We start from the raw sequence: 56,250 nt of genomic DNA, 5'->3' as shown, positions 1-56,250 counted from the left end.
CCACCGGACGGTCTGTTCCAGGCCCTCGCGCAGGGCGGTCGGCTCGACCTCGGGGAACAGGGTGCGCAGCCGGGTGTTGTCCGCCTGGGAGTGCCGGACGTCTCCGGGGCGGGCTGCGGTGTGCTGCGGGTGCAGGGTCGTCCCGGTGGCGAGTTCGAGTTCGGCGATCAGGTCCAGCAGGGAGGTGCGGGTGCCGTAGGCGAGGTTCACCGGTTCGGGGTCGGCGACGGTGCGCAGCGCTGCCCGGGCGAGGATGCGGCAGACGGTGGCGACGTACGTGAAGTCGCGGGTCTGGCCGCCGTCGCCGTGCACCACCAGGGGCCGGCCGGTGGTCGCGGCGCTGATCCAGGCCGGCACCACGGCGGCGTAGGCGTGCCCGGCGGGCTGCCGGGGCCCGTAGACGTTGAAGAAGCGGAACGGGAGGACCGGCAGGCCGTAGGAGTGGTGGTAGGCGCTCAGGTACGCCTCGCCCGCGAGTTTGCTCGCGGCGTACGGGCTCATCGGGGCCGGGAGCAGGCCTTCGTGTTTGGGCAGGCGCGGGTTCGCGCCGTAGACGGAGGACGAGGAGGCGGCGATCACCTGCACGCCGCCCGCCCGTCGGGCGGCTTCCAGGACGGACAGCGTGCCGGTGGCGTTGGCGTGGTGGCTGGCGACGGGGTCGTTCACCGACCGGGGTACCGACGGGAGCGCCGCCAGGTGCACGATCGCGTCGATGCCGTGGAACGCGCGGTCCAGGAGGGCGGCGTCCAGGACGCTGCCTTCGAGGAAGTGGACGGCGAGTGGGGCGAGGTTGTCCTTGGAGCCGGTGGACAGGTCGTCCACGATCCGGACTTCGGACACCTGCGAGCACTCGGCCAGGGTGTGGGCGAGGTTGCTGCCGATGAATCCGGCGCCGCCGGTGATCGCGATCTTCATGCCGGTCCCTCCCTGTCAGAGGATGTCGATGTTGTCGCCGCTGAGGCGTCGGCGGCAGTCCAGGACGTACGTGGAGCAGGCGGCGATGGTGTCGTAGTCGAACGCGTCGTGGTCCGTGAGCAGCACCACCGAGTCGGCGGCGGCGAGTTCACCGGGGGTGGCGGCCACCATCCGTACGCCGTCGAGCGCGTCGGCGGGTGCGGGCAGCGGGTGGACGACGTGCGGGTCCGCCGCGTGCACCTGCGCGCCCATCGCGAGGAGCAGTTCGGCGACGCGGGCGGAGGGGGTCTCGCGCGGGTCGCTGGTGTTGGCCTTGTAGGAGAGGCCGAGCAGCAGGACCCGGGAGCCTTCGACGGTCTTGCCGCGCCGGGCGAGGGCGTCGACGAGTCGGCGCACGACGTAGTCGGGCATGTGGCTGTTGACGTCGTTGGCGAGTTCGACGAACCGGAAGGTGCGGCCGGCCGTGCGCTCGGCCCACCAGGACAGGTACGACGGGTCGATCGGCAGGCAGTGCCCGCCCACGCCCGGGCCGGGGACGAAGCGCAGGTAGCCGTACGGCTTGGTGCTGGCGGCGTCGATCGCCTCCCACACGTCGACACCCAACTCGTGGGCGAACATGGCGAGTTCGTTCACAAGGGCGATGTTGACGTGGCGGAAGGTGTTCTCCAGGAGCTTGGTCAGCTCGGCGGTGCGGCAGGTGGTGACCGGTACGACGGCGTCGACGATCGAACCGTAGAACGCCTGGACGCGCTCCAGGGACGTCCGGTTCACCCCGGAGACCACCTTGGGCGTGTTCTCCAGGCGCCAGCGCGGGTTCCCCGGGTCGATCCGCTCGGGGCTGTAGCCCAGGTGGAAGTCCCGGCCGGCCACCAGCCCGGACACCTCCTCCAGGATCGGCCCGACCAGTTCCTCGGTCGTGCCCGGGTAGGTGGTCGACTCCAGGACGACCATCGCGCCCGGCCGGAGCAGCACGCCCAGCGTGCGGGCCGACTCGGCGACGTGCGAGAGGTCCGGCAGTCCCTCGCGCAGCGGGGTGGGGACGGTGATCACCGCGATGTCGAAGCCGCCGCAGTCCGCCGGGTCGGTGCTGGCGCGGTAGGCCCCGGAGGCGAGCAGCGGAGCCAGGCGCGCGGAGGGGACGTCCAGGACGTACGACTCTCCCGCGCGCAGCTGCCCGACCCGTTGCTTGTCCACGTCGAAGCCGACGACGCGGTGGCCGGCCTGCGCCGCGCGGACCGCCAGGGGCAGCCCCACGTAGCCCTGGCCGACGACGACCACCCGGCTGGGAGGCGTCGACGGGACGGACGGTGCGCGAGCGCTCAGGCGGTGCGCCGCGGCGTCGCCGGTGTCCTGCCGTGCGGGCATACACGTTCCCCTCCGGGCGAAACCGCCCCAGTTGTATCGGCATGCGCAAGACCACTGCCCGGCGGGGCGGCGGGTGCCGTCCGGGCCTCAGGACAGCAGGGTGACGACGTTGCGGGTGATGGCGCGCACCTGCGGGTCGAGGGGCAGGAGGCGGGCCCAGTCGGTGGTGGCGGCGGTGAACACCGTGCCGCCCCTGGTGTACAGGCCGAAGGTCGCGGCCCGGCCCGGGTCCGGGTCCTCGCGGGCGGCGAACTGCCAGCCGGCGGCCGGGTCCGTGGGCAGGTCGGCGACCCCCAGGATGGTGAAGCCGGCGGGCGTGCCGTCCGCTCCGGTCGCCACCGCCCGGTGGGCGGCGTCGCGGCGGTGGGCGGCGCCGTCGCACTCGTAGCCCACCAGGGCGTGTCCGGCGCCGAGGACGTCGCCGTCCCGCAGTCCGGTGCCCGCGAAGACCGGGTGGTCGGTGTGCTGGACGGTGAAGCCCAGCGGCGCCCGGCGGCCCGCCCAGTGGCCGCCGCCGCTGCGGTAGCTGACGCCCGTCAGCGCGTTCTCCGGGTCCGACTCCCACCAGTGGCCGGGGGAACCGCGCAGTCGGTCGACGTCGACGTCCCGGACGCCGGGCGGGTACTTGGCGCAGCGCAGGGCGGCGCCGTCGCCGCTCACCGTCACCCGCCACCAGCAGGTGTTCGCCCCGAACAGCGCGAAGTTGCCGCCCCGGTCGCGGAAGGCGGTGACGTTGCGGCGGACGTCCTCGCTCCAGTACTCGTCGTGGCCGGCGGAGATCAACAGCCGGTAGCCGTCGGTGAGTCGGGGTGACTCGTGCAGGTCGAGGTCGGTGCAGTAGTCGGCCGCGAAGCCGGCGGCCTCGAACCAGGCGATGAACGGGGCGTCCCAGTGCGCGAAGGTCTGCCGGGGGGTGCGCGGGTCGTGGGCGTCCGGGTGGCCCTTGACCGGGCCGCCGATGCCGCCGCCCGGGCGGCGCAGGCTGACGGTCCTGGTGCCGGCGCGCAGCGCGGCCTCGTCGTGGTGGAGGGGGCCGTACAGGCATCCGCCGCCACTTCGGTTGTAGGCGTGGTAGGTGAAGACCGGCACCTTGTAGAGGATGCGCGACGTCCGGGCGGGTTCCCGGGGCCGCACCACGAACAGGATCCGGGAGCGGCGCGCGTCCAGGGCCTCGGCGCCGGGCGGCGCCGGGTCCGCGGGCGCGGTCGTCGCGGGGCTCAGCACGGCGATGTACACCCCGGAGGGCCAGTCCGCGGGAATGGTGACGTCGTGGCCGGGCCAGCGCCAGTCCTGGTCGTGCCGCCCGGGCGGCGCGTACCGCCCCGGCCCCTGGACGGAGCCCAGGTGGCGGATGCGGGCGCCGCAGCGGAAGAAGTCGGCCCGGAACCGGGCCGCGCGGGTCGACACGTGCAGCCGCAGGGTGTCCCCGGCCCGCACGCTCGGCCGGGCCGGGTATCCGTCGACGGCCGGTCCGGCGGCGGACGCGGCCTCGCGCTGCGCTTGGGGCATGCGGTTCTCCAACCGGGGAGGGCGGCATCTTCTTGACTGATCGTCAGAATCCGTTCGCCGCCTGCTTGTTCGGCGATGATTCACCCCGCGGCCCCGGGAGGCCCGCGAGCACCCGGTCGGCCCGGCGCCGCCAGGTGTACCGGTCCAGGAGCTGCCGCCGGGCCTCGTCGCCGAGGGCGCGACGCAGGGCCCCGTCAGCGACCAGTCCGGCCAGGGCGTCGGCCCAGGCGTCCGGCTCGTCCGGCGGGCGCAGCAGGCAGTTGACGCCGTCCTGGAGGACCTCCCGCAGGACGGGGAGGTCGGAGGCGATGATCGGGCGGCCGTGGGACATGTACTCGAACAGTTTCATCGGCGAGGCCCAGCGCCCGGTCTCGCCGAGCCTGCCCCAGGTGTAGACCTTCCGCTGGTACGGGGCGAGGACGACGTCGAAGGAGGGGTAGTAGGAGGGGAGTTCGGCCGGCGGGCGGTGCCCGTGGAAGAACACGTTGGGCAGCCCGCAGGATCCCTCCCAGCGGGCCCGGTCCTCGGCGGCGCCGCCGATCAGGTGGAAGTCCAGGCCGGGGAGCCGGTCGGCGAGTTCGAGGATCAGGTCGATCCCGCGTCCGTCGTAGAGGTGGCCGACGTAGCCGATCCGCGGCACGTCCGGGCGGCCCGGCAGCGTCGGTGCGGCCGCGGTCGGCGGGGCGGGCGGGTCGGCGCAGTCGGGGGCGACGAGGATCGGCAGCGGCCCCAGGGCGGCGTGGGCCTCCTGGAAGTCGCGGGCGAGCGCGTGGGTGATCGCGACGACCCGGGCGAGCCGCTGGTGGCCGAGGAGTCGGTGCTCCGTCCCGGGCGGGGACACGTCCCGGCGGATCTGGTGCACCTCGTAGACGAAGGGCGCGAGGTCCGCCGCGGCGGCGAGGCCGTACGGGTCGCGCCCGTAGACGAGGTCGGGAGCGGTGTCACCGGCCAGCAGGTCCCGGACCCGTTCGGCGCGCCGCCAGTAGCCGGCCGGGGTGTCCTCGGGGATGGGCACGGCGCGGATGGGGAAGCGGTGACGGACGCCGTAGTAGGCGTACGCGTCGTCGGCCGGGTACGAGCCGGGCGCGGTGTAGAGGGTGACGTCGTGCCCGGCGGCGGTGAACGCGTCGCACATCCGCATCACGTGGACGCCGTTGGCGAAGAACGAAGGGATGGTGCCGCCGTGCAGGTAGGCGATGCGCACTCCGGTCTACTCCTCGATCGGTGGGGGCACCGGCAACCGGTGCGGGTCGGCGGCGGGCCGGCGGGGCGGGGCGGGCTCCGGTGGGCCCGGCGGCGTCTCCTCCCGGTCGGCCGCGGGCGGCCCGGCGTCCGGGAAGAGGGTCAGGCCGCTGCTCCGCTCGACGACCGAGATGGCCTCCATCGGGCAGGTGAACGCCGCGTCCAGCACCCGTTCGTCGGGGGCGATCTCGCCGGCGGTCGGCCGTGATCGCCGGGTGTCGTCGATCGTGAAGCGCCCGGGAGCGGTGCTCGTGCACACCCCCGAACCGATGCACCGACGGCCGTCGACCTCGATCCGCCAGTCGCCTCCCATGGGCTCCCCCCTCCGTCCTGCGTTCCCGCTCCGCCTCCGGGAGGCGAAGGGACGTGTCCACCCGAGCACGCGCGACGCCGTGTGCGGGCGCACCCGGCGCTTTCGCCCCGACCGACGTTTCCACCCCCTTCGAACCCACCCGCCACAATTCACCGCACACGAACTGACGCGCATTCAATTGCCCATCGGAGATGCGCGATTTGCTGGTGGTGCCCCGGTGGTACGGGGGGTCGCCGACCTCAAATTACCTACCCTTCCGGCCGAGCGGAAGGCCGCGTCATCCGGCCGTCTTCGCCCGCGTCCGGCCCGACCGACCTGGCCGGAACAGGGTGGAAGGCGCCACCGCCCGTGGTCGCCGCCGAGGCGAAACCACCACCGTCCGGATGATGCGCCCCGGGCCGATCACCGCGGGGCGAAATCCGCGAAAACCGCAGACGACCGAGTGCGGGCCCCTTCTCCGGAAATTCCGCGCCCGCCCGGTATTTCACTCCGATCCCCGTGCGGAATCCCGTTCCCGCGGTTCGGGCGGCAAGCCCGGATTCCGGACTCCTCCACGTAGGCCGGTACACCCACCGTGTCCCGCCGCTCACCCTTGGCGGCGCCGAGCCCCCTCCCGGACGATGACACCGCCGGTGACTCCTGCCGAGAACGGTGGGGCCGGTGAGGTGAAGGGAGTCCTCGATGAACGAGGAGATCGAGCAGGTCGTGGAAGAAGACCTCCCCGAACTCGCGCTGATGGTCGACGTCCCCTCGCGCGACTAGGGACCTGCGCGCCGTGCGGCGGGCCTTCGCGGCCCGCCGCACGTCCTTTGTCCGGGAGCAGGGACCAGTCCAGGAGCAGGGACCAGGAACGGGGAAGGGAGAGCATGGACGTCGAACCGGACGCCCACGAGGCCGTCCAGGACCGGGCGCGGCTGCTGGAACGACTGCGCGCGGTGCTCGACCGGGCGGAGCTGCCGTCACCACCGGGCGACGGGCTGCGCCATCCGGCGGCCGTCGACGCCGTCCACACCGTGCAACAGGCACTGCGGTCCGGTCCGCTGTCCCCGGAGCTGCGGCGGGCGCTGGCGGCCCGGCTCGACCACGTGCCGCCGCCCGTCTTCGGCCCGGCCGAACCGCAGGACCACCTGAGCCGCAGTGTGGCCCGCGCGCTGCGGTCCATCCCGGCCCGCGCCGGCGCGGACGGCGCGCCGGTCACCGCCGACGCCGTCCGGTGGCGCGGGTCCGAGCGGGAGGCGCTGGCCCAGTCCCTCGGCCTGCTGGCACGGGTCTGGCCCGAGGCCGCGGCCGAGGTGCGGGAGTCGGTCACCGAGGTCGCGCTGCTGACGGGCGACGCCATCGACGGGTACACCGACTTCACCGTGCACGGTGCCGTCCTCGTCCACCGCGCGCGGCTGACGGCGAGCGCCGCCGGGCTGCCCGGTCCGGTGCGGTTCGCCGAGGCGCTGGTGCACGAGGGCGCGCACACCAGGTGCAACGCCGCCGCCCTCGCAGAACCGTTCCTGCTGCCCGACCGGCCCGCCGACCCGGACGCGCCGGGCCGGCACACCGGCCTGCTGGTCGCCACTCCACTGCGGGCCGACCCCCGGCCGCTGACCGGACTCTTCCAGCAGACCGTGGTCCTGGCGCGCAGCGTGCTGCTCTACCGGCGCCTCACCGGTCTGGGCCCGGCCGTCGACGCCCGGCACCAGGACCTGCTGGCCTCCGCGCACCAGGCCGTGACCACCCTGACCGCCCACACCGAGACCCTCACCGCGCACGGCCGGCGGGTGCTCGCCCAGTGCGCCACCGTCCTCGGGGGGCCCGCGTGACGGCGTGGACGCCCCAGGTGTTCACCCCCTACCCCGACCAGCCGGAGCTGCTGTTCGCCCGGGTCGCCGCCCGGTCGCCCGCGTTCGAGGGCACGAGCGCCGCGGACGGCGCGCCGGTGCTGGTGGGCAGCGCCGCCGGGCACGACCGGGACCAGGTCGCCACCGGAGCCCGCGGAGAACTCCTGGAACGCCTCGGAAACGTGCTGGCCGGGCGCGAGGCCGAGACGGCCGCCGAGGTCGTCACCACCCACCGGGAGCTGCGCCGGCAGGGCGTACCCGCGCTGGCCCCGCCGGTGCGGCCCGACGCCCGCCGGCTGTGGGTGCGCGGTCGCACCGTCCGGGGCGCGGAGGTGCTCGTCCCGGCGGGCTCGGCCTTCCTGCAGCACCGCCCCCCGGCCGGCTGCGACGCCGCGCCCGCCGCCGGCTCCACCGGCATCGCCGCGCACCCCGACCCCGCCGCGGCGGCGCGGCACGCGGCCTGGGAGGTGCTCGAACGCGACCTGGTGCGCCGCAGCTGGTACGGGCTCTCCGACCGGCCGCCGAGCCTGCTCCCTGCCGTCCCGCCACCGCCGCTGGCCGCGTTCCTGCGGGCCGGTGAGCTGGTGGCGACCGCGTTCACCGTTCCCGCCCCCGCCGGAACCGCCTGCGCCGTCGTGTGCGTGCACCGGGCCGACGGCACCGGCCAGGCGTTCGGGGCCCGCTGCGGGCCGGCGGACACGATCGGGGCCCTGGTCGAGAAGGCGGCCTACGAGGCTGTGATGGTGCGCTGGAGCATGCGGACGCAGGTCGCGCGCCGCACCTGGGAGCGGTGGCACGGCGCCACTCCCCCCGCCACCGCCGTCCAGCACGCGCTCTGGACGTTCCACCGCCAGGACAGCCTGCGCCTGTGGGGTGTGCGTCCGCCCCCGGCCGGTCGGCCCAGCAGCGCCGGGCGCACCGGCCCGCTGCACGTCCTCGCCCGGCACACCGACCCGCTGCTCGTCCTCGCCGGGCACACCGGCCAGGACGTGGTCCTCGTCGAGACCACCGCGAAACCCGCCCGCGACGCCGGGGTCCGGGTGGTTCGCGTGATCGCCCCCGGCACCCTCCCGCTGCCCTCCGGCCCCGGCCCCGGCCGCCCGCACCCCTTCGGTTAGGAGCCCCGTGAACCCCGCCCCTTCGGACCCCGCCCCCGTGAACCCCGCGCCCTTGAACCCCGCCCGTTCGGGCCCGCCCCCTTCGGACCCCGGGCCCGGCTACGCCACCGAGTTCGCGGAGACGTACGACCGCTGGTTCGCGAAGCCCGGCGTGAGCGGGGCGACGGTCGACGCGCTCACCGCCCTCGCCGGCGCCGGGCCCGTCCTCGAACTCGGCATCGGAACCGGCCGGTTGGCCCTGCCGCTGAAGGCGCGCGGGATCGACGTGCACGGAGTCGACGGCTCCGAGGGCATGGTCCGGCGGCTGCGGGCCAAACCCGGGGGCGCCGACATCCCCGTGACGATCGGCGACTTCGCCGAGGTGCCGGTCGCCGGGAGCTACACCCTGGTCTTCCTCGGCGGCGGCACGTTCTTCGAACTGCCCGACCAGGCCACCCAGGCACGCTGCTTCGCCAACGCGGCGGCGCACCTCGCCCCCGGCGGCCTCCTCGTCCTCGACGCCCACGTGCCCGAAGCCCTCGCGGCGGCCACCGGCCCCGAGGTCGTCGCGGAGGGCGACGACCACCTGGTGCTCTGCCACCGCCGGCTCGACCCGTCGACCCAGCGCTACCGCTCGCACTACGTCATCCAGGAGGACGGCCGCACCCGGCACCTGCACGTCGAGTTCCGCTACGCGGGCCACGGCGAGCTCGACCTGATGGCGGGCCGGGCCGGGCTTCGACTCAAGGAACGCTGGGGCGACTGGGCGGGAGCGCCCTTCACCCGCGACAGCGCCTACCACGTCTCCGTCTACGAACGCCCCTGACCGCCACCGATGGAGAGCCGCGTGAGCCGGACCGAACACATCGAGCCCTTCCCCTTCCCGCACCGGGACGGGCTCGAACCGCTCCCCGAATTCGCCCGGCTGCGCCGCGAGGAACCCGTCGTCCGGGTCCGGTTGCCCAGCGGCGACACCGCGTGGCTGGTGACCCGGCACGCCGACGTCCGCCGCGTCCTGGCCGACCCCCGCTTCAGCCGCGCCCGCGCGACCCGGGGAACGGGCCCCCGGATCAACCGCACGACCACGCTGCCCGACTCGATCCTGGCCGCCGACCCGCCCGACCACTCCCGGCTGCGCCGGCTGGTCTCGCCCGCGCTCAACGCCCGCCGGGCGGAGGCGATGCGACGCGACATCGCCGTCCTGACCGGCGACCTGCTGACGGCCCTGGCACCGCGCCCGCGCCCCGCCGACCTCGTCGCGCACTTCACCCGGCCGCTGCCCCTGACCGTCATCTGCGACCTGCTGGGGACACCCCGCGTGGACGGCGACCGGCTCGACGCCTGGGACGACGCGGTGCGCAGCGTCACCGCCCTGACGGACGCCGAGGTGATGGCGGCCGTGGAGGAGATGACCGGCTACCTCACCGGGCTCGTCGCCGCCAAACGGGCCCACCCCGCCGACGACATGCTGAGCGCCCTCATCGCGGCCCGCGACGACGGCGACCGGCTGAGCGAGGGCGAACTGATCTCGTTCTGCATCGTCCTGCTCACCGGCGGCTACGGCACCACCTCGGACCGCCTCGCCGGTCTGGTCCACCTGCTGCTGGAACAGCCCGAACGCTACGAACTGCTGTGCCGCGAGCCCGCGTTGATCCCCGGTGCGGTCGAGGAGCTGCTGCGGTACGCGCAGGCCACCGTGGGCGCCAACCTGCGGGTGAGCACCGAGGACGTGGTGCTGGGCGGGGTGACGGTCAAGGAGGGCGAGGCGGTGATCGCGCTCACCTCGTCGGCCAACCACGACGAACGCGTCCACCACCGGCCCGACCTGCTCGACCTCACCCGGGACACCCCGTCACACCTGGCCTTCGGGCACGGCGCCCACTTCTGCGTCGGCGCGCAACTCGCCCGGGTCCAGCTCCAGGAGGCCCTGTCCGGTCTCGTCGCCCGTTTCCCGACCCTCCACGCGGCCGGAGCCCCCGACTGGAAACGCGGCCAGATCACCCGGGCCCCGCGCACCCTGCCCGTGGGGTGGTGACACCCGCACCCCGGGCCGGCCCGCCCCCCGGGGGATCACGGCCGCAGGAACGCCCGGCCGTCACCCCCGGTCACGGCTCCGCCCGCTCCGGTGCGCGTTGCAGGCGGAACGCGTCCGCGAGGACCGCCTGGGCCAGCACCCGGGCCGGGCCGCGCGCCGTGGTGCGCCCCGTGGTGAGGGCGAACTCGATGGTACCGAGGCTGGGCAGGCCCGGCTGGTCGGGCAGCACCCGCAGGCCCGACGGGATCAGGCTGCGGGCGTGCGGCACCACCCCGAGGCCGGCCAGCGCGGCGGCCCGGACCCCGGAGAGGCTGGTGCTGGTGCAGGCGATCCGCCAGGGCCGCCCGTCGCGTTCGCAGACCTCCAGGGCGCGGACCCGGGTGAAGCTGGGCGGCGGGTAGACGATCAGCGGCAGCGGCTCCGCCGGGTCCGTCCGGAAGTCCTCCGCCGCGATCCACACCAGCTTGTCCTGCCGCACCAGTTGCCCCTGTGAGCCGCCGCCGGGCGGGCGCTTGCCGAGTACCAGGTCGAGCCGTCCGTCGGCCAGCTGCTCGTAGAGCACGGCGCTGAGGCCGACGGTGAGTTCGAGGTCGACCTGGGGGTTGCTCCGCCGGAAGCTCCGCAGGATCTGCGGCAGCTCGGTGTGGGCGAAGTCCTCCGAGGCGCCGAACCGCACCCGCCCGCGCACCTGCGTCCGCGCGAAGTAGCCGAGCGCCTGCTCGTGCGCCTCCAGGATCGTCCGGGCGAAGCCGAGCATGGCCTCGCCCTCGCCGGTGAGCTGCACGGAGTGGGTGTCGCGCAGGAAGAGCTGCCGGTCGGCGGCCGTCTCCAGCCGCCGCACGTGCTGGCTGACCGTCGACTGCCGCAGCCCCAGCCGCTGGGCGGCCCGGGTGAAACCGCCGGTCTGGGCCACCGCGAGGAAGGACCTCAACTGCACCGGATCGAACATCTGGCCATTCTATCCGCTGATATCACGGATCATGATGACAGTGAGTGCCGCCAGCGGGATTCACAATCACCCCGGCGGGCGGCAGGCTGGGGCCATCCCACCCGAACCGCCACCGCGGAGAACCATGCCTCGCCCGAACCACCCGCTCCGCTCCCACCTGCCCCGCCGCCCCGCCCGCCTCCGGGTCGACCCGTTCATCGCCGCCCTGCTGGGCACCGTGGCAGTGGCCGCCCTGCTCCCCGCCCGCGGCGGCGCCGCACCGGCCTTCTCGGACGCCGCCACCGGCGCGGTCGCCGTCCTGTTCTTCCTCTACGGCGCCCGGCTCTCCGCCCGCGAGGCCTGGGAGGGGCTCAGGCAGTGGCGGCTGCACGGCACCGTGCTCGCGGTCACCTTCGGCCTCTTCCCCCTGCTCGGGGTGGCCGCCCACCTGCTGGTGCCGGCGGTGCTGTCGCCACAGCTCTACCAGGGCCTGCTGTTCCTGACCCTGCTGCCCTCCACCGTGCAGTCCTCGATCGCCTTCACCTCCATCGCCCGCGGCAACACGGCCGCGGCGGTCTGCAGCGCGACCTTCTCCAGCCTCTTCGGCATCGTCCTGACCCCGCTGCTCGCCGCCGTGCTCCTGCACACCAAGGGCGGCGTCTCGCCGGGCACCGTGCTGGAGATCGCCGAACAACTCCTGCTCCCCTTCGCCGCCGGCCAGGTGCTGCGCCGCTGGATCGCCGCCTGGATGGCCCGCCACCGCGCCGTCCTCGGCCTGGTCGACCGCGGCTCGATCCTGCTGGTCGTCTACAGCGCCTTCAGCGCCGCCGTGGTGGGCGGGGTGTGGGGTGCCCTCTCCCTGCCCCGACTGGCGGCACTGCTGGGGGTGGAGGCGGCGCTGCTGGGGCTGGTCCTGACCGCGACGCTGCTGGTCGGCCGCCGGCTCGGGTTCGGCCGGGGCGACCTGGTCGCGATCGTCTTCTGCGGCTCCAAGAAGAGCCTGGCCAGCGGCGTCCCGATGGCCACCGTCCTCTTCCCGGGCCCGGCGGCCGGGCTGATGGTGCTGCCGCTGATGCTCTTCCACCAGCTGCAACTGATGGTCTGCGCCGTCCTGGCCCGCCGCTGGGGCGCGCAGGCCGAGGGCGCCGGGGCCACGGCACAGCCGACGGCCGCGCCGGCCCTCGACCACGTGGCCTGACGGACGCCGCGCGCCCTCAGCGGCCGACGACGTGAACGGCCGTTGAACCACTTCACGGTGCCGAGGTCGACCAGGGCCCGGCGCCCCTCCGTCGACCGGCCGGCCGCCACCTTCCCGGTGTCCACCTTCCCGGTGTCCGCCCGCCCGGTGTCCGCCCACGCCGGAGGGCCGGACCGCGGCGCTGGACCATTCGAGGCGTATCGGCGGGATCCCCGGGATGGCGACGGCCGGAATTCCTCGCGCCGTGCCACCGTCCCCCTTCGGCCCACCCCGCTCCGAGTGCGAGGGCCTCACCCCCGGTCCGACGAAAGAAAGGGAATCCACGTGTCCGTACGCCGAAGCGCCGTCACCGTGTCCGCCGTTCTCGCCGCCGCCCTGTGCACCGCCGTGCCACCGGTCGCCGACGCCGCCCCGACGGCCGCCGCGGAAATCCTGAACTGCACCGTGAACGCCGCCGTCAACTTCAGCCCGCCGCTCTCGGCCGGCCCGGAGGCCACCACCGTGGCGATCGGCGGGACGGTGAGCGGCTGCCTCGACTCCCAGGGCGGCCCGACGGCCGTGACGGGCGGCACCGTCACCGCGACGCTCAAGTTCGGCACGCTCAGCTGCAACCCGCTGACGCCGCCGGCCATGGCGCCGGGTTCCACCGCGACCTTCACCTGGAACCTGAAGGACGGCACGCAGGCGAGCAGCACCATCACCGACATCGCCGTCGTCGACGTCGACGGGGCCGGGACCCTCACCGGCACCGTCACCGGCTCCTCCACCCGCCTGGCCGGGGAGAACCTGACCACCGTCCTCAACATCGACAGCGACCAGCCGATCCTGGACAACTGCGTCGACGTCCTGCTCGGAGTCGGCCAGCCCATCGCCCAGTCGACGCTGACCGCCGACGCCGCCTTCAGCTGACACCAGGCCGACCTGCCGTCCCTCCGCCCCTCCGTCCCGCTGACCTGTCGTCCCTCCGACGCGCGCAGGGCCACCCCGCAGGTGGCGGGCCCTGCGCGCGTCGGCGCAACCACCGCACGTTGGCGTCGAGTTGTCACCACGCCTCCCGTCGTCCGACCACCGCCCCGGGTCAGCCCGCAGGGTCGGTGAGCCGGTAGACCGTGATGCCGGCGGCGCTCGCGACGGGGCGGTAGCCGGCGGCGGGGAGGGCGCGGAGGGCTTCGGCCTCGTCGCGGGCGGAGAGGAGCCCGTCCCGCGGGTGGTCGGCTGCCACCACCCAGTCGGGCCGCGCGCCGGGGGCGCCCGGGTAGCGGGGGAAGAGGTAGACCCGGGTGCGGCCGGTGAGTTGGGCCGCGAAGCCGTTGGCGGCGGCCACCTCGGCGCCGTCCGGGATCCGGCGCAGCAGCGCGCTCACCGCGTCGACGGTCGCGTCGCGCTGCCAGGTGGCGGGGCGGGCCAGCTCCGCGAGGGGCTGCGAGGGCAGGGCGGCGGCCGTCACGGCGAGCCCGACGGCCACGGAACCGCGGACCGTCCACCGCCGCAGGCCGTGCCGGGCCCGGAACCGGAGCCGAAGCCGGGTCAGGGCGTCGACGAAGGCGAGGAAGACGATCGGCATCAGGACGGCGCCGTAGTGGAAGTCCGTCCCCCAGTAGGACGGGTTGGTGGACCAGAAGCGCCAGCCCAGCGTCGGCAGGGCGAGCAGGATCAGCGGGGAGCGCAGCGCCAGGAACGCGGTGGGGGCCAGAATCGTGACGACGGTGTGCCACTTCTCGCCGGGCAGGAGCAGCCTGGTCACGGGGTTGCCGGCCGGGCCGTCGACGCTGGAGAGGTAGGTGTAGGCGCCGTCCGGGTTGAGGGCCGGGATGACGACCAGCAGCACCAGGAGCAGGGTGGCGGCGGAGAGCGCGACGACGCCCGCGCCCAGTCGGCGGCGGCCGTGCCAGAACAGGTAGCAGCCGATGACGGCGACCGTCGCCGCGAGGTCCTCCTTGACCAGCAGCAGCGGCAGGGCGAAGCCGACCGCCGACCGCCACTGCCGGAGCATCAGCCGCTCCAGAGAGAACGTCAACAGTGGTACGGCGAAGGCGATTTCGTGGAAGTCGAAGCCGACGGCCTGTTGCAGGCCGACCGACAGCCCGTACGCCACCCCGATGCCCGCGCCCGCCCACCGGCCGACCGCCCGCACCGCGGCCCTGGTCACGGGGACGGCGGACACGGCGACCAGCGCCGCCTGGGCGACCAGCAGGGTGAGCGCGGAGGGGAAGACCCGGTAGAACGGTGCGAGGGTGGCCAGGATCGGGTGGAAGTGGTCCCCGAGCAGGTGGAAGCCCGGCCCCTTCAGCTCGGAGACCGGCGCGCGGCCCTCGGCGTAGGCGCGGACGGCCTGCTCGAAGATGCCCAGGTCGAAGCCGTTCGTCCGCAGGTGCAGGTGACGGGAGACGGACAGCGCGGTGTAGGCGGCGAACAGCACGGCGGCGAGCGCCCAGGGCAGCAGGGCCGCCCCCGCCCCCTCGGCGGCGGGCCGCCGCCGTTCGGGCACGGGCCGGGTCTCGGCCGTGGCGCGGGCTGCACGGATCGGGCTCAGGGACAACGGGGGCTCACTTGCGACGAGGCGGACGGGGGAGTGACCCCAGAAGCCTCCGACCAACCCGCTGAAGATCCGCTGAAGAAGTCTGAGCACACCTTCAGGAACCGTGACGCCCCCGTGCCCGCGTACGCGGGTGCGCTCGCGTGCGCGCGGTCAGGACACCGGTGCGCGGGGGGCGAAGTCCGGCAGGCGTTCCAGGCTGTCGGCGACCGCCGCGAAGCCGTAGTCGATCATCCGCCGCTCGTACCCGGCGACGGCGGTCAGCCCGGCCAGCAGCAGCTGGCGCAGCACGTGCCGGTCGACGGCGGTTCCCCCGTCCACCGCGCCGAGCCGGCGCAGCTCGCGCAACTGCTGGTCGACCACGCGCCGCTCGCCCGCCATCGGGCCCGTGACGGCCTCCAGCAGGGGGTGCAGCCGCTGCGGCAGGCACTGGCGCAGCGCGGCGCGCCCGTGCTCGTTCAAGCCGATCCGGAAGCCCTGGTACCGGCTGTGCGCCCCCTCCTCCCGCTCAAGGACCCGCAACCTCCACGCCGGCCCGGAGCAGCCCGTGCGCCAGGCAGAGCCCCCCGAGCCCGGCCTCGGCCACCAACACCTTCGTGCCCACTCCCCCGTCTGTCGCGTGCCCTGCGGTCACCGCCCGCGATCCGCCGCGATCCGCCGTACCGCCAGCCTCCCCCACCGGCCTGGCACTTCGTCAGTGATCTTTTTTCCCGAACCACATGACAACTGTCACTGCGCACGGCCCACCGGCCGGAGGCCCCGCAGGCCCCACGCGCAGACCGTCCGGTGACTGGAGGCGAACCGCCGGGCCCTGCGGCTCTCCAACCGCCACGACCGGCCCGAGGAAGGAGGCCGCCGACCAGGTCGGCGAGTTGACCCCCTGGTAGCGCCCGCGGGTGCTCGTCGCAACGTCCCGCCCCGGGGACTACTCCGCGCCGGGCGCCGCGTGATGGATCTCGGTGATCCTCGCAGCCGCGTCGAACCCGAGGACCGGGTCGGGGCGGTCGGAGAGCAGGCTCTCGTACAGCGGCCGGTAATGGGCCACCTTCCGGGCCGTCCGACCGTCCGTCCCGAAGGCGGCGAGCAGGTCACCGTCCCGGGCTGCGAAGCCGGTCATGGAGGTGTGGTCGATCCACACCTCCACGCCCGCCCGGCCGAAGACCAGACTGCTCTCCTTGCTGCTGGAGCCCGTGAGCCAGCTGCTGCGCAGACGTGCGGTGCCCGACTCGCCCCGGGACCGGTACTCGGCGATGCACCACGCGCTGGCGCCGCCGTCCAGTTGCCGGGCGGAGGTGAGCGCCGTGAGGTCGACCAGGCGGGTGAGCATGCTGAGCTGGTTCACCCCGGAGTCCATCCAGCTGGAGCCGTAGGACTCGTAGGCATCGGTGCCCTTGAGGACGTAGGGGTCGTAGAACGCGGAGGTGACGGCCGTGACGGGCCCCCACTCGGGGTGCTCGGCAAGCAGTTCCGCCGCCCAGCCGACCTCCGGAGAGAAGGCGAAGTGGTGCGCGGTGAACAACCGGCCCCGCACGTCGACCGCTTCGTCCAGCGCGCGGATCCGCCCGAGCGAGGCGAGGTCGTGGACGAGGGGTTTCTCGACCAGCACCTTGGCCGTGGAGAGCCGGAGAGCCTGGGCCGCCAGCTCCGCGTGCGTGTGCGTGGGAGTGGCGAGCACGAGCAGATCGGGTCGGTGCTCCGCGAGCGCGTCGTCCAGGCCGGCGTAGTGACGCGGGGTGGTTCCACGGAACGAGGGCGGTTCCGGCCGGTTCGGATCGACCGTGAACTCGACCAGTACATCGGCCCGTTCGGCCAGGACTGTGAGATGGGTCTGTGCGATGGTGCCGACGCCGACGAGGCCGACGCTCACGAGGTCAGTCATCAAACTCTGCTTTCTCCGGACGACTCGGCCGAGGTGCGGGGGCCGGGGAGAGTCATCGACGTGTCACCACCGCTGCCCAGCGACCCAACGACGCGACGGGGCCGTCCACCCAGCCGACGGCAGGCAGGTGCTCCGCGGCTGCGAGGGAGCCGTCGATCCAGGAGGTCGCGATGGGAACCCAGTAGGTGTTGCCTCCGGACGTACGGGTGCGCGCATCGAGCTCGGATCGCGTGCGACGAGCACCCTCGTGGTCACCGGCGAGGACGCCGAGGAGGATCTCGGCCACGTCCGCCAGGTTGTGGCCGCCCCGGTAAGCGATCCCGTCCGCAAGATGCCGGGTGTCTCCTACTGCGGACCGGGCAGCGCCGACGTCGCCGGCCATGGCGTGGGCCACCGCCTCGGCGGACCGGAGCTTGACCAGTTCGACGGGGTTGGGCACCAGGTCGAGCAGTTCCCGGGCCCGGCCCGCCGCGTCGGCGACGGCTGCCGTGTCCCCGGACCAGCAGGCGGTCTGCGCCAGGTTGGCGAGTGCCTTCGCCTCTGCGGCGGCCAGTCCCTCGCGCCGCGCCAGGCCGATCGCCTCGTGGTAGACGGAAGTCGCTTCCTCGAAGCGGGCGTTGACCCGCCAGATGTGCCCGGTCAGCCGGAGCCGTTCGCCTTCGTCCTCCGGGCCACGGACCGGTTGTTCATGCAGGGAGGCGAGAGCGGCCGCGAACCGCCCGTTGAGGTAGTCGAAGTCGCTGAGCCAGTAGCGGGCGGCCGCGTCGAACTCGCCCCCCACCAAGCCCCGGTAGATCTCCGCGGCCTGCGTGTAGTCGCCGTGGTTGCGCAGGGCGTGGGCGAGGTGGATGCGGACCAGCTGTGCCGTTCGGCCACCGTGCCGCACGCCTCCGGCCGCGCCGCCGAGCAACTCGATCGCCTCCTCGACGCGGCCGGTCCGGCGGAGCTGGACTCCCCGGATGGCGGCCCGGATCGCCCGGTACTCGGGGAGGCCCACCGGGGCGCCGGTAAGACCGGCTCCGAGCTCCGACCACTGGCCGGCCTCGACGAGTCGCTGCGTGGCCAGCGCCATCCAGTCGTCGAAGACACCGTGCTCGGCAGAGAGCTTGAGCCCGGTTTCGAGGGCTTGCGCCGTCGCCACCCGCCCGCCGGAGGCGCCCAGGCGTTCGCCCAGCCAGCTCAGCAGCCGGGCAGCGACCTCACTGCGGTCACGATCCGACCAACCGTCAGGAAGCGTCCGGTCCGCCTCGCCGATGGCCTGCCGCAACGCCACGTGCAACGCGTACGGGAACGCATAGGCGTCGTCGTGTGTCAGGAACGGTCGGCGAAGGAACCGTGCCACGCTCCCGTCGGAGACTCCGGGTTGACCGGCGCGCAGCAGCTCCGCGCCCACCCGGTCGGTGAGCGCGGCTGTTCGGACCAGGTCGCGTTCCTCCCGGGGGAGGTCCCTGATCGACCGGGTCGCGACGGCTGTGAACGAGCCGCCGAAGTCCGCCACGGAAGGTTGCCCACCGCGTGCCAGCAGGGCGGCGCAGTGGGAGACCGACAGGTCCAGGTACAGGGGAAGCCCCTGGCCGCCGGAGATGACGCGTTCCCGGATCTCCGCCGACATCGCGGGCTCACCGTCCCGGACGAGGGCCTCACGGAGATAGCTGTCCGCGTCGGAGTCCGACAGGTACCCCACGAGGTGCTGCCGTGGTTCGGCCGTGTCGTTGCTGAAGTGCAGATGGGGCCAGCACTCCGGGCCGGTGAAGTCCAGCTCGCCGCCCGCACCCGAGTCGGCCCAGTCGATCCGGTTCCGGCCGGTGATGACGAACAGCACGTTCGGCATCAGATAGGCGCAGCGCTGGACGAACCGTTCCACTGCGCGATCGGCCTGACCGTTGACCACCTCGAAGGTGTCGAGGAAGACGCACACCCGGGGCCGCCGGCCCGGCCGACCGCCCCGGGGCTGCCGTTCCAAGTCCCAGGCCAGCAGGTACGGGAAGTACGAGAGCGTCTCGTAGTCGGCGTCCGCCTCGACCAGTTCGGCGAACAGATCGCAGTCGGCCAGCAGCCGGCCCTCCCGCACCCGGTCCCGGACAGCGCGGTACGTGACCAGCGCGGCCCGGTGGGCCAGTCCGGTCAGACCTCCCAGACCACCCGGGTCGACCTGCTTCACGGCCTCCGCGATCTGGTCACCCAGCGCGATGCTCCGCGAGGCGCGCCGCAGCGCCGGCGAGGCGTCCAGGAACTCCTGCAAGGCCTCGCCGGGGTGGGCGCGAGCCCAGTAGGAGGCCAGTGCCAGGTCGAAGGCCGGCCAACGGCTCCCCAACTGGCCCAGGGCGGCCCTCAGACGCAGCAACAGGCTCTCGATGTCGCCGGCGCCCTCCTCCGAGAGATCGATCCGCACGGTCACCACGTCGTCGCGCTCCTTCTCCCGCGCTTCGGCGAGGAGGCGGCGCTCCAGCTCGTGGGAGAGCGTCGTCTTGCCTATGCCACCCACGCCGTAGAAGGTCAGCACATTGCGGCGGCCCTGCCCGCGGTCCACGACCGGCGAGACCTCGGCCTCGTCCAGCATCCGGTGAAGCTCGTCGACCGACCGGGCGAATGCGGCCACTTCGTCGACCCGGTTGGTGAAGACCTGCTGAGCCGTGACGGTGGACGAAAGGCCGCTCATGAATGCAGCCCTCAGGTTCACCCGTGCCATGCGGCCTCCAGACGTGCGTCGAGCCACGGTCGGTTCGGCGGCATCTCCCGCGACAGGATGCCGTGCTGAAATCTTGTCAGTGATTGCTGCGACGCCACAATCTCGTCCATGGGGATTTCAGACGGCCGACCCCGTGCGTTCCTCGGCCACGACGACGGGGCGCGGCGGGGCCTCGGGTAGGCTCCCCGAGCATGTCTCAACCTGCGTGGCGTGCCGCATCCGCCGACTGGTCGATCCGTTGGGGTGCGGCGTCGAGGAGTTACGGTTCGTCAAGGAGCCTGATACCGGCGCCGGATGTCGTACGCGTCGGACTGGATCGTGGCGCCCGCACTCCCGGAGTGGGACCGTCCGATTCCGGCAGGAGTGCCTTTCCCGGGTGTGCAGCCCGATGACCACGCCGACCGTGGAGGAGATCGGCACGCCGCCGTTGCGGCTCGCGGGCGAGCCGCGCCGGCACGCCTCGGGGCAGGTCCCGGCGCGCGTGACGTACCTGGGCGCGCGGTGATCCGCCGCATCCGACGGCTGGTCCGCCTCGTGGTGCCGGACCGCAAGGGCCTGTCGCTGGCCTGGAGCACGATCAGGGGGCGCAAGGGCGGCTTCGTCGGCTCCTTCGTCGCGATCGCCGCGGGCTCGGCGGTGATCACCGCCTGCGGGATCCTGCTGATGTCCGGGCTCAGCAGCGGGGTGGCCCCCGAACGCTACTCGGGCGCGGCGGTGGTCCTCGGCGGAGAGCAGTCGTACTGGCTGGACGAGAGCTCCGAGGTCCGCTACAGCGAGCGCGTCACGCTGCCCGCCGACAAGGTCGCCGCCGTCGCCGCCGTGCCCGGTGTCCGCTCCGCCGTCGGCGATGTCGACGTCGAGGTCGGCGTGCTGGCCCCGGACGGCCGCGCGGTGGGCGGCCCGGACGGCTTCCCCGTGGTCGGGCACGGCTGGTCCGCCGCGGTGCTCGGGCCGTTCGCGGTGCGCGCGGGCAGCGCGCCCGCCGGGCCCGACGAGGTCGTACTCGACGCCGGGCTCGCCGCGCGCGCCCACGTGTCGCCCGGCGCGACGGTGCGGCTCGTGGTCGGCTCGGTCGCGTCGCCGTACCGCGTGGTGGGCGTCGCCGCCCCGCCGGGGGGCGGGTTGGGCCGCCAGTCCGCGGTGTTCTTCACCGACGGCCGGGCGGCCGAGCTGTCCGGCCGTCCGGACCGGGTGGACGCGATCGGTGTGCGGGCCGGGCCCGACGTCACCCCGGAGCAACTGGCCGGCAGGATCACGGCCGCCGTGCCGGGGGTGGTGGCCCACACCGGCGCGGAACGCGGCGACGTGGAGTTCTTGGACGTGGGCGACGCCCGCAGCCTGGTGGTCGAGACGTCGGCGTCGTTCGGCGGCACCATGGTGCTGATCGTGGTGTTCGTGGTGGCGAGCACGCTCGCGCTGTCGGTGCGGCAGCGCGGGCGCGAACTGGCCCTGCTGCGTGCCATCGGCGCGACGCCCCGGCAGATCCACCGGATGATCGGCGCCGAGATGACCCTGGTGTCGTTGGCGGGCGCCCTGGTCGGCGCGATCCCCGGCGTCGTCATCGCGTTCGTGATGCGCGGCGTGTTCGTCCTCGCGGGCGCGATGCCCGCGGACTTCCGGATGGACGTGGGGTGGCTGCCCTTCCTCGCCTCGCTGGTGCTGTGCATGACCAGCGCCCGGCTCGGCGGCTGGCTGGTCGCGCGCCGGGTGTCCGGGACCAGCCCGGTCGAGGCGCTCGGGGACGCCGCCGTCGAGCCCGGGAGGATCGGCCGGGTCCGGTTGGCCATCGGCTTCCTGCTCGTCCCGCTCGGGCTGCTGCTGACCTCGGGCGAGGTGGCGGTGTCGGGTGACTCCGCCGCCGACACCGCGGCGAGCGCGGTCCTGTTGTTCGTCGTGGCGCTGGGGTGTGTCGGCCCGCTGCTGATCAGAGGCGCCGTCGTGCTGTTCGGCCCGCGTCTGAACCGGCAGTCCAAGGCCCCCGGCTTCCTCGCCCAGGCCAACGCGCGAGCCGATGCGCGGCGACTCGCTTCGGCCGTCACCCCGCTGGCCATGGGCGTGACCCTGGCCGCCGTGCAGGTGTTCGGCGCCTCCACGACGATCGCGGCGTCGCAGGAGCAACTCGACGCCGGCCTGCGGGCCGACCACGTGCTGACCTCGTCGTCCGGCGCCGGGGTGTCCCCGGAGGTCGTGGACGGCGTGCGCGGCGTGCCCGGCGCCGCCGTGGCGACGCCGGTGGCACGGATGCGGGTGCTGCTGACGTTCCCGTCCGAGGACAGCACCGCGACCAAGGTCTTCGCCGCCCAGGGCGTCGCGCCCGAACGGCTCTCCGAGACCATGGACCTCAAGGTGGTCGAGGGCGACACCGCGGAACTGCGCGGCGAGACGGTGGCGTTGAGCCGGGCCGTCGCGGACACCGTCCATGCGCAGCGCGGTGGGACGGTCGACCTGCGGCTCGGCGACGGCACGGCGGTCAGGCCGAGGGTGGTGGCGGTCTACGAGCGGGGCTCGGGCTTCGGGGACGTCACCCTGCCCAACGACCTCGTCGTCGCGCACACCACCGCGCGGGTCGACACCGCCGTGCTGGTCAGGTCCGCGGACGGGACCGACCCGAAGGCGCTCGCCGACGCGCTGCGCGGCGCGGTCGGACGCTACCCGACGGTCCAGGTGGGCGGCCAGGAGGCGTTCAAGGCCGCGCCCGGGGGCGGCGGTTCGGGTGACTGGGCGCTCAACCTCCTGTTCCAGACCGTGCTGTTGGGCTACATCGCCATCGCCGTGGTGAACACCCTGGTGATGGCGACGGCGGCGCGGGTGCGCGAGTTCGCGATGCTGCAACTCATCGGCGCCGACCGGGCCCAGGTCCGCGCGATGATGAACGGCGAAGCCAGGATCGTGGTCTTCTCGGCGCTGCTGTTCGGTCTGCTGGCGACGATCCCGCCCCTGGTCGGCATCAGCCTCGGGCTGACGGAGTCACCCGTTCCGTCCGTCTCCCCCTTCGGCCTCGTCGGCCTCGTCGCGATCGTGGCGGTCACCGTCGCGCTCTCCTGGGGTTCGATCGCGGTGGCCACCCGGTCCGCCCTGCGGCCGGCGCCGGTCGACGCGATCGGCGGGCGCGGGTGAGCCGCCCGGCGAGCGGCTGATGCGGCCCGCCGACCGCTCACCGCCGACCGCTCACCGCTCACCGCTCACCGCCGACCGCTGACCGCCGACCGCTGACCGCTGACCGCTGACCGCTGACCGCTGACCGCTGACCGCGACTGACAACGACTCCTGCCGCCACCGGCGGTGGGCGCACCCGGGTCCCGGAATGCCGATGTACGGGCTTGAACATCCGGGCTTCGAAGCTGCCAGACTGGAAGCTGCCGGACTGGGAGAACGGCTCAGGGGCGGATGGCGACGGCCCCGTAGCAGGAGGCCGCTGCGTCGGTGATGTGCTCGGTGTCGTCCGCAGGCGCCGCCGGGTGCCAGCGCGGAGTGGCCGCGACGCCCGGCTCCAGGAGGTTCCAGCCGGTGAAGAACTGCGCGAACTCGTCACGGGTGCAGGCGGCGACGGGGGTTCCCGCGGCGGTGTAGACCTGGATGAGCCGAGCGGTCTCCTCGGCGGCGAAGTCCTGCGTGAAGTGGCTGACCACCAGCGCGGAGCCGCTGGGCAGCTGTGCCTTGAGTCCTTCGGTGATCCGCTGGGCATCGAACGGCACGAAGTGCAGCAGGGCGTTCATGCTGAGCGCGATCGGCTGGGTGAAGTCCAGGATCGCCCGGGCCGAGTCCAACAGGTCACCGGGCTCGCGCACATCGGCCTGCACGTAGGCGGTGACGCCCTGCTCGGTGCCGCGCAGGAGCGCCTGAGCGTGGAGGAGCACGATCGGGTCGTTGTCGGCGTAGACGACCTTGGCGTCCGGTGCGACCGACTGCGCGACCTCGTGCAGGTTCGGCGAGGTGGGGATCCCGGTGCCGATGTCGAGGAACTGTCGGATCCCGGCCTCGGCGAGCAGTTGCGTCGACCGGCGCATGAAGGCACGGTTGGCGCGCGCGGCGGAGCGGGCGTAGGGGAAGACCGCCAGGGCCCGGCCGGCGGCCTCACGGTCGGCGGGGAAGTTCGTCGTGCCGCCGAGGTAGTAGTCGTACATCCGTGCCGAGTGGGCCAGGTGTATGTCGAGGTTGACCTCTACGTCGTCGGTCCTGGCGGTGCCGTCCGTCATGCGTTCCCCCTGATACGTCATCGACTCGCCCTGCGCAGGACAGGACCGATCCGCGCCCGTGCCACCGTGGCGAACGGTGGCGGACCCTGGCGCGGCCCCTTCCACTATGCCCACACGCCCGAACGGCCAAGCAAGGGCCGCCGCCGGTGACGACGCGACCGTGAAGCAGGACGACCGAATCAGAGCATGTAGTGACTCACTCTGACCATGTTCCGCACGGTATCTCCATCATCCGCCGCACCTTATGTCTGATCTCGAAACACCTTGTCGCGGTTTAACATCTCGGCATCCAATCCGCCTTAATGTTCCTACCAGGGAAGCGAGTTCCCGCTGTGACCGCCGTACGACCGTGGGGTTCAGCCACGGTCGGCGGCCCGCGCCGGACGGCAGCCGACAGGCGTGCCGCAGGGGAGGAATGGGACGTGACCGAGAGCGACTGGGTGGTCGGAGACCGGGACCGCCTGACGTTCGACGCGTTCTGCGACACGCACGAGGGGGCGTGGACCGGGTTCGCCCGCGCGCGCCTTCGCGACGACGACGCCGCACACAGAGCGGTGGAGATCGCGAAGGTCCGCGTGTGGAAGGAGTGGCCGCGCATCCTGCGCGAGAAGATCCCACCGTTCCACGCCTGGACGATCCTCAAGGAGGAGATCGGCGCCACCCTGGCGGAACTGATGATGAACGGCGAGCCGCTGCCCACCCAGGCGAGCGTCCCCGGGTGGGTCTACGCCGTGCGGATCGCCGCCGAGCGGGCGCAGCACCTGATGGAGACCGGGGGCACTCACGAGCAACTGTACGTCGCGCTGCGGCGGTTGTCCGAGCGTCGGCACGACGTGATCGTGCTGCGCTACCTGCTCGACCTGCCGGACGAGCAGATCGCCGACTGCCTGGGGACGACCGAGGCCAACGTCCGTTCGACCGCGAGCCAGGCTCTCGACCGTCTGGCCGCGGCGCTCGGCGGTCGACGCGGGGAGAGCCGGTGAGCACCGAGCACGACCGGGCCCTGCACCCGAACATGGCCGGCATCCACCTGCCCACCCGGGCCCCGCGACCGCAGCCAGGGGGCACGGGCGTCTCCTGGGAGCGGCTGCTGACCGCCCCGAGTCCGCTGTCCTCCGAGCACAAGCAGGCGGCCCACGAACTCGACCTCGCCGCGTCCCTGGTCCTCTCGATGCCGTCCGCCGCGGCCTCCCTGGGCCTCCTCGTCAACGCCGAGCAGATCCACCCCGAGGGCGCCCTCGTCCTCGGCGCGCTGCTGTACGTCGCGGGCCATCGCGACGGCGCCCAGTTCTGGTGGCAGTTCGCGGCCGGCGGCGGTTCCTACACCTCCGCGTCGTTCCTGAGCCTGTTGCACCGCAGCATCGGGGAGTTCCTGGACGCGGAAGTCTGGCGCCAACAGGCCGAAGCACTGGCCACCAACCCCCGCCCGCCACAGCGCGTCCTGAGCACTCCTCACGCACTGCTGCCGGCCCAGGTGCTCACCGACATCCTCGCCCGGTGCCACTACGGCCTCGACGTGAAGCTGCCCCCCCGCCTCGCGGCCGTGATCCACCAACTCCCCGTCGCCGGCGACGACCCCGAGTACGGCGAACTCCCCCAGATGAGCAGCACCCTCGTCCGCGACCTCACCGACGAACGCTAGCGACCGCGAACCCCGTCTCCCTGCCTCAGCGCACGCGCCCCCGCGCCTTCAGCGGAAGGGCGGGGAGCTCCGGCGCCCGCAGCCGGTCGCCGGCGTAGCCGTGGACGTCGCCGAAGCGGGCGGTGGACATCCAGTCCTCGCGGGCCCGGGTGATCTCCTCGCCGGACCGGCCGATGAAGTTCCACCACATGAGGATCTGCTCGTCGAAGGGTTCGCCGCCGAGGAGGAGGACGGCGGCGTCGGTGCGGGCGTGGAGGGGGAGTTCGGGGCGGCCGCAGCCGAGGTAGAGCATGGAGCCGGGTTCGACGCGGACGCCGTCGACGTCGACGCTGCCGGACATGGAGAGGACGGCGTACTCGAAGTCGGGGACGAGCGGGAGCTTGAGGTCGGCGCCCTCGGTGAGGGCGAGGTCGGCGCCGACGAGGGGGGTGTAGGCGGTGCCGGGCGAGGTGGCGGTGTCGAGGGTGCCGAGGATGACGGTGCCGTGCAGGCCGGGGGCGGTGACGACGGGCAGGTCGCCGTGGTGCTCGAAGGTGGGGGCGGTGTGCCGGTGGGCGTCCGGGAGGGCGACCCAGAGCTGGGCGCCGTGCAGGTAGCGGGCGTGCGGGCGCGGGGATTCCTCGGAGTGGGAGATCGCCCGGCCGGAGGTCATCAGGCCCAGTTCGTACGGGCGGACGGTCTGGAGGCTGCCGAGGCTGTCGCGGTGCAGCACCTCGCCCTGGTGGAGCCAGCTGACCGTCTGGAGGCCCATGTGGGGGTGGGGCGGGACCTGCATGCCGGGTTCGTCGGCGATGTCGTCGGGTCCGTAGTGGTCGACGAAGCACCAGGCGCCGACCATCCGGCGGCCCAGGTTGGGGAGCAGTCGGCGGACCATCGTGCTCTCGCCGAGCTGGACCTGACGTCCGGTCAACAGATCCTTGACCGGTCCGGTGTCGGCCTCGCGGCCGCAGGTGGTCGGGGAGGGCTTGCGGTCGAGGTTGCTCATGTGCGGTTCCACCACCGTGCGGAGAGGGGCCGGGCGAGGGGCGTTCGCCAACGATCATCCCTGACGACCGCTGGATCCTCCACCCCTCGCCGGGCGGGCCAGGCCGGCCGGGCCCCTGGATGACGGCCGGCCCGGCCCCTGAACAGCCCCGTCTCTGAACGGCCCGGCCCCTGAACGGCTCCGTCTCTGAACGGCTCCGCCCGGGCTCAGTGCCCGCAGGCCCACCAGGCGTCCGCCGAGGCCTTGGTCGCGAGCTCCCGCAGCTTGCGCACGGCCTCGGCCGGGTCCTCGGCCCCGTACACCGCCGAGCCGGCCACGAACACGTCGGCGCCGGCCTCGGCGCAGCGCTCGATGGTGCCGGCGGAGACGCCGCCGTCGACCTGGAGCCACAGTTCCAGGTCGTGCTTGGCGATCAGCTCCCGGGTGCGGCGGATCTTCGGCAGCATGATGTCGAGGAACGCCTGGCCGCCGAAGCCGGGCTCGACGGTCATGATCAGCAGCATGTCGAGCTCGGGCAGCAGGTCCTCGTACGGCTCGATGGGCGTGCCCGGCTTGAGGGCCATGGAGGCGCGGGCGCCCTTGGCGCGGATCTCGCGGGCGAGGCGGACGGGCGCGGCGGCGGCCTCGACGTGGAAGGTGACGGAGCCGGCGCCGGCCTCGACGTACTGGGGGGCCCAGCGGTCCGGGTCCTCGATCATCAGGTGGCAGTCGAGCGGGATGTCGGTGGCGCGGGCGAGCGACTCGACGATCGGGATGCCGAGGGTGAGGTTGGGGACGAAGTGGTTGTCCATCACGTCGACGTGCAGCCAGTCCGAGCCCCTGACGGCCTCGGCCTCGTCGGCGAGCCGGGCGAAGTCCGCGGACAGGATGCTGGGGTTGATCTGCGCCATTACCGACTACCTTCACACGAGGGTTCACTGGAGGGCTGCGGCGTCCCGGGAGCGGGCACCTCGTCCCATCATCTCGCGCCGCCGCCCCGCCGGGCGCACACCGGGACCTCCCCGTGACCGTCATCACACCCGGTCCGGGATTACCGTGGCCGCCGCCGTGGTCATCAGCACTGAAGCGGCCCGCGCGCGCCCGATCCGTCGGCGCCCGCCGAGCCGCCCCGTCCGGCCGGGTTCGCCCCGCCCCTCTCCGAGGAAGGTCCTTCGATGGCCGATCTCGTCCACCCCGCCCGTGCCCTGTGGTGGCTCTTCGAACCGGTGCACTCCGTCACCTACTTCCTGCCCGAGAGCCGCGAGGCCTACGAGGCGGCCGGACTGCACGGCGGCTGGCGCGGCTACTTCGCCAGCCGGTCGGCGCCGCTGGGTGCGGTGGACGCGCCGCCGGTGATCGCCGCGTTCTTCAGCTTCTCCCCGGCGATGGTCGAGCGCGCGCTGCCGGAGGTGTGGACGCACGCGAGCCCGGAGGAGGCGCTGGCCGCCCGGCTGAAGGGCTCGGCGGGGGCGCTGGCCCGGCTGCTGGAGCACGTGGACCCGGCGCAGGTCGAACTGGTGGTGGAGGCCCTGGAGCGGGCCGCTGGCCGGCTCGACTGCGTCGGCCGGGTGCTGGCCGCCGCCAACGCCGCGCTGCCCCGCCCCTCCGGCCTGTACGAACGGCTGTGGCAGGCCGCCACGGTGATGCGCGAGCACCGCGGGGACGGCCACGTGGCGGCCCTGGTGGCGGCCGGCCTGGACGGGTGCGAGGCGCTGGTGGTCCGGTGCGCGATGGACGTCCGGCGCGAGATGCTCCAGCCGATGCGCGGCTGGACGGACGAGGAGTGGGACGCGGCCGCGGCGCGCCTGGTCGAGCGGGGCTGGCTGACCACGGCGGGCTCGGTGACCGAACTCGGCCGGATCCGGCACCAGTCCCTGGAGGCCGCCACCGACCTGGCCGCCGCGCGGGTCTGGGAGGACTACCCGCGCGCCGAACTCGACCGCCTGGCCGCCGCGTTGAAGCCGATATCGGCGCTCTGTCGCAGCCAGCTCCCGGTCAACCCGGCCGGCCTGCCGGACAACCCCTGATCAGCCCCTGATCAGCCCCCGATCAGCTCCTGATCAGGGGCTGATCAGGTCCCGACCAGCCGCCGGTCAGCTCCCGACCGGTTGCTGGTCGGGAACCGATCGGGCGCCACCCGCGCCACCCGCGCCCGGCGGGCCGAGGACGATCCCCCGCCCGGCGTAGAAGCGCTCGAACGACCGCCACGGCACGTGCGCGAAGGACTGCGACTCCCCCGGGAATCCGGACGGGTTGTGGATCACCACCGCCGTGTCCGTGGCGCCCACCACCAGCACCAGGTGTCCGCCCCGCCGCACCGGTGCCGGACCGGCCGGCTCCCGGATCGCGGGATGCACCGACACCATCACCAGCCGCCCGCCGGCCACCTCGGCCGCCAGCTCCGCGGGCGCCAACTCCCGTGCCTGCGCGGCCAGTCCCCACCGCCGCCGGACGTAGTCGGCGAACGGCGTGTGGATCAGTCCGCGCAGGCTCTCGCCGTCCCGGACGTAGGCCCCCGCCGCCACGCACTCCCCGGCCAGCGTGAGCGCCGGCGGTGCCAGGCCCCACCAGTGGTCGAGCGCCATCCGCAGGCAGGCCACCCCGCACAGCCGCCACGACCACCACGCGTACTCCTCCGGGGTGGCCGCACCGGACTGCCCCCACCGAGGGTCCTCGGCCGCGTCGACCTGCCCGTCGATGATCACCCGCACCAGTTCGGCCGACTCCCACTGCGCGTGGTACGGCACCTCGTGCACCACCGGCCCGCCCGTGGGTGCGCCGCCCGCCTGTGCGCCCGCCTGTGCGCCCGCCGGTGCCCCGGTCGATGCGCCGGTCGGCGCGCCCGCCCGTACACCTCTCGGCGCGCCCGCCGGCATCCCGCCCTGCTCCTCCGCCATCCCCCGACGCTCTCACGCCGCAGCGCCCGGGCCGACCCGCGACACTCCCTGAGCGCCCGGTGAGCACCCCTACTCGGGCACCCGCTCCCCCGAGACCTCCTTCAAGCCCTCCTTCGAGCCCTCCTGCCGGCCCTCCTTCGAGCCGTCCTGCGGACCCTCCCCCGACCGGTAGGCCAGCCGCTGCGACGCGCGGCGCCCGCGCGCCTCGAGCGGCAGGGAGCCGGTGGCGCCCGCGAGACCGAACGGCGGCATGTCGAAGTAGATCGACTCGTACCCGCCCTCCGGCACCACGTACGTCTCGTGCCACAGCCCGACGTGCCGACGGGCCTTCCCCTCCCGCAGTTTGCGGTTGACGATGCCCCAGACGCTGTGGTGGAAGCCGTCCGGCGCGCTCGCGTAGCCGTACAGCTTCTCCTTCGACTCCCAGTACTGGACGACGTAGTACGTGCGCGGCGAGGCGGTGAGCAGGATCCGCCCGCGCAGGCCGCGTTCGGGGCTGCGCCCCAGTTCGTACAGCATCCGGAACATCGCGAACATCACCGGGCCCCAGTGGTGGACGGCCCAGAAGCGGTTGATCCGCATGCCGATCAGCAGCACCACGGTGTCGCCGGTGGCGCCCGCGGTGGTGTAGCCCGGCGTCGGCTTGGCGAACATCGATCGGACGAACGTCGTTCCCATGGACATCTCAGCCTCCCGCACCCCATGTAATCGGTGATTACATCAGGGCCGGGAAACCCGGTCAAGGCTCACTGCACGCACAAATCGGTTACTGCGAAGGAAGGTTGGCGATTCCCTGACCGAAGGTGTCGAGCACCTTCCCGGCCAACTCCTCCGCCTCCTCCTCCGGCAGGTAGCCGTCCACGATCATCTGCGCCAGCCCGAACACCAGCGCCTGCCCGGCCAGCCCCATCAGCCCCGGATCCCCCGGGCGCAACCGGCCCGCCTCCTGGTCCGCCACGATCAGACCGGTGAACGCCCTGTCCATGCCGTCCAGTTGATCCCGCAGCTCCGGCTCCCGCGAGGCCACGAACACCCGCGAACGCACCAGATCGAACCGGTGCGGATGGTGCAGCGCGTACCGGACGAACCCGAGCCCGACCGCCCGCATCACCGACCCCCCGGCCGACCCCCCGGCCGGATCCACCGCCGCCACCTCGGCCTCCTGGCACCGCGCGAAGTCCGCCAGCACCCGGTCCGCCAGCGCCGTCAACAACGCCTGCCGGTCCGCGAAGTGGCGAAACGGCGCCCCCGCCGACACCCCGGCCCGCCGCGCCACCTCCCGCATGCTCACCTTCTCCTGCCCGTACTCGTCCAGCAGCTCGAACGCCGCGGCGACCAGCGCCTCCGGCAGCGATCCGTGGTGGTACGAGCTGCGCCCGCCAGGCCGTTCCGTCATGCCTGCCTTGCTACCACAGCAGGCCGCCCCACCAGGAAACCGTCACCCCACCGATCGGAGCCCCATGCCCACGCCCGCACCTACGCCCATGCCCATGCCCACGCCGGCCTCCACCCCCCAACCCGCCTCCCGCGCCGCCGCCTTCGCCGCCGCCTACGCCCTCCTCCGCGCCTCCGCCACCCTCGCCGACCACTGGATCCAGACCGACCACCAGGCCGGCACCAAGGGCCGGCCCACCCCGGCCGGCCGCCGCGCCTGCACCGCACACGTCGCCGCCTACACCGCCACCCAGGCCGCCGCCCTCCTCCTCGGCACCCGCGCCCTCGGCCTCCGCCCCAAACCCCGCCGCCTCCTCGCCGCCCTCGCGCTGTCCGCCGCCACCCACTACCTCGCCGACCGCCGCGAACCCCTCCGCCGGGCGGCCGACTTCACCCGGCGGGGAGACTTCGTGCGGCTCGCCGACCACGGCATGAACGGCGCCTACCTCCTGGACCAGGCCTGGCACCACGTGTTCGAGACCGGCGCCGCCCTGATCGCCGCGACGTGACGACGGCCGTCAACCGCTCACGACAGTCCGCCGAGCCGCGCGGCGGCCGCGCGCAGACCCTCGGGGTCCTCGACCACGAGCCGCCCCCGCCGACCGGCCAGCGTCCCGCCGAACGGCGTCACCGACACGACCTGCCGTACCTGCTTGGCGCCGATGCCCAGGCAACTTGCGAGATCCCTTTGGACAACCGGAAGTTGGACGTCATTCGCCACACTCCGCGTAATCCCCTCCTCGTGGTCGAGCAGCGGTACAAGGACCCATGCGACCCGGGCCCGGTTGTCGCCGGGCTGCGCCAGCATCTGGGCCTCCCAGTGCCGGCCGGCGATGTACGACGAGATCGCCAAGCCGTAGTCGCGCTGGAAACCGGGGCTCCGAAACGTCTCCCCGGGCACGATCGCCACCTCACAGTCGGTGTACGCCGTCACCGTGGCCGTCCGCACGCCGAAACCGAGCACCGCGAGGTCCCCGATGAGGTCGCCGCCACGCCGGAAGGCAAGCAGCCGCTTACCCGCACCGGCACGACCCCCGATCTGGTCGACCCTCACCACACCTCTGATCACGACGATCACGAAGGCGCCCACGTCGCCCTGCCCCACCAGCTTCCGGCCCGCCGGAAGCTTCCTCCGCTCGGTGCCCTTGAGGACGCCGTTCCACGCGGCCGGCCCCACGAGCGCCTGAAAGGTCCGGTTCGGGCCCATGAGCAGCCCCGACGAGGAGTTGTTGCACAAGTTCATGGCGGGAGATTAGGGGAGCGATCGCCAACCAAGGCCCGGGTAGGACGAGTTGGCGCATGAGGCGCGATCCGCCCGGCACCGGCTGCTACCCTGCCGCGCCCCTTCGCCGGCCACGAACCAGGTGTGGCGCAGGACACATGGCTAAGGGGTCGCGGGCCCCCTAATCCTCGCCGGCCGACCGCAGACTCTTCGTCGTCAGCCCGGCGACCGCCGAACCTTGCGTTCCTGGAGACCGCCATGCCCGAACCCCCGTCACTTCCCGGCATCGTCAGTCGGCCCCTGCCGCCGCTCTCCGGCCTGCTCTGCGTCGACCTGAAGGGCTTCACCAGTTTGCCCGGCGCCGTCCACGCGCCGGTCAGTGCCTACCTTGAGGAGATCCTGGACGCCGCCCTCACCGCAGCCGGCCTCGACGACCTCCGGACCACAAAGCGGTTCCCCGTCAACTCCGGCGACGGGGTCACGTTCGGCTTCGATCCCACACTGCTGGGATTCGTCGTCCACCCCTTCCTCGACCGCCTCGACGAGAAACTCGCCAAGCACAACGCCGATTCGGGCCACGTCCGACTGCGGATGCGGGTCAGCGTCCACTCCGGCCACGTGGCGCCCGAAGGCGTACCCGGCGAGGGGAACGGGCCCGCGAGGAACGAACTGCACCGACTGCTCGACTCCCAGGAGGTCAAGGCCGTCCTGGCCAAGGCCAGCGAGGAGACGACGCACCTGGTGGCGATCGTCTCCGACCGGGTGTACGAGGACGCGGTCGTGTCCCGGCACACCGGCCTGCACCCCGACCGGTTCCGCCGCATCCTGGCGACCGTCCCCGACAAGGAGTTCGCCCGTCGGGCGTGGCTGTACATCCCCACCCCCTCAGGCAACCTCCTCATCGCCCCCGACAGCGCCCCACACCAGCCGCCCAGGGAAGTCGGAAGGCTTTCCCGAGCGATCAACCGCTTTCACTCGGCGCTCAAGCCCTACATCGACCCGCACCGTTCGACTGGAGGAACCGCCCCATGGCTCTGATCACGTACAACAGTGTGCTCGACGTCATCCACCAGCGGGTGACCAGCGCCGCCCATTTGCGGCCGAACGCTCTCCAGGTCGAGGTCGGCGGAGCAACCCGCCTCCTCGAGCTGCCGCAGGCGCGCGCAGCCCTGTACGAGCAGCCGGTTGACGAGTCGCTGCGCCGCGAGATCTGGCGTCGTGCCGTCGCACTCGCTCAGCACGACTCGCTGGCCATGGCCATCGGTTCGACGGAGGTAGCCGGGTGGGTCGAGGCCGTGGTCTGGCTCGCCCTGCCTCGGCTTCAGCGGGTCGCCCGCCAGGCCTCCGCCCGGCTGGGCGCGGACCGGCGCGATGTCGAATCCGAGGTCATGCTCGCCCTGATCGAACGGCTGGCCGAGGTCTCCCCGGACGACCCCGACGTCGGCCCGCAGCTGCTCAAGGCTGCGGGCCGCCGGGGATGGGACTTCGCCCGCCGCTCGGCCTCGGGCGGACGGCCGGTCGAGGACATCGTCGCGGTGGCCGACGCCCGCACCTCGGAGTCGACCGAGGACCTGTGGGATCTCGCGATCACCTCGCCGGACCGCCCGGACGGCCTGACCGCACCGCTGCGCCTCTCCTCCCGCTCGGCGATCGAGGGCGCGCGGCTCGGCGAACTCGCCGACCACCTCGGCCTGCGCGAGGTCGTCCAGCACGCCCATCGGCGCCGCCGGGGCCCGCGGCTCGGGACGCTCCCCCTCCGCCCGGCGGGGGCCGACCGATGACCACCCACGCCCAGGGGGCACTCACCTTCCCCGAGCTGTTCGGGCTCCCGCTGGCCGTCGACCTGCGGACCGCCGCGCGCGCGTTCGGCATCTGTCTGGGCACCGCTTACAACCTCGTTCACCGCGGAGTCTTCCCCTGTCCGGTGGTCCGCGCCGGGCACCGCTACCGGGTGCCCACCGTCGGACTGCTCAGCGCCCTCGGCATCGATGAACTCCCCATCTATGAGGATGACTTGTCCCACCTGACAATTGCGCCACCGCTCCCGGGGCTCAGCTGGAAGGACCTCGCATGATCGCTGCGGCCACGGTACCCAAGCCCAGTGTCCCGGAGCCTTCCCAGGGCCACCTGACCTGTGTCGTGATCGGTCCCGCCGGGGACCGCAACGCGTACGACGCCGGCCTGGAGGTCTACCAGCGGATCGTCCGCCCCGCCTGTGCCACCCTCGGTCTCCGGCCACTCCGCTCGGACCCTGCCCAACCGGACGAGCTGCGCTACCGGCAGGTACTCGGGGCCGACATCGTCATCGCCGACGTGACCGACGGCAGGCCGTCCGTCATGTACGAGCTCGGCCTGCGCCACACCACCGGGCGGCCCACCCTCCAGATCGGTGAACGCAATCGGCAACCGCCCGGCCTTCCACGCACTGGCAGGGTCGTGTTCGAGCGATCCGAGACCGGTCTCGCACACGCCCGCCGGGATCTCCAGGGCGCACTGGTCCGAGCCCTCCGGGACGGCTTCACGCCGTTCCTCCCCGTTCGGATCCTGCTCGGCCTCCGTTCCCGGCAGGAGCCGACGCCGACCGCCGTCACCACCCCGACCGACCTCTTCGCCACGTTCCAGACGACCATGCCCCCACTGACCGAGGGCCTCAAGGCGGTCACCGGGCTGGTGAACGACATCGCCGCGCTCGCCGAGGAGCTCGTGCCGGACCTGGCTACCGCACCGGACGGCACGGCAGCCGAACGCCTCAGCACCGCGATCGCCCGCCCCGCCGTGGAACTCAGGTCCTGCGCTGCGGAGTTCGCCGCGCTGATTCCCGACATCGATGCCGCCGTACACACCGCGCTCAGCAGACTCGACCACCACCCACAGACCCGCGACAACATCCAGAACCGTGACGTCGCACGCCAGCTCACCGACATGTCCCGGTTCGCCCGCGAGGCTCTCGAAACCCTCCGGCTCCTCCGCATCACCCTGGACTGGCTCACCACCACCGCTCCCACTCTCCACGGGCCGGGCCGAGACATCGCCGCCGCGCTCGACCTCGTCACCGATGCCATGGCCCAGGTCGAGACCTGGGACCGCATCGCCCGTTCTCTGGCGTGACCTGAGGCGCGGGGGCCGTCGGTTCCCCGCGCCGTCCCCCTCCACAGGCCAAGCTCCGCGGAAAGGACTGCGAATTGCCTCTCGGAGTAGATCTCACCCGGCTCCGTAGCGACCTCGGGGCCGCACCGGCCCAGGTGTTCGAGAAGCTCTGCGTCCATCTCTTCCCCGCGATCCTCGAACGCGACTTCGCCCCCGCCATCGCCGGGACGCTGCTGGCTCTCCGGCCCCCGGACGGCGGACTGGAGGCCTGCGCGCGGCTCGCGGACGGTCGGATGGTCGGGATCCAGGCGAAGTACCACGGAAAACTGAGCTCCGCGCTCGGTGCCGTGGACGAGTCCATCAAATCGGCCCTCACCCACCACCCTGACCTCACCGACCTCCTGGTCTTCCTCCCGCAGGACCTCACCGCCGGGGGAGGCGCCGCACCTGGCACGAAGCAGTGGCGGGCGGCGGCCGAGCGGTGGGCGGCGCAGGTCGACCGTGCGCGCCCCGGTTCGCCCATGCGGTTCCTCGCCTACACCAGAAGCGATATCGAGCGCGCCCTCGTATCGCTCGCCGAGGAGGCCATTCCGGCGTACTTCGACCCCGCCTACCTGCGGCTGTCCGACCTTCACCGGCACGCCGCGGCCGCCGCCCGCACCGTTCGCCGCCATCGGGGACGGGTCGACATCCAGCCTCCGCCGCTCGCCACCTTCCTGTCCGACGCCCTCGCCGAGCTCGACGACCCTTCGGTACTCGCGAACCGGCTTGCCGAGACCGCATCCGTCCTTCGGGTATGGGATGGCTGGCGCCCGGCGCTCGACGACCTGCCCGCACCGTCCGCCGGTCCGGCAGCGCAGGCCGGCCGGAGATGGACCCGTTCCGACAGCGACCGCGCCCTCTGCGCCGAACAGCTGGACGCGACCGCGAACCTGCTCAACACGGAGAGCCGAACCGACCCGCAGTCCGTTCGCAGACAGATCGACCAGGTGCTCCAACTCTGCGGCCGGGTGACCGAGAGCATCACCGCCATGTACGACGAGCTGCTGGCCGCCGTGTGCGCCGCCAAACCGTTCGACTCGCTCCCGTACGTGCAACGCGCTTCCGTGGGCCGTCTGCTCGCCGCGCTCGACGACCTCCAGACCTGCGGGCACCGGCTCCGGACCGTATGCGACGACCCCGCCCTCGCGGCCCGACAGACCGGCGCCCTCCTCGTCGGCGGCGGTTGGGGAACCGGCAAGTCCTACGGGCTGGGCGGCTGGGTCCAGGAACGCATCACGGACGGCGCGCCCACGGCCTTCGTCTGTGGACACGAGTTCGGTCCGGACGAGGCTTTCGAGGCCCAACTCCCCCGTCGGGTCTCACCCGGCACCCGGGCCCACGGCCTGCGCGACCTGCTCGCGGCCCTCCAACAACAGGCCCTGCTGACCGGCCGTCGCGCCGTGCTCGCAATCGACGCGTTGAACGAGGTCCGCTGCCTGCACGGGGACGTCCGGACGGCGTTCGCCTCCCTGGCCGAACTGGTGCGGCGCTACCCACTGGTGACTCTGGTCGGCACCGTCCGGATGGACACCCGGCCGGCCGGCCCCGTGGGCACCTCGGAGGCGGCCGTCACCCGGGTTCATGGCTTCCTCTGGAATCCCGGGATCTCCCGCCCAGGCCAGGCCTGGCGGGTGTACCAGGACATGTACGGGCTCCCGGAACTGCTGCTCCCGCCGGACGTCTCCGAACTGCGCCGACCGCTGATGCTCGCCGTGCTGGCCTGGTGCCTGCACCGCTCCCCTCAGCCGGCCCCTGGGCCGATCGTCACACCGACCGTCGGCGACCTCTTCCAGTCCTGGCTGCTCATCCTCGACGGCGACTACGCCGCACACCTGGACGCGGCGCACGCGCTCCGCGCCGGTCCGTCGCCGACCCCGGCGCCCCTGGTCACCCTCGCCTGCGAGGTCCTGTCCGAGCAGGTCGGAGAGGAGGGCACCCTCGAATACCGCGCAGCCTGCCAGGTGCTGGCAGACACTCCCGGATTGAGCGATCCGGCCGTGCTCCTGCGCTGGCTGGAGAACGCGGGCGTACTGGCCCTGGATCCGAACACCCGGCACGTCCGCTTCGCGATCCAGCGGTTCGCCGAACACGTCCGAGCCGTGAACCTGCTTCGTGGCCGACGTCCCTCCAGGGCCGTCGCCCGGATCGTTCACACGGCGCACCGGGCGCGCGACGGCGATCCGGAGTCCGGCCAACGTGCCGACCACCAAAGGATGCTGGAGGCGCTGGCAGGTGCGACACCGCATGTCGTCGAGGGCGCCGAGCTGTCGGACCTGGTGCCCCGTCGACATCGGTCCCTCGTCGCCGGCGCGGTTCTGGAGTCACTGGAGGGCCGGGACCCGAAGCGGGCCGGCCGCTCATCCCGGGCCTTCCTGATCCGGCAGCTTCGCGACCCCGGGTCCGCCCCGAATGCGCTGTACTCCATCCTGGTGAACGCGACCTGCCACAAGCACCCGCTGGGCGTGGAGTTCCTGCAGGATCAGCTGACCGCCTGGCGCCGTAGCCGGTTTGAGCGCCGATTCGCGGGGCCCATCGTCGACCTCCTCGCCGATCCGAACGGAATCGCCCTTCTCCGAAGGCTCGTCCACTGGGCCGAATCCATCGGCCCTCGGGGCGACGCAGTGGTCGAAGAGGTCACCTCGCTGCTGCTCTGGCTCTCCGGCGTCGGCCACCACAGCTTCCGCGACGCCTGCATTCGCACGGCGGCGGACCTCTGGGTGAACCGGCCGGAACTGATCGGCCGACAGCTCACCCGATCGGGCCACCACCGGGACGAACTCGTGGCGGAGGCGACTTGGCTCGCCGCATACGGGGCCCTCGCCCGCAGCTCGCCCACGGGCTCGGACCACCGGATCACGGATCCGATCACAGCTGCGATCACGCGTGCGATCGCTCGGCCGCACCTGCGCATCCACGACGCGGTCCTCGCCGTCCGGGGGGTGCTCCGCCCGGACGCCATCGCAGACAGCACCTTCCCCGCGGTCCCTCTGCGCCGCCCGCGTGTAGCGGTCCTCCCCTTCGGCAGCCGAATCATCGCGCGGGCGGCCTCGACGCTCTCCTGGTGTCCGTTCGAGGAAGAAAGCCCGAGGCCCCGTCAGTCCTGGCTGGCCTCTCGGGCGTGGTTCCTCACCCTCGGACTGCCCAGCCGACTTCTCCACAGAACCGACGCCGGGGAGTTCGACACCTCCAGCCCCGCCGTGGCCAAGGCCCTCCAGCGTGCTCAACAGGAGTGGTTCGCCGAACAGGCCACCCGTGTCCTGCAGACGGCGTCCCCGCCGGATCCGGAAGAACAGGAGGAGGCCCGATACTGTCGGCGCGCCGTCGATCCGACTCTTGGCGCAAGGTGGAGAACCCGTCTCAACACCCTTGCACGATCAGAGAACTGGTGGACACCGCCATTCTCGGCCGCCGAGGCGCGGGCCTCGACGGTCGGACCTCCGGCAGCTCTGACAGAGGTGCTCATCCGTTCCGATCCCACCGGCGCACCATGGCTGCTGCTCAACGGCCTCCACCACCTGCGCAGCGAGGAGGACCAGCCGAAGGAGGATCTGCCACGTCTGCATCTACCGCCACACATCATCCGCCTCACCGACTCCTGGCGGCATGCCTCGCCCGCGCACCGGATCCCCCGGATCCCTCCCGTGCTGCGGGTCGAGTCACACCTGGTGCCACGGAGCGCACTCAGCGGGGCGTTGACGCAGGGCGACGGCGTGCCGAGGCGGCTGCGGCCCCTGGAGAGCTGGCCGGGCCACAGCTTCCTGGCGGAGTACTACACCCGACCCGAGTTCGGCGTGCCGCGCGTCGACTGGTCTGCCCCGCTGCCGACCGTCGTCAATCACCCGGGGAGCCAAGCCGGGCCGCCGGCGTACGGGCGCTTCGCCGACCCGGTCTCCCAGCCCGTCCCAAGCCGCCGGCTCACGGAGGCGCTCAGGGGTCACTGGACCGGCCACCATCTGGACTTCACCGACCCGTCCACAGGTGGCCTCCTACTGACCGATCCCGGGTTCGCCGGCGGAGGGCCCAATGCCATCCTCCTCGCAGGATCCGCCGTCGACCGCCTGCCCGGGGACGACAGCGTGCTGCTCTGGGCCGTGACGCTGGTCGACCCAGGTGAGGCGCGGGCAGCGAGCTGGTCGTCGTACTGCGTCCTCGACTCGGGTTCGGTCCACACACTGCCGTGCCCCGGGCCATCGACTAACCGGAGGGTACCGGCGACGAGATGGCCGCAGCTGGGCCTGACCGACTGGCCCGACGCCTCCTCGAACGGCGCCGGTTGACCTCGCCGATGTCCTGCCCCGCTGTCCTGCCCCGGTCGTACCGCCGGGGCAGGACAGCGCCCGTGCGCGGCTACCAGGCGTAGTCCTCCGGGGCCGGCTGGTGGCCGGGGAAGAGTTCGTCGAGGCGGTCGAGGGTCTTCTGGTCGAGCTTCAGGTCGAGGGCGGCGACGGCGGCGTCGAGGTGGGCGGGGGTGCGGGGGCCGATGATGGGGGCGGTGACGGCGGGGCGGGTGAGGAGCCAGGCGAGGGCGAGGTCGGCGGGCTCGGTGCCGAGGTCGGCGGCGAGGTCCTCGTAGGCCTGGAGGCGGTCGCGGTGGGTGGCGAGGAGTGCGTCGGCCTGGGGCAGGGCGCCGCGGACGCGGGTGCCTTCGCGTTCCTTGCGGAGGATGCCGCCGAGGAGGCCGCTGCGCAGCGGGGACCAGGGCAGCAGGCCGAGGCCGTAGTGCTGGAGGGCGGGGATGACCTCCAGTTCGATGGTGCGGTCGAGGAGGTTGTAGAGCGACTGTTCGCTCACCAGGCCGAGGAAGTGCCGGGAGCGGGCGGCCTCCTGGGCCTGGGCGAGGTGCCAGCCGGCGAAGTTGCTGGAGCCGACGTAGATGATCTTGCCCTGGGCGACCAGGACCTCCATCGCCTGCCAGATCTCCTCCCAGGGCGTGTCCCGGTCGATGTGGTGCATCTGGTAGAGGTCGATGTGGTCGGTGTTCAGGCGCCGCAGGCTGGCCTCGACGGCGCGGCGGATGGCGAGGGCGGAGAGCTTGCCCTCGTTGGGCCAGTCACCCATCGGCCCGTACACCTTGGTGGCGAGGACGGTGCGTTCGCGGCGGCCGCCGCCCTGGGCGAACCAGCGGCCGATGATCTCCTCGGTCCGGCCCCTGAGGTTGCCCTCGCTGTCGCGGCCGTAGGCGTTGGCGGTGTCGAAGAAGTTGATGCCCCGCTCGTGGGCGGTGTCCATGATGCGGTGGGCCTCGGACTCCTCGGTGTGGGGGCCGAAGTTCATGGTGCCCAGGCAGAGTCGGGAGACGGTCAGGCCGGTGCGGCCGAGGTGGGTGTACTCCATGGCGCCCACCTTCGACCGTACCGGCAGCGGTGTCCAGCACATTCCGTCAGACGAAACGGGTGAGCGGACGGACTTACGGACGGACGGACGGATGAACGACCGACCGCCCCGATCAGCGCCCGTGCGTCGCGAACTTCCGTACGGCGAGCGGCATGCAGAGCGCGAGCAGCAGACCGCTCCAGAGCACCGAGGCGAGGACGGCGTGCTGCATGGGCCAGGCGTCGCCGGCCGCCGAGGGGTTGCCGAAAAGTTCGCGGCAGGCCTGGACGACGGCGCTGACCGGGTTCCAGTCGGCGACGACCCGCAGCCACCCGGGCATGCCGCCGGTGGGGACGTAGGCGTTGGTGACCATCGCGATCGGGAAGACCGCGACGGAGAGTTGGCCGGCGGCGTCCTCCTTGCCGATGGCCAGGCCGAGGCAGGTGCCGACCCAGGTCATCACGAAGCGGAAGAGCAGCAGCAGGGCGAACGCGCCCGCCGCGTCCCCGGCGCCCTCGCGCACGCGCCAGCCGGCGGCGAGGCCGACGAGCGCGAGGAGGGTCAGGACGACGACGCTGACCAGCAGGTCGGCGAGGGTCTGCCCGAGCAGCAGTCCGGTGCGGGAGACGGGCATGGAGCGTAGCCGGTCGGTGATGCCGCGGCCGACGTCGCGGGCGGCGCCGACCATGGTCACCATGACGCCGTTGGTGGCGACCATGGCGAACAGGCCGGGCATCAGGAACTCGCGGTAGTCGCCGCCGCCCGGGATCCGCATGGCGCTGCCGAAGACGTACCCGAAGACCACCACCATGATCACCGGGACGCCCAGCGAGGCGGCCAACAGGCCTGGCGAGTGGCGGTAGTTGAGGAGGATGCGGAGCATCGACGTCCAGGTGTCGACGGCCAGCCGGGCGGTGCGGGACGGCATCGGCGCGGGGGCGTACACGGCGGCCATCAGGCGGCCCTCCTCAGGGTTTCGGCGGATTCGCGGGTGAGCGCGAGGAACACGTCGTCCAGCGAGGGGGCCCGTACGGCGGCGTCCTCGGCGGTGATCCCGACGGTGTCCAACTCCCTTACCAGCGAGGGAAGCAGGACGGACACGCCGGGCTGGGTCAGCACCGTCACGGTCCGTTCGGCCGCGTCCACGTGCGCGTCGCCGCCCGAGAGGGTGGACAGCACCACGGCGGCGGCGGCGAGTTGGGCCGGGTCGGCGAGGGTGACGGACAGCTGACTGCCGATCGCGGCCTTGAGCCGGGCCGGTGGGCCGGTGGCGATGGCGGCGCCGTGATCGACGACGACGATGTCGTCGGCGAGCCGGTCGGCCTCTTCCAGGTACTGGGTGGTGAGCAGCACGGTGGTGCCCCCGTCGGCCAACTCCTTGACGGTGTCCCAGATTTCCTGACGGCTGCGCGGGTCGAGCCCGGTGGTCGGCTCGTCGAGGAAGAGCACCGGGGGGCTGGTGACCAGGCTGGCGATGAGGTCGAGGCGTCGGCGCATGCCGCCGGAGTAGGTGCGGACGAGCCGGTCGCCGGCCTCGGTGAGGTCGAAGCGTTCGAGCAGTTCGTCGGCGCGGGCACGGGCGCGGCGGGCGCCGAGGCGGTGCAGCCGACCGAACAGGTGGAGGTTGTCGCGCCCGGTGATGCCCTCGTCGACGGCGGCGTACTGCCCGGCGAGGCCGATGGCCCGGCGGACGTCCTCGGCGGCGCTGACGACGTCGTGGCCGGCGACGCGGACGGTGCCCCGGTCTGGGGCGACGAGGGTGGCGAGGACGCGGACGGCGGTGGTCTTGCCGGCGCCGTTGGGGCCGAGCAACCCGCAGACGGTGCCGGCGGGAACGGCGAGGTCGAGGCCGCGGAGGGCCTCGGTGGTCCCGAATCGTTTCTCCACGCCTGCCATCTCGATGGCGGGTCGGGCGGTGTCGGACATGGCTCTGCCCCTTCTCTAGGTACAGCGTACGTAGAAGCGTGGGTCAGATGCTACTACGTACGTCGTACGTATCTAAGATGGGGGGCGAGGTGATCACCCAGTGCCGTCCAACGAACCCCCCAGCACCAGCGAGCGCCCGGCCGCCCCCGAGGCGCCCGAACTGATCTGGCTGCGCCCCGAACGCACCGGCCGCGGGCCGAAACCGGCCCACAGCCGGACGTCCATCGCCGCCGCGGCCGTCGAGATCGCCGACGCGGAGGGCCTGGACGCCGCCTCCATGCGCCGGGTCGCGGCCGCCCTCGGGGCGGGCACCATGTCGCTCTACAACTACGTGCCGAAGAAGGAGCACCTGCTCGACCTCATGCTCGACGCCGTCACCGCCGAGTACGAGCTGCCGGCCGCGCCGAGCGGCGACGTCCGCGCCGACCTGGCGGCGCTCGCCCGCCAGCAACTCGCCATCTTCCGCCGCCACCCCTGGCTGCCGGCCCTGGTGCTCGCCCGCCCGGGCATCGGCCCCAACGCCCTGCGCTACACCGACCACTTCCTCGCCGTCACCGCCTCCACCGGCCTGGACGGCGGCGCCCGGATGGAGGCCATGGCCCTGTTCAACGGCTTCGTCTGCCAGTACGCCCAGTACGAGCAGACGGCGGCCTCAGGCGCCAAGTGGCAGGCGGAGCTGGTCGGTTACCTCACCCGAGCCGCCATGAGCGGCGAATACCCGCACCTGGCCCAGGCGTTCGCGGCGTCCGGACCACCCTCCGATCCGGACGCCGCCTTCGACCGCTCGCTGGACCGGGTGATCACGGCCATCCTGGCCCCGCCGACGCCCCGCTGAGCCCGCTGAGCCCGCCGAACGACCCCGCCCTCAAGCCCCGCCCCCAAGCCGCGCCCGCGACAGCACCGCCACCGCCCGCCCGTCGACCAGCACCAACACGGCCTCGTGCGCGCCCCCCAGCGCCGCCCGCGCCTCGGCCGGCGACTGCCCGACGCCCACCGCCGGCAGCGCCGGCCCGAGCAGTGCGCCCAACGGACCACCCGGCGATTCACCCGGCGGACCACCCAACGGATCGCCCGGCTTGGCGCCGCCGTCCGCGAGCGCAGCCGCCAGCACCGCCCGCGACACCGAGCCGACCACCTCCGTCGCGCTCACCCCGTACGGCCTCGCCGCCCGCGCCAGCACCACCGGTGCCACCCCGCCGGGCACGGCACGCAGCGCCTCCAGTGCCTCGCCGACCGTCGCGCCGGCGTCGACCGCGACCAGCGGGCCGGCCCCGGCGAGCAGCGACCGAAGGCTGTTCGCCGCCTCCGACCCCGATTCCGCCTCCAGGAAGCCCCACTGCCGCATCCAGTCGTCGCTGTGCACCTTGGACAGGTACGAGCGCCCGGAGTCCGGCAGCAGCACCACCACCAGGTCGTCCGGCCCGAGCCGCCGCGCGACCCGCAGCGCCGCCGCCACCGCCGTGCCCGAGGAAGGACCGGCCAGGATGCCCTCCTCGCGGGCGAGCCGACGGGCCGTCAGCAGCGACTCGCGGTCCGGGATGCGCTCGAAGGCGTCCACCACCTCCGAGCGGTAGGCCTGCGGCCAGCGGTCCTCGACGGTGCCGGGGTGGAGGAAGTGCCCGATGCTCTCGACGAACCACGGGCTGCCGTCCCCGCCCCCGTACATCGAGGACTCCGGGTCCGCGCCGACCACGGTCACGGAGCCGCCGGACACCTGCTGGAGGTACCCGCCGGTGCCGGTGACGGTCCCGCCGGTGCCGACGCCCGCGACGAAGTGGGTCACCCGGCCGCCGGTCTGCTCCCAGATCTCGGGACCGGTGGTGCGCACATGGGCGTCAGGATTGGCCAGGTTGTCGTACTGGTTGGCGAGCCAGGCGCCGGGGATCTCCTCCACCAGCCGCTGCACGACGTTGAACAGGTGCGCCGGGTCCTCGGCGGGCACGGCCGTCGGGGCGAGCACCACCTCGGCGCCGTACGCCCGCAGGATGTCGGACTTCTCGGGCGCCGACTTGTCGGACACCCCGGCGATCACCCGGTAGCCGCGCTGCCGCCCGACGATGGTCAGCCCGATGCCGGTGTTGCCGGAGGTCGCCTCGACGATCGTCCCGCCCGGCCGCAGCAGGCCGTCCCGCTCGGCGGCCAGCACCATGGACAGCGCGGCGCGGTCCTTGACGCTGCCGCCGATGTTGAGGAACTCGGCCTTGGCGTAGATCGGCGCGGGCAGCCCGGCGCCGAGCCGGGCGAGGCGGAACAGCGGTGTCCCGCCGATCGCGTCGAGTACGGATTCGTGCACTGCGGCCATCACGGCCTCCTTCGATCGGTGTCCGCCCGAGCCTGCCCGAACGCGCGGTCAGATAGTCGCTGGCAGCCCCGGATCGTCGGGGCCGGGCGTGCGAGGGTTCTCGACCTCAAAGGGGCGCGAACAGAGGCGCGTGGTGCCTCTTGCGCGCCCCTCAGATTTGCCGCGCTCCAAAGTGCGCAACGGTGCGGCCTGCGCCCGCCCCGCCGATCGGGGTGTGTGCGGAGAGTGATCGGCGCGCGATCAGATCAGCGGGTCGAAGAGGTCGCGCCCCCAGTGGCCGAGCCAGGACGCGGTGGTGGACCACCGGCCCTGACCTTCCACACCTTCCGTGGACTCGTCGTACGGCAGCACGGCGGTCGGGGCGAGCCAGCCCTCCCCCGGGTCGATGCGGACCCGCAGCAGCTTGAGCGGTTTGCGCAGGGCGACGAACATCCGCAGGTCGTCGGTGTGGGGGCAGTGAGTCTCGTAACGGTCGTGGACGGTACGGCAGATGGACTTGATGTCGGTGTCCGCGAGCAGGAGGTAGCGGCTGCCGGGGCCGAGGTTGACGCAGAGGCGGCGGCGGGCGGTGTCGCGGTCCGGGTACGGCAGGTTCTGGTGGTTGTCGACATGCAGGCCGAGACACAGGCCGTTCTCGGGCAACCGGTGGGTGACCAACTCGCCGGGCGGGTCGTCGGCCTCGTCCAGGGCAACGTGCAGCGGATCGCCGAGGAGGCCGACGAGCGCGGCGACGGTGTGGACGTCGGTGACGGTCCCAGGGAGGCGGAAGAACTCGACCAGGCCGCTGTCCTTGGTGAAGGAGCCCGGCGCGTAGCGCTCGGGGTGGTCCTCGGGGAGCGGGGACCAGTCGCCGGCGGGGACGACGGCTCCGTTCTCGTAGTCGGGCTCGCCGTGGACTCTGCGGACGTTGCCGATGTCGCAGCGGGCGCGGAGGGCCGCCGGGTCGCGGAAGGCGATGGCGGCGGGGTGCATGGTCGTCATGGGGTGAGCGGCCTCGGTTCAGTCGTTGTCGTCGTCGGAGTTGTCGCTGTGGCGGTTGATGCCGGTCATCAGGGCGGCGGCCAGGGTGGTCCACCAGACGACGTCGGCGGTGGCCGGCTCGCGCGGCGGAACGAGGTCCGAGGCGAAGCAGGCGAGGGCGAGGCTGGCGGCGGTGATCGCAGCCGTGGTGGCGAGCTTGATGACGCTCAACTTTCGGGCGAGGGAACGTTGCTGTTCGCGGTACGGAGGACGCGCGCCCAGACGCGCTTGCCCGTGCCGCACCGCGCGACCACCCCGAAGTCGACGGCGAGCCGGCGGGCGAGTTCGATCCCGCGGCCGCACTCGTTGAAACGGCCCGGACGCCGCTCCAGGAGCGGGAGGTCGCTGCGGGGGTCCCAGACTTCGAGGCGGCAGTCGCCGTCGAACTCCTGGAGGTAGAGCCGGACTTCGCCGTCGCCGTGACAGGCGTGGACGACAGCGTTGGTCACGAACTCGGAGGCGATGAGGACGAGGTCGTCGACCGGGTCACCGGCCCAGCCCCAGGAGGTGAGCTGGTCACGGACCAGGCGGCGGGCGGTACGGACCGAGGTCTCGTGCTCGGTGAGGGTGGTCTCCCAGGTTCGGAGGACCGGGTTACGCAAGGTGGACATGAGTCACCCCACACCTTCAGTGGCGTGTTCGTGCGGTCACAGTGAGTGTGGGGCATCGAAAATCGAATTTGCAACCCGAACAATGCCAAGAGAAAAATAAATTATTTGATCTTGAACTTGGCTTGAGCCCTGTAGCACGGCCAGCAAGACTGGGGCCGCAGACCAAGGGAGGGGCGCGTTGAGCAAGGACCCGTCAGCGATCAGGCAGATCCGGCTCGGAGACGAGCTACGAGCATGGCGCACAGAGAACAACAAGACGCTCGCCGACGTGACCGCCGGCCTGAAGGGCTGGAACCCGGCTCGACTCAGCAAGGTCGAGAGGGCGCTGCTGCCGGTGACCGCAGCTGACTTGGCCGCGTTCATGGACCACTGCGGGATCACCGGCCCGGAAAGGGCAGAGATCGAGGCGTTGGCCACTGACGGCCCTTCACGGCACTGGTGGCAGGATCACGAGTTTGCCGACACGATCAGCTCCGCTTTCGCCGAGTACCTCAGTCTTGAGGCCGATGCCACTCAGATGCTCGACTACTACCTGTCGGCCTTCCCTGGACTGCTGCAGACCGAGGATTACGCACGCGAGGTGATCGCCGCCGGTCTCGACGGTCTCAGCGAGGACCAGAACGAGGCTGCTGCCGAGATCCGCATTCTTCGCCAACGCAGGCTCACCAAAGCGCCACTACTCAATCTCGACGCCTACTTTGGCGAGGTGGCCCTACTCGTCGGCGGCGACGAAGAGGTTCTTGCCGGTCAGATCCGGCACGTTCTCAAGGTGGCTCAGTACCCCAACGTCATCCTTCGCATGGTTCCGCTCAGCGCTGGGCGACCTGGGATTCTGGCGTCGGGGCTTACGCTTCTTCGCTTCCCTGGGGAGCCAGGTGAGAGCTTCGCATTCGTCGAAGCCGTCGGCGGTATGCTCCCGCGTAAATCGGGACGTGAAGTCCGTCGGGCCGAGCGGGCCTTCGCTCGGCTGAAGCGGTGCGCGCTTTCGCCGACCGCCACCATTGCCGCCCTTGAACGCAAGTTGGAAGAGATCACGTGAGCGAGAAGCGCGACCCGTACAACCACAACCCCGCCGACGCCGACTGGGCCAAGTCCCCCTTCTCCGGCGACTCCAATGGCAACTGCGTGATCATCGCCCGCTTCCCCAACGGCGACGTCTGGCTCGGCGACGACAAGAACCCCGGCCGCCCCCACCTCGCCTTCGACCAGGCCGAATGGACCGCCTTCGTCCAGGCCATCGAAGCCCGCGACCCCCGCTTCACCGCCTGACCACCCACCGCCCCGCACCACCCTGCGCCGCTCACCGCATGCCCTGCGGTGAGCGGCGTCGGCATTACCGCTCATCTGATCGACCGTCAACCAGTTCGTCCGAACCGCCCCACACGCACAGCTCCCGCCATTACGCTCCCAAGCGTGATCACGCCCGGCGTCGATCCGGGCGCATTCCGTCATCCCCACCACAGGGAGCGCATGCCATGAGCGAGCTGGTGTACCCGTCCGACCCCGGCCTCAACGGCCAGGCGGTGGACGCGGCCGAGCGCACGTACGAGATGAACGGCTTCGACCCGGCGCGGGAGGACTCGAAGCTCTCCTTCACCCCCTGCCGGGTCGCCAAGCCCGCCTTCAACACCTACCGGCGCAGCGGCGAGCAGACCGTGTCCGGCTTCCTGGACACCACCTGGGCCTACGACAGCCGCCTGACCGACGACAGCGGAGGCCCCACCGGCGGGCCGGGCGCGGACGTCACCCGGCTGGAGGTCGCGAACGGCGCCTTCGACGAGATCGTGCTCGGCCTGGTCGGCCTCGTCGGCGGCCGGGGCAGCCTGGGGCCCGCCACCGCCCAGGCCGCCCAGGACTTCGGCATCGCCTCCTCCGAGCGCGGCGCCGTGACCTTCATCGACGCCTGGAGCGCGGCGGCCGCCTACCTCGGCTACGGGTTCGACGGCTGGGTCTCCAACGACTACCAGGACCTGTTCACCCAGCAGCAGGCCCAGGGCCTGCTGGGCGCCGCCCGTCGTCTCAAGGAGCGCAACCCGGACCTCGCGGTCGGACTGCACATCGGCGGCTGGGACCTGAGCGAGGCCTTCCACGCCATCGCGCAGGAGCCCGCCTCCCGGCGGAGGTTCGCCCAGTCCGTGGTACGGATCTTCCGCGCCTTCCCGATGTTCTCCACCCTCCACCTGGACTGGCGCTGGCCCGGCTCGGCCGGCGCCCCGGAGGCCGGGTACGGCCCGGAGGACGCCGGGAACTTCGCCGAGCTCATCCGCGAGACCAGGGCCGCGCTGTCCGCCGCCGACCGGAACGCGACGATCGCCGTCGCGGTGCCGGCCTCCGCCGCCCAACTGGACGCGATGAACGTCCCGCTCCTGGTCGAGGCCGGCGCCGACCGGCTGGACCTGATGTCCTTCGACTTCTTCGGCAGCCCCTGGTCCGCCGGGCTCGGGCACCACACCTCGCTGCGCCGCGACCCGAGCAGCAGCCAGACGGACTGCGTCGACAACGCCGTCACCCACCTGATCGAGCGCGCCGGCGTGGCCCCCCACCGCATCCACCTCGGCTACGCCACCACCACCCGCAACGCCAGGCAGGCCCGGCTCACCCGCAGCTCGCCCCTGCGCGGCACGTACGACACCGCGTCGGGCCAGACGGTCGGCTCCTTCGCCCCCGGCACGAGCACCTACGCCGACGTGCTGCGCAACTACCTCGACCTGGAGCAGGGCGAGGGCCGCAACGGCTTCGAGCTGTACACGGACATCTCCGCCGACGCCGACTACCTCCACAACCCGAGCACCGGCGTCTTCCTCTCCCTCGACACCCCGCGCTCCGTCCGCGCCAAGGCCGAGTACGCCCGCGCCCGGGGCCTCGGCGGCCTGTTCGCCGAGCACGCCGAGGCCGACCCCGGCGTGCTCACCAACGCCGCCCGCGAGGGCCTGGGGCACACCGTCACCGCGACGGTCGTCGACATGAAGCCCCTCTACGTCACCGGCCGCAGCTGACGGCGGGCGACGGACCACCGCCCGGGCGCCGGCTCCCCACCGCCGCCCGGGTGGGAAACCGGTCGTGCCGACCGCCCCGACGCCGTACCGTGGTCCGGTCGACGATCTTGGGGCCAGCGGCTCCACGTGAACGAAGGAACGGGGCGGAACACCATGCAGCAGTACCAGGGCTGGACCGACGAACGGTTCGGCGCCGTGGCGGACGTCTTCGCCCGCAACTTCGACGAGTTCCCCGAACTCGGCGCCGCCGTCACGGTGTTCTCCGGCGGCCGCAAGGTGGTCGAGCTGTGGGGCGGGACGGCCGACGAACGCACCGGCCGGGCCTGGACGCAGGACACCCTCGTCCCGGTCTTCTCCTGCGCCAAGGGCGCGGTGAGCATCAGCGCCCACCTGCTCGCCCAGCAGGGCCGCCTCGACCTCGACGCGCCGATCGCCCGCTACTGGCCCGAGTTCGCCCGCCACGGCAAGCAGGACATCACCACCCGCATGATCCTCGGCCACCGCGCGGGCATCCCGGCCCTGGACGCGGTGCTGTCCTTCGAGGAGATCGCCGGCTGGGCTCCCGTCGTCCGCGCGATCGAGGCGCAGGAGCCGCTCTGGGAGCCCGGCACGGCCTACGAGTACCACGGCCACGTCCTGGGCTTCGCGGTCGGCGAGGTGATCCGCCGGATCACCGGGCTCACGCCGGGCGAGTTCCTCCGCAAGGAGATCGCCGAGCCGCTCGGCCTGCCGGTCCGGATCGGCCTGCCGGAGAGTGAACTCCCCCGCCTGGCCCGGCTGGTGGAGGCGGAGGGCCGCCGTCCGATGCCCGGCCCGGAGCACCTGCTGACCCGGATCGTGACGATGAACGGCGCCCTGGTCTTCCCCGGCCTGGACGTGCCGCACGGCTGGAACGACCCGGCCCTGCACGCGATCGAGCTGCCCGGCGCGGGCGCGGTCGCCTCCGCCACCGGGCTGGCGGGGCTGTACGCGGCCGCCGCCACCGGCCTGGACGGCGGCCCGCGCCTGCTCTCGCACGAGACCGTCACCGACGCGGTGCGCGAAGTCTCCTCCGGCGCGGGCTTCCTGGGCTTCGACATGGGCGCCCGCTGGGGTTCCGGCCTGCTGCTCGACTCCCCCGCCTTCCGCCCGCTGCTGGGCGCGCGCAGCTTCGGCAACGACGGCGCGGGCGGCCAGTTCGCCTTCGGGGACGACGAGTTCGGCGTCGGCTTCGGCTACGTCGCCAACCGGATGATCGGCCACGGCGACGCCCGCGCCAACCGGCTGATCGAGGCGGTGCGCGGGTGCCTGGGGTGACGGACTTCCTCGCGCGGCTCACCGCGCTGGCGACCACCGGCGGCCTGGACGGTCCGGACGGGCTGCGCTACAACGCCTCGCTGCCCGAACTCGCCGCCCACTACGGCGATCCCTGGGACGGCGGGCGGATCCACCGCGAGTCCCGCTGGCCGCACGGCTTCAGCTGGGGCGACGTGCAGACGGTGTTCTGCCACTGCCGCCGGCTCCAGTCGCTGTCCCTGCCCGTGTGGCACGGCGAACTCGAACTCCCGCTGGCCGGTGGCGGGTTGCTGACGCTCGACACGCACGTCACCGAGTCGGCCCTGATCGCCGCGCTGACCGCCGCCGGCTGCCGCTGGGAGACCGTGACGTACGAGAACGTCCCCGATCAGCGCACCCTGGAGGTGGCGGTGGCCGAGGAGGTCCGGGTGGCGTTCGTCCTCACCGACCGCGACGGTCACCAGGCCCGCGACGGCCACGCGGCCCCCGAGGGCCATGATGACGCGCCGCCGCCAGACGACTGGGTGCTGAACAAGGCCCTGCTGTGGGGCTACGACCACACCGACTGCCCCGAGCCGGACCGCACCCTCCCGGACGACGGCTGGGGCGCCTCGCCCAACTGACGCGTGCGGTCGGCCCGTTACGCCCCAGCGCGCAACGGGCCGGGCGCGCTCCCGGAGTGGGGGCTCACGCCAGGGCGCGCGGCAGCACCACCCGCACCCATTCCTCCGGCTGCGACAGGTGCGGTGCGTGACCGGCACCCCGGTACAGGTGTCGTTCCACCTTCGACAGGGTGAGGTCGATGATGTCCAGCACCTCGCCGTACATCGGCGGACTGTTGTCACTCTGCGTGAGTAGAGCCGGTTCCGTGAAGCGGGCCAACGCGTTCAGGTCGAGGTCCAGGGCGTCCGGGTCCCGCAGCTCGTCCAGGTAGGTCGGCGCGTTGCGCACGTACGTGTGCCGCACCGGCGCGGGCAGCTGTGCCCAGGCCCCCGGCCCGAAGGTGACCGTCTCCACGAACAGCTCCGCCGCCGCGGCCGACTCGGCCTGCTCCAGCAGCTCCCGGACGGCGGTGATCCGGTCGGCGAGCGCGGTGGCGACCGGCCTCAGCTCGGGGTCGGCGAGCAGGATGCCGGCGCCGGGCGGCTCGTGCACGGCGATCCCCCGCAGCAGGTCGGGCCGGGCGGCGGCGAGCCGCAGCGTGATCAGCGAACCGTACGAGTTCCCGCAGACGAACGCCGGCGCGAGTCCGAGCCCGTCGATCAGCCCGGCCAGGTCGGCCGCGTCCTCGTGGACCGAACCCTGGGTGAGCGGGTCCTCACTGCGGCTGTGGCCCCGCCGGTCGTAGGCGACGACGGTGGTCGACTCGGCCAGGCCCGGCATCACGCGCGCCCAGCTGTCGGCGTCGCTCCACGAGCCGTGCACCAGGACGACGCCGGGCCCCTCGCCACGGGCCTCGTAGTGCAGCGACACCCCGTTCACCCTGATCTCGGCCATCACGAGCCTCCCGATCTCGGCGGTGCTCCCCCACCAGCCTGACACAGCCGCTCGGGGCGGCACCCCCGGGCCGTGGCCGTGACCGAGCGTGACGAACAACGGGCGATCAAGCGCCCCGCAGGCTCAGCCCATGCCCCGAGCCGGCTCAGCCCATGCCCCGGGCCGGCGGCTCGTCCCGCGTGCCGTCCTCCGCCACCACCGTGAACCGGCCGGGCCCGGAAACCGACAGGTCCACCGGGTGGACGGACTTGGAGTCGTTGACGTCCAGTTCACTGCTCTTCCGCCCGGTCGCGGCGTCGACCCGGGTCAGCTTGTCCCGGGTCAGCGCCCACACCGACGCGCCGTCCACCAGCAGCCCCGTCACCTGGTCGTCCAGCCCGGACGTCCAGCGCTTACCGCCGTCGGCGAGCGAGTAGGCGACCAGGCGCCCGGTGGCGATGCGGCTGGGGTTCTTCCCCCCGCTGATCCGGACGTCGTCCGGCTTCTCGCCGGGGACGATCAGCTGGTCGCCGACGACCACCCCGCCGAACAGCGGGCGGGCGGCGAACGCGTCGTACGCGTGGGCGCCGCCCAGCATGACGTCGAGGTCGTACTCGTCCCCCGCGACCGGGATCGACGCCCGCTGCCGCCCCGCCCCGTCGAAGCTGAGCACGGCGTGCGTCCCGCGCTCGCCCTGCGCGTCGACCCAGACCGCGAGGGGCTCGGTGGAGACCACCGCGACGTCCTTCAGGCCGCCCGTGACCGGCAGGGCGACCCGGGTCCGCTCCCGCCCGTCCGCCGGGGCCAGCGACCGCAGCACCGGCGCGGCGTCGCCGCACTGCGCGACCGTCACCACCTCCGCCGCCCCGCCCGCCACCTGCAACGGCGAGCAGCCGGCGTCCGCGTCGCCGCGCCAGGAAGCGCGCCCGTCGGCCAGGTGCACCGCGCGCCAGCCGGTCCGCTCCTGGAGGACGGCCTCGTCCCCGGCGACGGCGAGCAGATCGGGCGCCGCCGTGTCCCCGACGCGGCCGGGCGCGTCCGCCGCGGCGGTCCAGGCGGCCTTGCCGTCGGCGAGGTTGAGCGCCGTCACCGCCGCGCACGGCCGGTCGTGCGGGGAGTGGCCGAGCAGTCCGAGGCCGTGGCCCGTCCCGCGGCTCATGGCGCAGACGGAGTCCTCGCCCGGCGGCGTCCACCGCCACGCGACCTGCCCGGTGGTGCCGCGGTAGGCCACCACCTGGTCGGGCCGGACCCGCACCACCACGTCCCCGCTGGTCCAGCTGCCGACGGCGCGGATCGACGACGGCCGGTCCAGCGGCGCCTCCCAGGCGTCGTTGAGGCCGGTCCCGGCGAAGGAGACGAACGCGGCGAGCCCGAACAGGATCCCCACGGCGACCGCGGGGAGGCCGCGCCGGGGGTGGAGCAGCGCCCACAGCAGGCCGGCCCCGCAGGGCATCAGGCCGAGGATGCTGACGATGCCCATGATGTCGAGGCTCTCGCCGCCGTACCCCTGGGACGGCCCGATCAGCACGGCCAGGCCCATGCTCGCGAACATGGCCCCCAGCACCCCGCCGGAGACCACCATCCAGGCCTCCTTGTCCATGGCGAACCCGCCCCTGGCGAGGCGGACGGACCTGCGGGCCCGCCCGGCCCCGGCGGCACTGTCCACGGGCCCCTCGGCCATGTCGGTCACTCCCCCGTCAAGCGCCGCCCACGCACGAACGACGATCATCGGATGATCGCAGAGCCTGGCTCGATCCTGAACAAAGACAACGGAAAACTCCCGGCCCCGGCGACGGACGGTAGGTTGACCCGGGGGCCGGGGCGCGGCACCGGGGGCGTGAAAGGGGCGGGGATGCAGCCGGGCGACGTACTCGACGGGCGGTACGAGCTGGTCGAGCAGATCGGCGAGGGCGCCTTCGGCGCGGTCTGGAAGGCCCGCGACGCGCGGATCCAACGGCTCGTCGCCGTCAAGGTGATGCTCCCGGGCAGCAACAACACCCCCAAGGACGCGGCCCGGTTCGTCCGCGAGGTGGCCACCGCCGGCGCGCTCAACCACCCGTCCATCGTCACCGTGCACGACTTCGGCCGGCACGACGAGGCCGGCCGGCCGCTCTACTTCCTGGTCATGGAACTGCTCGACGGCGCCCCGCTCAGCCGCCACCTCGGCGACGGACCGCTGCCCCTGCGCCAGGCCCTCACCTGGGCCGTCCAGATCTCCCAGGCCCTCGCCACCGCGCACCGGGCCGGCGTCGTCCACCGGGACGTCAAGCCGGCCAACGTGATGATCCAGTCGTCCGGGGAGGTCAAGGTCGTCGACTTCGGCATCGCCCGGGTCGGCACCGCCGACGACGGCATCACCAGCACCAACGTCATCGTCGGCACCCCCGCCTACATGGCCCCCGAACGCTTCGACAGCGGCGGCCTCGACGCCCGCTCCGACCTCTACGCCTTCGGCTGCCTCCTGTACGAACTCCTCACCGGCCGCACCCCGTTCCGCGGCACCCTCTACGAACTCATCCGCCAGCACGGCGAGGTCCACCCGGCCGCCCCCGGCACCCTCCGGCCCGGCCTGCCCGCCGACGTCGACACCCTCGTCCTCGAACTGCTCGCCAAGGACCCCGACCGACGGCCGCCGCACGCCGACCAGGTCGCCGAACGCCTGATCCACCTCGCCGAGCAGGCCGAACGACCCCCGGCCGGCTACCACGCCACCGTCCGGGACGTCCCCGCCGCCGAGGAGGACCCGTACGTCCTCGCCCGCCGGCAGGAAGCGGACGCGCTGTTCCAGCGCACCCGCGACCAGGCCGCCCAGGTCGCGCTGCAATTCGAGACCAGCATCGCCCAGCGGCGCCGCCGGCTCGACCAGGACCTCGCCGACCAGCGGGCCCGCGCCGAGGCCCGGGCACAACAGATCGTCGCCGAAGCCCAGCAACGTGGCGAGGAGCTCGAACGGGAGGCCGCCGCCCGGGCGGCGGCCAGCCTCAAGCAGCTCACCGAGGCCGAACAGCGCACCGACCTGCTGCGCCGGCAGACCGACAAGCTGCGCAACGACGCCGAGAGCCTGCGCCGCACGGTCGACAACGCCCGCCGCCAGGCCTCCGACTTCCTCGCCGACGCGGCCGCCAAGGCCGGCCTCGGCCCGGCCCCCGAACCCCGCCGCTCGATCGCCCCGCCCGCCGGCACGCAAACCGGCTTTCAGAGCGGCCCGCAGACCGGCTCGCAGACCGGCTCGCAGCGCCGGAAGCTCCCGAGCATGCAGGAACTGCTCTCCGGCCGGAGCCGCTCCACCGGCGGCGGCGACCAGCCGGGCCGCCGCTCCTGACCTCGCCCCAACGCCTCGCACCCGCAGGCGAGTTGGCCCGCCCACCCAACGCCCTCCCCCCGCCCGCCAGGCCGGGCCCACGGGGGCCCCGCACCCGCGCCACCGGCTGGGCCCTGCGGCCCCTGCACGCGCACCGCGACCCGCCCGCCGAACCGTAGAATCCGGAGGTAGACACCAGGGAGGGATTTCGCGTGTTCCAGGCGCAGCGGCCGCGCACCGCACAACTGACCCCACGACTCGGCGACGACGGGACGGGGCGGGTCGACGGCGTCGCCCTGCTACTGCCCGGCGGGTTCCTGCGCAGCCGGCGCGGACCGCTGAAGGTCGCCGAACTGGGCCTGCGCAACCTCACCGCCGAACTCGCCGACCGCGGCCGCCCGCACGGCCTCGCCGTCCACCTGCTGCGCTACCGCTACAGCGGCTGGAACGGCGCCGACGCCGACACCGCCGTCGACACCCGCTGGGCCCTCGACGAACTCGCCCGCCGCTACGGCGACGTACCCGTCGTCCTCATCGGCAACTCCCTCGGCGGGCGCGCCGCCTTCTGGTGCGCCGGGCACCCGAACGTCGTCGGCGTCGCCGGCATCGCGCCCTGGCTGCCCAGCGGCGACCCCGTCGACCACCTCGCCGGCCGACGCGTCCTGATCGTCCACGGCACCGGCGACCACAGCGCCGCCAACGCCAACCAGTCCCTCGAATACGCCCTACGGGCCCGCCCGGTCGTCCCCGACCTCGCCCGCTACGAAGCCCCCGGCGCCAACCACTACCTCATCCGGCAGACCGCCGACATCAGCGCCCTCACCACGGACTTCACCCTCGACGCCCTCAAGGCCGAACCGGCCCCGCTCGCCTCCGGCACCGTCTGCACCCGCCTGCCCGGCAGACGCGCCTAGGTCCAATGCCGGTGACTTTAGGTTGCTCCTGGCTGGGTGATGGTGACTGTCGCCGGTTCTGGTTGCGGCCAGTTGCGGTGTTGGGAGCGTTTGAGGG

The 56,250-nt window shown here is 73.0% G+C and carries 50 protein-coding genes (1 of these 50 only partly in view); 24 read left to right on the top strand and 26 right to left on the bottom strand.

What is annotated here, in order from left to right; genetic code table 11:
- From ACIP37_RS04115 to ACIP37_RS04095, 5 genes are all read right to left on the bottom strand, one after another.
- Positions 1-915, bottom strand: partial view of an NAD-dependent epimerase/dehydratase family protein gene (locus ACIP37_RS04115; protein ID WP_363585936.1) — the 5' portion only. The gene continues 18 nt to the left of window position 1, outside the view; only the first 915 of its 933 coding nucleotides appear in the window; it begins with the start codon at positions 913-915; its stop codon lies off the left edge, out of view.
- A gap of 15 nt (positions 916-930) precedes the next feature.
- Complete coding sequence (locus ACIP37_RS04110) at positions 931-2,280, bottom strand: nucleotide sugar dehydrogenase (RefSeq protein ID WP_400803467.1); 1,350 nt, start codon at positions 2,278-2,280, stop codon at positions 931-933.
- Between the two features lie 87 nt (positions 2,281-2,367).
- Positions 2,368-3,789, bottom strand: coding sequence for a N,N-dimethylformamidase beta subunit family domain-containing protein (locus ACIP37_RS04105; protein ID WP_400803470.1), 1,422 nt, complete (start codon positions 3,787-3,789; stop codon positions 2,368-2,370).
- A 43-nt stretch (positions 3,790-3,832) separates the two neighbouring features.
- Entirely contained in the window at positions 3,833-4,993 is a 1,161-nt protein-coding gene (locus ACIP37_RS04100) for a glycosyltransferase family 4 protein (RefSeq protein WP_400803473.1), read from the bottom strand.
- 6 nt (positions 4,994-4,999) lie between these two features.
- Positions 5,000-5,344 (bottom strand): ferredoxin, encoded by a 345-nt coding sequence (locus ACIP37_RS04095; protein ID WP_363585932.1) that lies wholly within the window; start codon positions 5,342-5,344, stop codon positions 5,000-5,002.
- Between the two features lie 866 nt (positions 5,345-6,210).
- Between ACIP37_RS04095 and ACIP37_RS04090 the strand changes: the two genes are divergently transcribed.
- The 4 genes from ACIP37_RS04090 to ACIP37_RS04075 are packed head-to-tail and all read left to right on the top strand — an operon-like array spanning position 6,211 to position 10,305.
- Positions 6,211-7,155 carry an aKG-HExxH-type peptide beta-hydroxylase gene (locus ACIP37_RS04090; protein ID WP_400803477.1) on the top strand — a complete coding sequence of 315 codons (945 nt, stop codon included), beginning with the start codon at positions 6,211-6,213 and terminating at the stop codon, positions 7,153-7,155.
- Positions 7,152-8,291 (top strand): YcaO-like family protein, encoded by a 1,140-nt coding sequence (locus ACIP37_RS04085; protein ID WP_400843242.1) that lies wholly within the window; start codon positions 7,152-7,154, stop codon positions 8,289-8,291. The genes ACIP37_RS04090 and ACIP37_RS04085 overlap by 4 nt, the downstream gene beginning before the upstream one ends.
- 37 nt (positions 8,292-8,328) lie before the next feature.
- The gene (locus ACIP37_RS04080) at positions 8,329-9,096 is read left to right on the top strand and encodes a class I SAM-dependent DNA methyltransferase (protein ID WP_400843238.1); all 768 of its coding nucleotides are present in this window, start codon (positions 8,329-8,331) and stop codon (positions 9,094-9,096) included.
- 21 nt (positions 9,097-9,117) lie between these two features.
- Positions 9,118-10,305: a cytochrome P450 gene (locus ACIP37_RS04075; RefSeq protein WP_400843235.1), complete on the top strand. Its 1,188-nt coding sequence runs from the start codon at positions 9,118-9,120 to the stop codon at positions 10,303-10,305.
- A gap of 70 nt (positions 10,306-10,375) precedes the next feature.
- On the opposite strand, the gene ACIP37_RS04070 is transcribed toward ACIP37_RS04075, so the two are convergent.
- Positions 10,376-11,254: a LysR substrate-binding domain-containing protein gene (locus ACIP37_RS04070; RefSeq protein WP_363585927.1), complete on the bottom strand. Its 879-nt coding sequence runs from the start codon at positions 11,252-11,254 to the stop codon at positions 10,376-10,378.
- A 124-nt stretch (positions 11,255-11,378) separates the two neighbouring features.
- Between ACIP37_RS04070 and ACIP37_RS04065 the strand changes: the two genes are divergently transcribed.
- Positions 11,379-12,431 (top strand): bile acid:sodium symporter family protein, encoded by a 1,053-nt coding sequence (locus tag ACIP37_RS04065; protein WP_400843232.1) that lies wholly within the window; start codon positions 11,379-11,381, stop codon positions 12,429-12,431.
- Between the two features lie 324 nt (positions 12,432-12,755).
- Complete coding sequence (locus tag ACIP37_RS04060) at positions 12,756-13,340, top strand: hypothetical protein (RefSeq protein WP_363627509.1); 585 nt, start codon at positions 12,756-12,758, stop codon at positions 13,338-13,340.
- Positions 13,341-13,509: 169 nt separating this feature from the next.
- On the opposite strand, the gene ACIP37_RS04055 is transcribed toward ACIP37_RS04060, so the two are convergent.
- The 4 genes from ACIP37_RS04055 to ACIP37_RS04040 all read right to left on the bottom strand — a co-directional run bounded on the left by ACIP37_RS04055 (position 13,510) and on the right by ACIP37_RS04040 (position 19,505).
- Complete coding sequence (locus ACIP37_RS04055) at positions 13,510-14,970, bottom strand: DUF2079 domain-containing protein (protein ID WP_400843229.1); 1,461 nt, start codon at positions 14,968-14,970, stop codon at positions 13,510-13,512.
- 150 nt (positions 14,971-15,120) lie between these two features.
- Entirely contained in the window at positions 15,121-15,489 is a 369-nt protein-coding gene (locus ACIP37_RS04050; protein WP_400843226.1) for a hypothetical protein, read from the bottom strand.
- A 403-nt stretch (positions 15,490-15,892) separates the two neighbouring features.
- Positions 15,893-16,846, bottom strand: coding sequence for a Gfo/Idh/MocA family oxidoreductase (locus ACIP37_RS04045; RefSeq protein ID WP_363585922.1), 954 nt, complete (start codon positions 16,844-16,846; stop codon positions 15,893-15,895).
- A 52-nt stretch (positions 16,847-16,898) separates the two neighbouring features.
- Entirely contained in the window at positions 16,899-19,505 is a 2,607-nt protein-coding gene (locus ACIP37_RS04040; protein WP_363585921.1) for a hypothetical protein, read from the bottom strand.
- A 531-nt stretch (positions 19,506-20,036) separates the two neighbouring features.
- Between ACIP37_RS04040 and ACIP37_RS04035 the strand changes: the two genes are divergently transcribed.
- A complete protein-coding gene (locus tag ACIP37_RS04035; protein ID WP_400803486.1) occupies positions 20,037-22,652 on the top strand; it encodes an ABC transporter permease in 2,616 nt (871 codons plus the stop codon).
- A gap of 260 nt (positions 22,653-22,912) precedes the next feature.
- Here the strand turns inward: ACIP37_RS04035 and ACIP37_RS04030 are convergent, their stop codons facing one another.
- Positions 22,913-23,731 (bottom strand): SAM-dependent methyltransferase, encoded by an 819-nt coding sequence (locus tag ACIP37_RS04030; protein WP_400803489.1) that lies wholly within the window; start codon positions 23,729-23,731, stop codon positions 22,913-22,915.
- A gap of 422 nt (positions 23,732-24,153) precedes the next feature.
- Between ACIP37_RS04030 and ACIP37_RS04025 the strand changes: the two genes are divergently transcribed.
- Together ACIP37_RS04025 and ACIP37_RS04020 are read left to right on the top strand one after the other, a co-directional pair.
- Positions 24,154-24,714, top strand: coding sequence for an RNA polymerase sigma factor (locus tag ACIP37_RS04025; protein ID WP_400803492.1), 561 nt, complete (start codon positions 24,154-24,156; stop codon positions 24,712-24,714).
- A complete protein-coding gene (locus ACIP37_RS04020; RefSeq protein WP_400803495.1) occupies positions 24,711-25,373 on the top strand; it encodes a hypothetical protein in 663 nt (220 codons plus the stop codon). The genes ACIP37_RS04025 and ACIP37_RS04020 overlap by 4 nt, the downstream gene beginning before the upstream one ends.
- A 25-nt stretch (positions 25,374-25,398) precedes the next feature.
- Here ACIP37_RS04020 and ACIP37_RS04015 read toward each other — a convergent pair whose 3' ends face one another.
- Complete coding sequence (locus tag ACIP37_RS04015) at positions 25,399-26,358, bottom strand: pirin family protein (protein WP_363627503.1); 960 nt, start codon at positions 26,356-26,358, stop codon at positions 25,399-25,401.
- 206 nt (positions 26,359-26,564) lie between these two features.
- On the bottom strand, positions 26,565-27,248 hold the full coding sequence (gene rpe / locus ACIP37_RS04010; protein WP_363583217.1) for a ribulose-phosphate 3-epimerase: 684 nt from the start codon (positions 27,246-27,248) through the stop codon (positions 26,565-26,567).
- Positions 27,249-27,512: 264 nt separating this feature from the next.
- On the opposite strand from rpe, the gene ACIP37_RS04005 reads away from it, so the two are divergent.
- Positions 27,513-28,364 (top strand): SCO6745 family protein, encoded by an 852-nt coding sequence (locus ACIP37_RS04005; RefSeq protein ID WP_363583215.1) that lies wholly within the window; start codon positions 27,513-27,515, stop codon positions 28,362-28,364.
- Between the two features lie 66 nt (positions 28,365-28,430).
- On the opposite strand, the gene ACIP37_RS04000 is transcribed toward ACIP37_RS04005, so the two are convergent.
- The 3 genes from ACIP37_RS04000 to ACIP37_RS03990 form a co-directional block, all read right to left on the bottom strand.
- The gene (locus tag ACIP37_RS04000) at positions 28,431-29,234 is read right to left on the bottom strand and encodes a C39 family peptidase (protein WP_363627501.1); all 804 of its coding nucleotides are present in this window, start codon (positions 29,232-29,234) and stop codon (positions 28,431-28,433) included.
- Positions 29,235-29,303: 69 nt separating this feature from the next.
- Positions 29,304-29,888 (bottom strand): DUF4188 domain-containing protein, encoded by a 585-nt coding sequence (locus tag ACIP37_RS03995; protein ID WP_363627543.1) that lies wholly within the window; start codon positions 29,886-29,888, stop codon positions 29,304-29,306.
- 112 nt (positions 29,889-30,000) lie between these two features.
- The gene (locus ACIP37_RS03990; protein ID WP_363583211.1) at positions 30,001-30,630 is read right to left on the bottom strand and encodes a TetR/AcrR family transcriptional regulator; all 630 of its coding nucleotides are present in this window, start codon (positions 30,628-30,630) and stop codon (positions 30,001-30,003) included.
- A gap of 94 nt (positions 30,631-30,724) precedes the next feature.
- On the opposite strand from ACIP37_RS03990, the gene ACIP37_RS03985 reads away from it, so the two are divergent.
- The gene (locus ACIP37_RS03985) at positions 30,725-31,177 is read left to right on the top strand and encodes a hypothetical protein (RefSeq protein ID WP_400803501.1); all 453 of its coding nucleotides are present in this window, start codon (positions 30,725-30,727) and stop codon (positions 31,175-31,177) included.
- Between the two features lie 17 nt (positions 31,178-31,194).
- Here the strand turns inward: ACIP37_RS03985 and ACIP37_RS03980 are convergent, their stop codons facing one another.
- On the bottom strand, positions 31,195-31,911 hold the full coding sequence (locus tag ACIP37_RS03980) for a cyclic nucleotide-binding domain-containing protein (RefSeq protein ID WP_363583207.1): 717 nt from the start codon (positions 31,909-31,911) through the stop codon (positions 31,195-31,197).
- Positions 31,912-32,148: 237 nt separating this feature from the next.
- Between ACIP37_RS03980 and ACIP37_RS03975 the strand changes: the two genes are divergently transcribed.
- The 5 genes from ACIP37_RS03975 (at position 32,149) to ACIP37_RS03955 (ending at position 39,296) form a co-directional block, all read left to right on the top strand.
- The gene (locus ACIP37_RS03975; RefSeq protein ID WP_363583205.1) at positions 32,149-32,928 is read left to right on the top strand and encodes a hypothetical protein; all 780 of its coding nucleotides are present in this window, start codon (positions 32,149-32,151) and stop codon (positions 32,926-32,928) included.
- A complete protein-coding gene (locus tag ACIP37_RS03970) occupies positions 32,919-33,671 on the top strand; it encodes a hypothetical protein (protein ID WP_363627499.1) in 753 nt (250 codons plus the stop codon). Before ACIP37_RS03975 ends, ACIP37_RS03970 begins: the two co-directional genes overlap by 10 nt.
- Positions 33,668-33,964, top strand: coding sequence for a DNA-binding protein (locus ACIP37_RS03965; protein WP_363583201.1), 297 nt, complete (start codon positions 33,668-33,670; stop codon positions 33,962-33,964). The genes ACIP37_RS03970 and ACIP37_RS03965 overlap by 4 nt, the downstream gene beginning before the upstream one ends.
- Entirely contained in the window at positions 33,961-34,998 is a 1,038-nt protein-coding gene (locus ACIP37_RS03960; protein WP_400803506.1) for a hypothetical protein, read from the top strand. Before ACIP37_RS03965 ends, ACIP37_RS03960 begins: the two co-directional genes overlap by 4 nt.
- 74 nt (positions 34,999-35,072) lie before the next feature.
- Complete coding sequence (locus tag ACIP37_RS03955; protein WP_400803509.1) at positions 35,073-39,296, top strand: hypothetical protein; 4,224 nt, start codon at positions 35,073-35,075, stop codon at positions 39,294-39,296.
- A gap of 70 nt (positions 39,297-39,366) precedes the next feature.
- Here ACIP37_RS03955 and ACIP37_RS03950 read toward each other — a convergent pair whose 3' ends face one another.
- The 3 genes from ACIP37_RS03950 to ACIP37_RS03940 all read right to left on the bottom strand — a co-directional run bounded on the left by ACIP37_RS03950 (position 39,367) and on the right by ACIP37_RS03940 (position 42,258).
- Positions 39,367-40,353, bottom strand: coding sequence for an aldo/keto reductase (locus ACIP37_RS03950; protein WP_363583196.1), 987 nt, complete (start codon positions 40,351-40,353; stop codon positions 39,367-39,369).
- Between the two features lie 112 nt (positions 40,354-40,465).
- Positions 40,466-41,287 carry an ABC transporter permease gene (locus ACIP37_RS03945; RefSeq protein WP_400843223.1) on the bottom strand — a complete coding sequence of 274 codons (822 nt, stop codon included), beginning with the start codon at positions 41,285-41,287 and terminating at the stop codon, positions 40,466-40,468.
- Positions 41,287-42,258, bottom strand: coding sequence for an ATP-binding cassette domain-containing protein (locus tag ACIP37_RS03940; RefSeq protein WP_363627496.1), 972 nt, complete (start codon positions 42,256-42,258; stop codon positions 41,287-41,289). Before ACIP37_RS03940 ends, ACIP37_RS03945 begins: the two co-directional genes overlap by 1 nt.
- 100 nt (positions 42,259-42,358) lie before the next feature.
- On the opposite strand from ACIP37_RS03940, the gene ACIP37_RS03935 reads away from it, so the two are divergent.
- Positions 42,359-43,093, top strand: a complete 735-nt coding sequence (locus ACIP37_RS03935) for a TetR/AcrR family transcriptional regulator C-terminal domain-containing protein (RefSeq protein ID WP_363583190.1) — start codon at positions 42,359-42,361, stop codon at positions 43,091-43,093.
- Positions 43,094-43,123: 30 nt separating this feature from the next.
- On the opposite strand, the gene ACIP37_RS03930 is transcribed toward ACIP37_RS03935, so the two are convergent.
- The 4 genes from ACIP37_RS03930 to ACIP37_RS03915 form a co-directional block, all read right to left on the bottom strand.
- Positions 43,124-44,560, bottom strand: coding sequence for a PLP-dependent cysteine synthase family protein (locus ACIP37_RS03930; RefSeq protein ID WP_400843218.1), 1,437 nt, complete (start codon positions 44,558-44,560; stop codon positions 43,124-43,126).
- Between the two features lie 240 nt (positions 44,561-44,800).
- The gene (locus ACIP37_RS03925) at positions 44,801-45,541 is read right to left on the bottom strand and encodes a hypothetical protein (RefSeq protein ID WP_400803520.1); all 741 of its coding nucleotides are present in this window, start codon (positions 45,539-45,541) and stop codon (positions 44,801-44,803) included.
- Between the two features lie 18 nt (positions 45,542-45,559).
- Positions 45,560-45,751 carry a hypothetical protein gene (locus ACIP37_RS03920; RefSeq protein ID WP_350887235.1) on the bottom strand — a complete coding sequence of 64 codons (192 nt, stop codon included), beginning with the start codon at positions 45,749-45,751 and terminating at the stop codon, positions 45,560-45,562.
- Positions 45,748-46,191: an ATP-binding protein gene (locus tag ACIP37_RS03915; RefSeq protein ID WP_400803524.1), complete on the bottom strand. Its 444-nt coding sequence runs from the start codon at positions 46,189-46,191 to the stop codon at positions 45,748-45,750. Before ACIP37_RS03915 ends, ACIP37_RS03920 begins: the two co-directional genes overlap by 4 nt.
- A gap of 178 nt (positions 46,192-46,369) precedes the next feature.
- On the opposite strand from ACIP37_RS03915, the gene ACIP37_RS03910 reads away from it, so the two are divergent.
- From ACIP37_RS03910 to ACIP37_RS03890, 5 genes are all read left to right on the top strand, one after another.
- A complete protein-coding gene (locus ACIP37_RS03910; protein WP_363583182.1) occupies positions 46,370-47,230 on the top strand; it encodes a helix-turn-helix transcriptional regulator in 861 nt (286 codons plus the stop codon).
- Positions 47,227-47,460, top strand: coding sequence for a DUF397 domain-containing protein (locus tag ACIP37_RS03905; protein ID WP_363583180.1), 234 nt, complete (start codon positions 47,227-47,229; stop codon positions 47,458-47,460). Before ACIP37_RS03910 ends, ACIP37_RS03905 begins: the two co-directional genes overlap by 4 nt.
- 206 nt (positions 47,461-47,666) lie before the next feature.
- Positions 47,667-49,187: a glycosyl hydrolase family 18 protein gene (locus tag ACIP37_RS03900; RefSeq protein WP_400843213.1), complete on the top strand. Its 1,521-nt coding sequence runs from the start codon at positions 47,667-47,669 to the stop codon at positions 49,185-49,187.
- Between the two features lie 153 nt (positions 49,188-49,340).
- The gene (locus ACIP37_RS03895; RefSeq protein WP_400843210.1) at positions 49,341-50,483 is read left to right on the top strand and encodes a serine hydrolase domain-containing protein; all 1,143 of its coding nucleotides are present in this window, start codon (positions 49,341-49,343) and stop codon (positions 50,481-50,483) included.
- On the top strand, positions 50,480-51,085 hold the full coding sequence (locus tag ACIP37_RS03890) for a hypothetical protein (protein ID WP_363627491.1): 606 nt from the start codon (positions 50,480-50,482) through the stop codon (positions 51,083-51,085). Before ACIP37_RS03895 ends, ACIP37_RS03890 begins: the two co-directional genes overlap by 4 nt.
- 64 nt (positions 51,086-51,149) lie before the next feature.
- On the opposite strand, the gene ACIP37_RS03885 is transcribed toward ACIP37_RS03890, so the two are convergent.
- Positions 51,150-51,959, bottom strand: coding sequence for an alpha/beta hydrolase (locus tag ACIP37_RS03885; protein WP_363583172.1), 810 nt, complete (start codon positions 51,957-51,959; stop codon positions 51,150-51,152).
- Positions 51,960-52,104: 145 nt separating this feature from the next.
- Positions 52,105-53,619, bottom strand: coding sequence for a hypothetical protein (locus tag ACIP37_RS03880; protein WP_400843207.1), 1,515 nt, complete (start codon positions 53,617-53,619; stop codon positions 52,105-52,107).
- Positions 53,620-53,790: 171 nt separating this feature from the next.
- Here ACIP37_RS03880 and ACIP37_RS03875 point away from each other — a divergent pair, with 171 nt between their 5' ends.
- Both ACIP37_RS03875 and ACIP37_RS03870 read left to right on the top strand, forming a co-directional pair.
- Entirely contained in the window at positions 53,791-55,260 is a 1,470-nt protein-coding gene (locus ACIP37_RS03875) for a protein kinase domain-containing protein (RefSeq protein ID WP_363583168.1), read from the top strand.
- A 191-nt stretch (positions 55,261-55,451) separates the two neighbouring features.
- Positions 55,452-56,153: an alpha/beta hydrolase gene (locus tag ACIP37_RS03870; protein ID WP_363583166.1), complete on the top strand. Its 702-nt coding sequence runs from the start codon at positions 55,452-55,454 to the stop codon at positions 56,151-56,153.
- Positions 56,154-56,250 lie beyond the last annotated feature (97 nt).

Source organism: Kitasatospora sp. NPDC088861, assembly GCF_044750105.1.
Classification (GTDB): Bacteria; Actinomycetota; Actinomycetes; order Streptomycetales; family Streptomycetaceae; genus Kitasatospora.
This window is presented reverse-complemented; position numbering and strand designations above follow the sequence as displayed.

Coding starts and splice junctions, on each gene's coding strand:
- ACIP37_RS04105 (WP_400803470.1), bottom strand. CDS start 3,789: ATGCCCCAAGCGCAGCGCGAGGCCGCGTCCGCCGCCGGACCGGCCGTC.
- ACIP37_RS03975 (WP_363583205.1), top strand. CDS start 32,149: ATGCCCGAACCCCCGTCACTTCCCGGCATCGTCAGTCGGCCCCTGCCG.
- ACIP37_RS04110 (WP_400803467.1), bottom strand. CDS start 2,280: ATGCCCGCACGGCAGGACACCGGCGACGCCGCGGCGCACCGCCTGAGC.
- ACIP37_RS03965 (WP_363583201.1), top strand. CDS start 33,668: ATGACCACCCACGCCCAGGGGGCACTCACCTTCCCCGAGCTGTTCGGG.
- ACIP37_RS03875 (WP_363583168.1), top strand. CDS start 53,791: ATGCAGCCGGGCGACGTACTCGACGGGCGGTACGAGCTGGTCGAGCAG.
- ACIP37_RS04005 (WP_363583215.1), top strand. CDS start 27,513: ATGGCCGATCTCGTCCACCCCGCCCGTGCCCTGTGGTGGCTCTTCGAA.
- ACIP37_RS03900 (WP_400843213.1), top strand. CDS start 47,667: ATGAGCGAGCTGGTGTACCCGTCCGACCCCGGCCTCAACGGCCAGGCG.
- ACIP37_RS03895 (WP_400843210.1), top strand. CDS start 49,341: ATGCAGCAGTACCAGGGCTGGACCGACGAACGGTTCGGCGCCGTGGCG.
- ACIP37_RS03915 (WP_400803524.1), bottom strand. CDS start 46,191: ATGTCCACCTTGCGTAACCCGGTCCTCCGAACCTGGGAGACCACCCTC.
- ACIP37_RS03985 (WP_400803501.1), top strand. CDS start 30,725: ATGCCCACGCCGGCCTCCACCCCCCAACCCGCCTCCCGCGCCGCCGCC.
- ACIP37_RS04040 (WP_363585921.1), bottom strand. CDS start 19,505: ATGAGCGGCCTTTCGTCCACCGTCACGGCTCAGCAGGTCTTCACCAAC.
- ACIP37_RS03970 (WP_363627499.1), top strand. CDS start 32,919: ATGGCTCTGATCACGTACAACAGTGTGCTCGACGTCATCCACCAGCGG.
- ACIP37_RS03950 (WP_363583196.1), bottom strand. CDS start 40,353: ATGGAGTACACCCACCTCGGCCGCACCGGCCTGACCGTCTCCCGACTC.
- rpe (WP_363583217.1), bottom strand. CDS start 27,248: ATGGCGCAGATCAACCCCAGCATCCTGTCCGCGGACTTCGCCCGGCTC.
- ACIP37_RS04090 (WP_400803477.1), top strand. CDS start 6,211: ATGGACGTCGAACCGGACGCCCACGAGGCCGTCCAGGACCGGGCGCGG.
- ACIP37_RS04070 (WP_363585927.1), bottom strand. CDS start 11,254: ATGTTCGATCCGGTGCAGTTGAGGTCCTTCCTCGCGGTGGCCCAGACC.
- ACIP37_RS03980 (WP_363583207.1), bottom strand. CDS start 31,911: ATGAACTTGTGCAACAACTCCTCGTCGGGGCTGCTCATGGGCCCGAAC.
- ACIP37_RS03990 (WP_363583211.1), bottom strand. CDS start 30,630: ATGACGGAACGGCCTGGCGGGCGCAGCTCGTACCACCACGGATCGCTG.
- ACIP37_RS03945 (WP_400843223.1), bottom strand. CDS start 41,287: ATGGCCGCCGTGTACGCCCCCGCGCCGATGCCGTCCCGCACCGCCCGG.
- ACIP37_RS04030 (WP_400803489.1), bottom strand. CDS start 23,731: ATGACGGACGGCACCGCCAGGACCGACGACGTAGAGGTCAACCTCGAC.
- ACIP37_RS04045 (WP_363585922.1), bottom strand. CDS start 16,846: ATGACTGACCTCGTGAGCGTCGGCCTCGTCGGCGTCGGCACCATCGCA.
- ACIP37_RS04065 (WP_400843232.1), top strand. CDS start 11,379: ATGCCTCGCCCGAACCACCCGCTCCGCTCCCACCTGCCCCGCCGCCCC.
- ACIP37_RS04015 (WP_363627503.1), bottom strand. CDS start 26,358: ATGAGCAACCTCGACCGCAAGCCCTCCCCGACCACCTGCGGCCGCGAG.
- ACIP37_RS03880 (WP_400843207.1), bottom strand. CDS start 53,619: ATGGCCGAGGGGCCCGTGGACAGTGCCGCCGGGGCCGGGCGGGCCCGC.
- ACIP37_RS03995 (WP_363627543.1), bottom strand. CDS start 29,888: ATGTTCGCCAAGCCGACGCCGGGCTACACCACCGCGGGCGCCACCGGC.
- ACIP37_RS03885 (WP_363583172.1), bottom strand. CDS start 51,959: ATGGCCGAGATCAGGGTGAACGGGGTGTCGCTGCACTACGAGGCCCGT.
- ACIP37_RS03960 (WP_400803506.1), top strand. CDS start 33,961: ATGATCGCTGCGGCCACGGTACCCAAGCCCAGTGTCCCGGAGCCTTCC.
- ACIP37_RS03930 (WP_400843218.1), bottom strand. CDS start 44,560: ATGGCCGCAGTGCACGAATCCGTACTCGACGCGATCGGCGGGACACCG.
- ACIP37_RS04095 (WP_363585932.1), bottom strand. CDS start 5,344: ATGGGAGGCGACTGGCGGATCGAGGTCGACGGCCGTCGGTGCATCGGT.
- ACIP37_RS03925 (WP_400803520.1), bottom strand. CDS start 45,541: ATGACGACCATGCACCCCGCCGCCATCGCCTTCCGCGACCCGGCGGCC.
- ACIP37_RS04000 (WP_363627501.1), bottom strand. CDS start 29,234: ATGGCGGAGGAGCAGGGCGGGATGCCGGCGGGCGCGCCGAGAGGTGTA.
- ACIP37_RS03940 (WP_363627496.1), bottom strand. CDS start 42,258: ATGTCCGACACCGCCCGACCCGCCATCGAGATGGCAGGCGTGGAGAAA.